The organism is Chryseolinea sp. T2 (assembly GCF_037203685.1).
Taxonomy (GTDB): Bacteria; Bacteroidota; Bacteroidia; order Cytophagales; family Cyclobacteriaceae; genus Chryseolinea.
In genome coordinates this window covers 1-57,671 of sequence record NZ_JBBCAU010000008.1, presented here as the reverse complement: position 1 = coordinate 57,671, position 57,671 = coordinate 1, and the positions used below count along the sequence as shown (strand labels likewise).

Annotated in this window: 54 protein-coding genes (1 of these 54 running past the window's edge); 29 read left to right on the top strand and 25 right to left on the bottom strand. The window is 47.5% G+C overall.

The window, feature by feature from the left end; translation table 11 throughout:
• Both WBG78_RS23505 and WBG78_RS23500 read right to left on the bottom strand, forming a co-directional pair.
• Positions 1-1,308, bottom strand: the 5' portion of a protein-coding gene (locus WBG78_RS23505; RefSeq protein ID WP_337328952.1) for a hypothetical protein. Its footprint begins 510 nt before the window's first position; 1,308 of the gene's 1,818 nt are visible here — the first part of the coding sequence; it begins with the start codon at positions 1,306-1,308; its stop codon lies off the left edge, out of view.
• Between the two features lie 129 nt (positions 1,309-1,437).
• Positions 1,438-2,016, bottom strand: coding sequence for a NifU family protein (locus WBG78_RS23500; RefSeq protein WP_337328951.1), 579 nt, complete (start codon positions 2,014-2,016; stop codon positions 1,438-1,440).
• 114 nt (positions 2,017-2,130) lie between these two features.
• On the opposite strand from WBG78_RS23500, the gene WBG78_RS23495 reads away from it, so the two are divergent.
• Entirely contained in the window at positions 2,131-3,504 is a 1,374-nt protein-coding gene (locus WBG78_RS23495) for a dicarboxylate/amino acid:cation symporter (RefSeq protein WP_337328950.1), read from the top strand.
• A 13-nt stretch (positions 3,505-3,517) separates the two neighbouring features.
• Here the strand turns inward: WBG78_RS23495 and aroC are convergent, their stop codons facing one another.
• Both aroC and WBG78_RS23485 read right to left on the bottom strand, forming a co-directional pair.
• Positions 3,518-4,615, bottom strand: coding sequence for a chorismate synthase (gene aroC, locus WBG78_RS23490; protein ID WP_337328949.1), 1,098 nt, complete (start codon positions 4,613-4,615; stop codon positions 3,518-3,520).
• 23 nt (positions 4,616-4,638) lie between these two features.
• Positions 4,639-6,042 (bottom strand): BatD family protein, encoded by a 1,404-nt coding sequence (locus tag WBG78_RS23485; protein ID WP_337328948.1) that lies wholly within the window; start codon positions 6,040-6,042, stop codon positions 4,639-4,641.
• A 273-nt stretch (positions 6,043-6,315) separates the two neighbouring features.
• On the opposite strand from WBG78_RS23485, the gene WBG78_RS23480 reads away from it, so the two are divergent.
• Positions 6,316-6,501 carry a hypothetical protein gene (locus tag WBG78_RS23480; RefSeq protein WP_337328947.1) on the top strand — a complete coding sequence of 62 codons (186 nt, stop codon included), beginning with the start codon at positions 6,316-6,318 and terminating at the stop codon, positions 6,499-6,501.
• A 105-nt stretch (positions 6,502-6,606) separates the two neighbouring features.
• Here WBG78_RS23480 and queG read toward each other — a convergent pair whose 3' ends face one another.
• Positions 6,607-7,512 (bottom strand): tRNA epoxyqueuosine(34) reductase QueG, encoded by a 906-nt coding sequence (gene queG / locus WBG78_RS23475; RefSeq protein ID WP_337328946.1) that lies wholly within the window; start codon positions 7,510-7,512, stop codon positions 6,607-6,609.
• 310 nt (positions 7,513-7,822) lie between these two features.
• On the opposite strand from queG, the gene WBG78_RS23470 reads away from it, so the two are divergent.
• Entirely contained in the window at positions 7,823-9,061 is a 1,239-nt protein-coding gene (locus tag WBG78_RS23470; protein WP_337328945.1) for a lipase family protein, read from the top strand.
• Positions 9,062-9,126: 65 nt separating this feature from the next.
• Here the strand turns inward: WBG78_RS23470 and WBG78_RS23465 are convergent, their stop codons facing one another.
• Complete coding sequence (locus WBG78_RS23465; protein WP_337328944.1) at positions 9,127-10,047, bottom strand: nucleotidyltransferase family protein; 921 nt, start codon at positions 10,045-10,047, stop codon at positions 9,127-9,129.
• Between the two features lie 241 nt (positions 10,048-10,288).
• Between WBG78_RS23465 and WBG78_RS23460 the strand changes: the two genes are divergently transcribed.
• From WBG78_RS23460 to WBG78_RS23445, 4 genes are all read left to right on the top strand, one after another.
• Positions 10,289-11,557, top strand: coding sequence for a sugar MFS transporter (locus WBG78_RS23460; protein ID WP_337328943.1), 1,269 nt, complete (start codon positions 10,289-10,291; stop codon positions 11,555-11,557).
• A gap of 157 nt (positions 11,558-11,714) precedes the next feature.
• On the top strand, positions 11,715-12,053 hold the full coding sequence (locus tag WBG78_RS23455) for a YciI family protein (RefSeq protein WP_337328942.1): 339 nt from the start codon (positions 11,715-11,717) through the stop codon (positions 12,051-12,053).
• 12 nt (positions 12,054-12,065) lie between these two features.
• On the top strand, positions 12,066-12,512 hold the full coding sequence (locus WBG78_RS23450) for a nuclear transport factor 2 family protein (protein WP_337328941.1): 447 nt from the start codon (positions 12,066-12,068) through the stop codon (positions 12,510-12,512).
• Between the two features lie 8 nt (positions 12,513-12,520).
• Positions 12,521-13,891: an RNA polymerase sigma factor gene (locus WBG78_RS23445; protein WP_337328940.1), complete on the top strand. Its 1,371-nt coding sequence runs from the start codon at positions 12,521-12,523 to the stop codon at positions 13,889-13,891.
• On the opposite strand, the gene WBG78_RS23440 is transcribed toward WBG78_RS23445, so the two are convergent.
• Genes WBG78_RS23440 through WBG78_RS23420 form a run of 5 tightly spaced genes read right to left on the bottom strand, consistent with a single transcriptional unit; the run spans position 13,775 to position 18,093 of the window.
• Positions 13,775-14,746 (bottom strand): AAA family ATPase, encoded by a 972-nt coding sequence (locus WBG78_RS23440; protein WP_337328939.1) that lies wholly within the window; start codon positions 14,744-14,746, stop codon positions 13,775-13,777. The genes WBG78_RS23445 and WBG78_RS23440 overlap by 117 nt on opposite strands.
• Positions 14,747-14,757: 11 nt before the next feature.
• The gene (locus WBG78_RS23435) at positions 14,758-15,159 is read right to left on the bottom strand and encodes a VanZ family protein (protein WP_337328938.1); all 402 of its coding nucleotides are present in this window, start codon (positions 15,157-15,159) and stop codon (positions 14,758-14,760) included.
• Between the two features lie 24 nt (positions 15,160-15,183).
• Positions 15,184-15,852 carry a nicotinamide riboside transporter PnuC gene (gene pnuC / locus WBG78_RS23430; protein WP_337328937.1) on the bottom strand — a complete coding sequence of 223 codons (669 nt, stop codon included), beginning with the start codon at positions 15,850-15,852 and terminating at the stop codon, positions 15,184-15,186.
• A gap of 10 nt (positions 15,853-15,862) precedes the next feature.
• Positions 15,863-17,305: an aldehyde dehydrogenase gene (locus WBG78_RS23425; protein ID WP_337328936.1), complete on the bottom strand. Its 1,443-nt coding sequence runs from the start codon at positions 17,303-17,305 to the stop codon at positions 15,863-15,865.
• 2 nt (positions 17,306-17,307) lie between these two features.
• Positions 17,308-18,093 (bottom strand): SDR family oxidoreductase, encoded by a 786-nt coding sequence (locus tag WBG78_RS23420; protein WP_337328935.1) that lies wholly within the window; start codon positions 18,091-18,093, stop codon positions 17,308-17,310.
• Positions 18,094-18,258: 165 nt separating this feature from the next.
• On the opposite strand from WBG78_RS23420, the gene WBG78_RS23415 reads away from it, so the two are divergent.
• The 3 genes from WBG78_RS23415 to WBG78_RS23405 are packed head-to-tail and all read left to right on the top strand — an operon-like array spanning position 18,259 to position 21,432.
• Positions 18,259-18,789 (top strand): 3-hydroxyanthranilate 3,4-dioxygenase, encoded by a 531-nt coding sequence (locus tag WBG78_RS23415; RefSeq protein WP_337328934.1) that lies wholly within the window; start codon positions 18,259-18,261, stop codon positions 18,787-18,789.
• A gap of 7 nt (positions 18,790-18,796) precedes the next feature.
• Positions 18,797-20,077: a kynureninase gene (gene kynU, locus WBG78_RS23410; protein ID WP_337328933.1), complete on the top strand. Its 1,281-nt coding sequence runs from the start codon at positions 18,797-18,799 to the stop codon at positions 20,075-20,077.
• Positions 20,074-21,432 carry an FAD-dependent oxidoreductase gene (locus WBG78_RS23405; RefSeq protein WP_337328932.1) on the top strand — a complete coding sequence of 453 codons (1,359 nt, stop codon included), beginning with the start codon at positions 20,074-20,076 and terminating at the stop codon, positions 21,430-21,432. Before kynU ends, WBG78_RS23405 begins: the two co-directional genes overlap by 4 nt.
• Here WBG78_RS23405 and WBG78_RS23400 read toward each other — a convergent pair.
• Together WBG78_RS23400 and WBG78_RS23395 are read right to left on the bottom strand one after the other, a co-directional pair.
• A complete protein-coding gene (locus tag WBG78_RS23400; RefSeq protein ID WP_337328931.1) occupies positions 21,377-22,741 on the bottom strand; it encodes a transporter substrate-binding domain-containing protein in 1,365 nt (454 codons plus the stop codon). The two genes, WBG78_RS23405 and WBG78_RS23400, sit on opposite strands and share 56 nt — an antisense overlap.
• A gap of 324 nt (positions 22,742-23,065) precedes the next feature.
• Positions 23,066-26,347, bottom strand: coding sequence for a TonB-dependent receptor (locus tag WBG78_RS23395; protein ID WP_337328930.1), 3,282 nt, complete (start codon positions 26,345-26,347; stop codon positions 23,066-23,068).
• A gap of 239 nt (positions 26,348-26,586) precedes the next feature.
• On the opposite strand from WBG78_RS23395, the gene WBG78_RS23390 reads away from it, so the two are divergent.
• Together WBG78_RS23390 and WBG78_RS23385 are read left to right on the top strand one after the other, a co-directional pair.
• Positions 26,587-29,148, top strand: a complete 2,562-nt coding sequence (locus tag WBG78_RS23390) for a M14 family metallopeptidase (protein ID WP_337328929.1) — start codon at positions 26,587-26,589, stop codon at positions 29,146-29,148.
• 212 nt (positions 29,149-29,360) lie between these two features.
• Complete coding sequence (locus WBG78_RS23385; RefSeq protein ID WP_337328928.1) at positions 29,361-30,194, top strand: endonuclease/exonuclease/phosphatase family protein; 834 nt, start codon at positions 29,361-29,363, stop codon at positions 30,192-30,194.
• Between the two features lie 89 nt (positions 30,195-30,283).
• Here the strand turns inward: WBG78_RS23385 and WBG78_RS23380 are convergent, their stop codons facing one another.
• Entirely contained in the window at positions 30,284-31,195 is a 912-nt protein-coding gene (locus tag WBG78_RS23380; RefSeq protein ID WP_337328927.1) for a DMT family transporter, read from the bottom strand.
• A gap of 40 nt (positions 31,196-31,235) precedes the next feature.
• Positions 31,236-32,231 (bottom strand): tRNA dihydrouridine synthase DusB, encoded by a 996-nt coding sequence (dusB, locus tag WBG78_RS23375; RefSeq protein WP_337328926.1) that lies wholly within the window; start codon positions 32,229-32,231, stop codon positions 31,236-31,238.
• 33 nt (positions 32,232-32,264) lie between these two features.
• Between dusB and WBG78_RS23370 the strand changes: the two genes are divergently transcribed.
• The 5 genes from WBG78_RS23370 to WBG78_RS23350 all read left to right on the top strand — a co-directional run bounded on the left by WBG78_RS23370 (position 32,265) and on the right by WBG78_RS23350 (position 37,193).
• Complete coding sequence (locus WBG78_RS23370; protein ID WP_337328925.1) at positions 32,265-33,197, top strand: CPBP family intramembrane glutamic endopeptidase; 933 nt, start codon at positions 32,265-32,267, stop codon at positions 33,195-33,197.
• Between the two features lie 20 nt (positions 33,198-33,217).
• Positions 33,218-34,051, top strand: a complete 834-nt coding sequence (locus WBG78_RS23365; RefSeq protein WP_337328924.1) for a phosphatidate cytidylyltransferase — start codon at positions 33,218-33,220, stop codon at positions 34,049-34,051.
• Positions 34,052-34,296: 245 nt separating this feature from the next.
• Entirely contained in the window at positions 34,297-35,571 is a 1,275-nt protein-coding gene (locus WBG78_RS23360; protein ID WP_337328923.1) for a Glu/Leu/Phe/Val family dehydrogenase, read from the top strand.
• Between the two features lie 264 nt (positions 35,572-35,835).
• Entirely contained in the window at positions 35,836-36,306 is a 471-nt protein-coding gene (locus WBG78_RS23355; RefSeq protein ID WP_337328922.1) for a DUF6232 family protein, read from the top strand.
• A gap of 227 nt (positions 36,307-36,533) precedes the next feature.
• The gene (locus tag WBG78_RS23350; RefSeq protein ID WP_337328921.1) at positions 36,534-37,193 is read left to right on the top strand and encodes a phosphatidylserine decarboxylase family protein; all 660 of its coding nucleotides are present in this window, start codon (positions 36,534-36,536) and stop codon (positions 37,191-37,193) included.
• A gap of 87 nt (positions 37,194-37,280) precedes the next feature.
• Here the strand turns inward: WBG78_RS23350 and WBG78_RS23345 are convergent, their stop codons facing one another.
• The 4 genes from WBG78_RS23345 to WBG78_RS23330 all read right to left on the bottom strand — a co-directional run bounded on the left by WBG78_RS23345 (position 37,281) and on the right by WBG78_RS23330 (position 41,744).
• Complete coding sequence (locus tag WBG78_RS23345; protein ID WP_337328920.1) at positions 37,281-39,197, bottom strand: STN and carboxypeptidase regulatory-like domain-containing protein; 1,917 nt, start codon at positions 39,195-39,197, stop codon at positions 37,281-37,283.
• Positions 39,157-40,158, bottom strand: coding sequence for a FecR family protein (locus WBG78_RS23340; protein ID WP_337328919.1), 1,002 nt, complete (start codon positions 40,156-40,158; stop codon positions 39,157-39,159). Before WBG78_RS23340 ends, WBG78_RS23345 begins: the two co-directional genes overlap by 41 nt.
• 5 nt (positions 40,159-40,163) lie before the next feature.
• Positions 40,164-40,742: an RNA polymerase sigma-70 factor gene (locus tag WBG78_RS23335; RefSeq protein ID WP_337328918.1), complete on the bottom strand. Its 579-nt coding sequence runs from the start codon at positions 40,740-40,742 to the stop codon at positions 40,164-40,166.
• A gap of 417 nt (positions 40,743-41,159) precedes the next feature.
• On the bottom strand, positions 41,160-41,744 hold the full coding sequence (locus WBG78_RS23330) for a hypothetical protein (protein ID WP_337328917.1): 585 nt from the start codon (positions 41,742-41,744) through the stop codon (positions 41,160-41,162).
• Positions 41,745-41,918: 174 nt separating this feature from the next.
• On the opposite strand from WBG78_RS23330, the gene WBG78_RS23325 reads away from it, so the two are divergent.
• The 3 genes from WBG78_RS23325 (at position 41,919) to WBG78_RS23315 (ending at position 44,378) form a co-directional block, all read left to right on the top strand.
• Positions 41,919-42,527, top strand: a complete 609-nt coding sequence (locus WBG78_RS23325) for a DUF4254 domain-containing protein (RefSeq protein WP_337328916.1) — start codon at positions 41,919-41,921, stop codon at positions 42,525-42,527.
• Positions 42,528-42,673: 146 nt separating this feature from the next.
• Positions 42,674-43,738: a glycosyltransferase family 9 protein gene (locus WBG78_RS23320; protein ID WP_337328915.1), complete on the top strand. Its 1,065-nt coding sequence runs from the start codon at positions 42,674-42,676 to the stop codon at positions 43,736-43,738.
• Between the two features lie 22 nt (positions 43,739-43,760).
• Entirely contained in the window at positions 43,761-44,378 is a 618-nt protein-coding gene (locus tag WBG78_RS23315) for an HAD family hydrolase (protein ID WP_337328914.1), read from the top strand.
• A 58-nt stretch (positions 44,379-44,436) separates the two neighbouring features.
• Here WBG78_RS23315 and WBG78_RS23310 read toward each other — a convergent pair whose 3' ends face one another.
• The 3 genes from WBG78_RS23310 to rocD are packed head-to-tail and all read right to left on the bottom strand — an operon-like array spanning position 44,437 to position 46,657.
• The gene (locus WBG78_RS23310) at positions 44,437-45,090 is read right to left on the bottom strand and encodes an ATP-binding cassette domain-containing protein (protein WP_337328913.1); all 654 of its coding nucleotides are present in this window, start codon (positions 45,088-45,090) and stop codon (positions 44,437-44,439) included.
• Positions 45,087-45,380, bottom strand: coding sequence for a hypothetical protein (locus WBG78_RS23305; protein WP_337328912.1), 294 nt, complete (start codon positions 45,378-45,380; stop codon positions 45,087-45,089). The genes WBG78_RS23310 and WBG78_RS23305 overlap by 4 nt, the downstream gene beginning before the upstream one ends.
• 35 nt (positions 45,381-45,415) lie before the next feature.
• Entirely contained in the window at positions 45,416-46,657 is a 1,242-nt protein-coding gene (gene rocD, locus WBG78_RS23300; protein WP_337328911.1) for an ornithine--oxo-acid transaminase, read from the bottom strand.
• Positions 46,658-46,727: 70 nt separating this feature from the next.
• Between rocD and WBG78_RS23295 the strand changes: the two genes are divergently transcribed.
• The gene (locus tag WBG78_RS23295; RefSeq protein WP_337328910.1) at positions 46,728-48,032 is read left to right on the top strand and encodes a DNA recombination protein RmuC; all 1,305 of its coding nucleotides are present in this window, start codon (positions 46,728-46,730) and stop codon (positions 48,030-48,032) included.
• 261 nt (positions 48,033-48,293) lie between these two features.
• Here WBG78_RS23295 and WBG78_RS23290 read toward each other — a convergent pair whose 3' ends face one another.
• A complete protein-coding gene (locus tag WBG78_RS23290; protein WP_337328909.1) occupies positions 48,294-49,391 on the bottom strand; it encodes a redoxin domain-containing protein in 1,098 nt (365 codons plus the stop codon).
• A gap of 434 nt (positions 49,392-49,825) precedes the next feature.
• Between WBG78_RS23290 and WBG78_RS23285 the strand changes: the two genes are divergently transcribed.
• Both WBG78_RS23285 and WBG78_RS23280 read left to right on the top strand, forming a co-directional pair.
• Entirely contained in the window at positions 49,826-50,200 is a 375-nt protein-coding gene (locus WBG78_RS23285; RefSeq protein ID WP_337328908.1) for a co-chaperone GroES, read from the top strand.
• A gap of 1 nt (position 50,201) precedes the next feature.
• Positions 50,202-50,408, top strand: coding sequence for a hypothetical protein (locus tag WBG78_RS23280; protein WP_337328907.1), 207 nt, complete (start codon positions 50,202-50,204; stop codon positions 50,406-50,408).
• Between the two features lie 52 nt (positions 50,409-50,460).
• Here the strand turns inward: WBG78_RS23280 and WBG78_RS23275 are convergent, their stop codons facing one another.
• Positions 50,461-50,880 (bottom strand): nucleoside-diphosphate kinase, encoded by a 420-nt coding sequence (locus tag WBG78_RS23275; RefSeq protein WP_337328906.1) that lies wholly within the window; start codon positions 50,878-50,880, stop codon positions 50,461-50,463.
• Between the two features lie 188 nt (positions 50,881-51,068).
• On the opposite strand from WBG78_RS23275, the gene WBG78_RS23270 reads away from it, so the two are divergent.
• From WBG78_RS23270 to WBG78_RS23250, 5 genes are all read left to right on the top strand, one after another.
• Positions 51,069-52,109 carry a DHH family phosphoesterase gene (locus WBG78_RS23270; protein WP_337328905.1) on the top strand — a complete coding sequence of 347 codons (1,041 nt, stop codon included), beginning with the start codon at positions 51,069-51,071 and terminating at the stop codon, positions 52,107-52,109.
• Between the two features lie 119 nt (positions 52,110-52,228).
• Positions 52,229-53,116, top strand: a complete 888-nt coding sequence (locus WBG78_RS23265; RefSeq protein WP_337328904.1) for an FKBP-type peptidyl-prolyl cis-trans isomerase — start codon at positions 52,229-52,231, stop codon at positions 53,114-53,116.
• 19 nt (positions 53,117-53,135) lie between these two features.
• The gene (locus tag WBG78_RS23260) at positions 53,136-54,038 is read left to right on the top strand and encodes an FKBP-type peptidyl-prolyl cis-trans isomerase (RefSeq protein WP_337328903.1); all 903 of its coding nucleotides are present in this window, start codon (positions 53,136-53,138) and stop codon (positions 54,036-54,038) included.
• A gap of 9 nt (positions 54,039-54,047) precedes the next feature.
• The gene (rdgB, locus tag WBG78_RS23255) at positions 54,048-54,644 is read left to right on the top strand and encodes an RdgB/HAM1 family non-canonical purine NTP pyrophosphatase (RefSeq protein ID WP_337328902.1); all 597 of its coding nucleotides are present in this window, start codon (positions 54,048-54,050) and stop codon (positions 54,642-54,644) included.
• Positions 54,645-54,767: 123 nt separating this feature from the next.
• On the top strand, positions 54,768-55,388 hold the full coding sequence (locus tag WBG78_RS23250; RefSeq protein ID WP_337328901.1) for a uridine kinase family protein: 621 nt from the start codon (positions 54,768-54,770) through the stop codon (positions 55,386-55,388).
• 165 nt (positions 55,389-55,553) lie between these two features.
• Here WBG78_RS23250 and WBG78_RS23245 read toward each other — a convergent pair whose 3' ends face one another.
• Positions 55,554-56,627 carry an alpha/beta hydrolase gene (locus WBG78_RS23245; RefSeq protein ID WP_337328900.1) on the bottom strand — a complete coding sequence of 358 codons (1,074 nt, stop codon included), beginning with the start codon at positions 56,625-56,627 and terminating at the stop codon, positions 55,554-55,556.
• A gap of 203 nt (positions 56,628-56,830) precedes the next feature.
• Here WBG78_RS23245 and WBG78_RS23240 point away from each other — a divergent pair, with 203 nt between their 5' ends.
• A complete protein-coding gene (locus tag WBG78_RS23240) occupies positions 56,831-57,397 on the top strand; it encodes a methyltransferase family protein (protein WP_337328899.1) in 567 nt (188 codons plus the stop codon).
• The last annotated feature ends 274 nt before the right edge of the window (positions 57,398-57,671 follow it).

The window sequence follows — 57,671 nt, the reverse complement described above, 5'->3', positions numbered from 1 at the left end:
CTCCATGCGTGTTTTATTGATGAAAGAACCCGTTCGCAACGAGAAGGTATAGAAGTTACCTTTGGGTCGGACGAATGACTTTTCAATATCAATCCCGAGATATGGTCTGTCTACTCCCATGAGTCGTTGCCATCCGGCAAGGGCCGCATAGGAATGACCATACGGCACGTCCTCCGTACGACCGAAACCTAAGACGTATTGGGTCTTATAGAACTCCTGCTGGAATATTGTAAAGGCCCCGAGCACCGCTGTCTGAGTGTTAAATATCGGGTTGGCTCGCTCATACACGCGCTCCGGCTGTTCGGTAAAATCAAATTGATAAAATCTTCCGCTGACGAAGTGTCGATTTCGACTGAGCCTGTTCTTTCTTATTCCCAGGTTGTAGCCAAGCCATACGTCGTAGACGTTGTAGCCATAATTCTTATATATTGAATCAGGTCTGTTGTAATAGTTATGTGCAGTGTTCTTGCTCAGCTCCAGGCCGCCTGCAAAATGTGAATACGCCGACACCAACGGCCTGTCTAAGCGAAAGTATATTGAAGATTCATATTCATCGCCCAGGCTTACACCTTCATTCAGTTGCGTGACCCCGGCCGTTAGATTGATGAACGTTCCCGCAACGCTGCTCTTCCTGTAGAAAAATGAATTACCAAAACCAGGGTTTCTATCGTGGTCATATAAGCCGTTATACTGCATGCGCTGACCCGCGCCTCCCACGTTCACATCATATACCCGAAAGGAGAATTTGTCGGTACCCCTGGGACTTACACGACCACCAATACTGAAGACGTCACGAGTAAGCACCAGTACATCGACAGAATCTTCTGTGCTTGAAAGTGGTACCACGAAAATCCGCGCGTCAACTATGAAGTCCAGATCGCGCAGAAAGCGCTCATTATCCGCCAACGTGTAGGCATTCAACTGGCGTTTCTCCGAGAACAAAAGGTGGTCCCGGATCAACCACTCGCGCGAATTCCTATGAACCGCGTTCGCGACCTTCGCTCCAAAGTTCTTAATGTTATTAGTAGTGTCGGTGATACTTTTTTCGAATCCGACATGATTGACGATCACTTTACGAATGATCTTGCCGTCGTAGGGTAGAAAGATTTCCTCGCTTTTGAGGTTTAATACACCCTCCTTTGGAGGTTGCCTGCTAATGGCTCCGAGTATTTCTCTGGATACCTTGCTTCGGTTGGCCACGTCTTCCAGGGTTGTGGAAGTGTCGATTTTCGCTGGCTCTTGTGCCATCGCCTGCAATGCCATAAGAGACAGCACACAGAACAGCGAGATAATTCGCACTAACCACATGGAGGGACGACCCGTTTTTTTCATCAATAAAGAAAAAACCCCGCCAAAAACACAGGCGGGGTCTTGAACTCTGTTTGATGAAATCTTCGACCAGCTTTTGCGGAGTCGCGGATATTGGAAATTTCCCGGCTAAAGTGCTTCAACGGCCTGAACTTCACCCGGCATCATACGGGTAAAGAGATTTTCAATTCCCGCCTTAAGCGTCACAGTTGAAGACGGGCAGCCGCTGCAGGAGCCTTGAAGCTTAACCTTCACTATTCCATCACGGAAAGAATGATAGGTAATAGCCCCACCGTCCTGCTCTACTGCGGGGCGTATATAGTCGTCAAGAATGGTCTTGATCTTTTTGATTGTGTCTGTTTCCTCCTCAGAAACAACTTCCGATTCCGGTTCCTTGATATCGATGATCAGCTTGCCTGCCTCGAGGAACTTTCGGATGTGATCCTTGAGCGTTTGCTGGATTTCGAGCCACTCAACATCCCCAGTTTTGGTTACCGTAACAAAGTTACTGGCAAAGAAAACCCGGTCTACGAATGGATAGGCAAATAGCTCCAGCGCCAGAGGTGACACGGATGCGCTCGCCACATCTGGAAAATCAAAACTCATTCCATCGGGAACGAGCATGTCGTTCACTACAAACTTCAAAGAGTTCGGATTTGGATTCGATTCCAGGTATATATGGACGTTTTTGGGAGCTGCCTGTAGCATGATGCTGTTTTTTATTATTCTCAACAAAATTACGGAATTTAAGTTCGGCATGAGGCTACCGGCCAAAAATCATAAGTTATATTGCCCCCTTGTTAATTGTCTAAAGGACTGAAATTGAGCCAGAAGAGAATAATTCAGATCATTTTTGTGCTGCTGGGAATCACCGCGGTAGCACATCTGCTTAGCTTTTACGCATCCGTTTCCGTCCCCCATCTGATGCTTGTGGGGTCAAGATGGATAACCTGGCTTTTCGTAATTATTTTCGCAGTTCGCAAGAAGTCACTGACAACCTGGATCCTTGTCAGCATGATTATCGGAGTAGAGATCGGGTTGAACTTCCCCGTGTTTGCACAGAACCTAAGCGTCCTTAGCAAGATCTTCCTGCGGCTCATCAAGACTATTATTGCCCCGATCCTCTTTGCCACTCTGGTTGTCGGTATCGCGGGGCACTCAAATCTGAAGCAGGTGGGACGCATGGGCTGGAAGTCGATCGTCTATTTTGAAGCGGTAACGACACTGGCGCTGCTGATCGGCGTGCTGGCAATCAATATTACCAAGGCAGGATCCGGAATTGTCCTTCCGGAACATTTCCAACAAGATCTTCCGGAAGCGAAAGCCCAAAGCTGGCAGGATGTTGTCCTCCATATTTTTCCGGAGAACTTCGTTAAATCGATTTACCATGGAGATGTGCTCCCCATAGTTGTCTTCAGCGTAATTTTCGGAATATCACTTGCGCTATTACCGGAAGCAAGGAAACGACCTCTTCTGGAGTTTACGGAGAGTCTGGCGGAAGCAATGTTCAAGTTCACGAACATTATTATGCACTTCGCACCGTTTGGAGTTGGAGCTGCCATCGCAGTTACAGTGGGTCACCTGGGAATTGATATTCTTACATCGCTGCTTAAGCTTCTGTTTACTCTTTACGGTGCACTGATTGTATTCCTCACCTTTGTGTTATTGCCCGTTGCCCTCCTGGTAAAAGTGCCTATTCGCAAATTTATTAAAGCCATCTCCGAGCCGGTGTCAATTGCCTTTGCAACAACGAGCTCGGAGTCCGCGCTGCCCAAAGCCATGGAAAATATGGAGAAGCTCGGCGTGCCCCGTAAGGTTGTTTCTTTTGTACTCCCTACGGGCTATACGTTCAATCTCGATGGTAGCACCCTCTACCTTGCATTGGCATCGGTTTTCGTTGCGCAGGCCGCAAACATTGATCTCAGTATCGGTGATCAGATTTTGATGGTATTCACCCTTATGCTCACCAGCAAGGGTGTAGCAGGCGTTCCCCGCGCCACTTTGGTGATCCTTTTGGGAACTGCAGCGTCATTCGGCTTACCGTTGTGGCCCATTATGGCAATACTGGGTATTGATGAGCTGATGGATATGGCGCGTACTTCCGTGAATGTTATTGGTAACTGTCTGGCTACTGTTGTCGTGGCCAAATGGGAAGGCGAATACAAGGAGCCCGAAGGCGACATTAATTTCGACTGACGCTAAGATTGTCTCATTTCTCCGCGGGTACCGCGGCCGTTAGCTTTGCCGTTTTGTCGCGAAGCAGGAAATCGACGATTACCAGTGCGGCCATCGCCTCAACAATAGGAACTGCCCGTGGAACCACACATGGATCGTGTCTTCCTTTTCCACTTACAGTAGTTTCACTTCCATGCACATCAACAGTCTGCTGATCCTGCATTATCGTAGCGACCGGCTTGAATGCGACATTGAAATAAATATCCTCGCCGTTTGAAATGCCGCCCTGAATGCCTCCTGAAAAATTCGTTCGCGTTCTGATTCTACCCTCTTCATTATAGAAGGAATCGTTATGCTGTGAGCCCAAAAGCTTTACGCCTTCGAAGCCGCTTCCGTATTCAAAACCCTTCACTGCATTGATGCTGAGCATTGCCTTTCCAAGTTCGGCATGCAGTTTATCAAACACCGGTTCTCCTAAACCAACAGGTGTATTTTTTATCACGCAAGTCACAATGCCACCAATCGTATCGCGATTAAGCCGCACCTGATCGATATGAGCGATCATTTGCTCCGCTGTGGCCGGGTCGGGACATCGCACGATATTATCATCGGTTTTCGACAGGTCAAGCTCCTTATAATGTGGAGCCTGGATTCCGCCCACTTGCGAAACATAAGCATTGATAGAAACCCCTTCATGATGCAACAGCAATTTAGCTATCGCACCGGCTGCCACACGGGCCGCAGTTTCACGTGCAGAACTGCGACCACCACCACGATAATCACGAACGCCATACTTGGCATCATAAGTGAAGTCTGCGTGTGAAGGCCTGAACGTTTCAGCTATGTGACTATAATCTTTACTCCTCTGATCAGTATTTTCTATGACGATAGCGATTGGAGTTCCTGTGGACTTACCTTCAAACACCCCAGATAAGATCTTGCAGGTGTCGTCTTCCTTTCTCTGCGTGGTTATCCGACTCTGTCCTGGCTTTCTCCGCTCGAGCTCATGCTGAATAAAAGCCTCATCAATTTCTAGTCCAGCCGGGCAGCCATCGATTATCACTCCTATGGCAGGCCCGTGAGACTCGCCAAATGTTGTTATCCTGAATAATGTTCCGTATGAATTCCCCATAGTTCAATCGCTCTGACCGCTGGCTATTTTTTGATCACAAGATACACCGACGCACCCAACATAACCACTATGAAACCATTGAAGACCCATTTGATCCAACTGGTTTCTGCAGATGCAAGGAGGTGATTGTCCAGTGATCCGATCTTGTTATAAAAATTGCCTGCGTCGTTCGCGAGAATTGCTTCATTCTTTTTGCTCTCACCCGTTACGTTAACTGTGAGCTTCGATTTCAGGGTATCATACTTTGCCGTCTTTGGGTTAAAGAATACCCACTGATAATAATCACCGAGCTTGTATTTGCCCGGCTCTTTAGGGATCATGAAGTAGTTGAACGATTTATTGCCCGTTACCCGGTTGTGCTGGCGATTGATGTCTTGCCTTACACTTGGTTCATAAAATTCAAACTTATCATCTGCTTTTGTAGCGGGACGTTCAATTGCCGAGATGTTACCTTCTCCGAATATGTTATACATGTAGCCGACGCTTTGCCCTGTTTGAAGTTCTGTGGTTCTGATTCTTTCGTCAAGCCTATAGTCGCCAACTGCAACAGCATTCTTCATGGGATGTGGAGGCAGCTCCTTAACTCTTATACCCTTCGGTTTGGTGTAAAACTTTTTAAAGTCTTCCTGTCGGTTTTGTCCAAAAAACGACGGGTTCTTCGCCACTTTATATTTGATCATCTCCAGCCCTACGGAAGGAAAACTGATAGGCTCTGCATTCAGAGGAAAATAGGTAGCCTGATATACCTTATACTGTGTGTAGTCTTTGCCGTTAATCCGAACACTTTCGCCATCTATGTTTTCGATATTGAAATTTTCCTCCCAGCAATTGGTTGGCTTTATCTTCTTCAGAATGTCGGCAAGCTGTTTTCCCAATTCATAGAATTGTAGTGGAGCACGATTGTCCTGGGAAACATAGAACGAAAGTGTTGCATTAAATCCTTCACCAACAAAGACTTCATCCTTGCTTGTAGTAAGAGCTAGAAACGCGTCTTCCTTAATGTCGACGAATTCAGGATCGCCATTGTTGCCGAAGAAATCATCGGTATTTCTATCAAAGAAGCTCTTGAATGGGTCGCGCTGTTGCTGTTGCTGAGCTGCAGGTCCAACCTTTACCTTTTTTCCGGGCACGTTTATCGGCTTATCGTTTACCTTCATTGAAAAGGCAGGAATGGTAAACGTCCCCTGTCTTTCGGGAAGGTAGGTCATGATTACACTTTGCGAAGACGAGACCTGCCCATTAACGATGTTTGTTGTCGACTGCGTGCTCTGACCCCTTTTCCGAAATCCGGCGATGTCAGGAAAATTATCGAAGCTCTTAAGCCGGTCGTTTTGCACCGTCACGGTAATCGTCCAGGCCTGGTTTTCTCCGATCTCATTAGGACCGAGAGTAACCTGAACAGTCTGCGCTAATACATGTTGGCACATGAAAACGAGACTGATCGCAACAACAAATTTTAAATATATTTTGGACCTCATATAAAATCCGGGCACCTTTCACTCGTTACAAACTTATGTAAAACGCTGTTAAGGTGAGAAAAATGCCTTCGGCGCCGGTAAAATAGTCTTGATTTTCGGTTATACGACCGGGAAATAGCCCGTCTCCCGACAATCGTAAAGAAAAGTTTATCAAGATTCTTTTACTTTCGGCCGACAATTTTTTATCTTAACAGTTGTTAGGGACTAATTTTTTTGACTGACATGCTCAATTACGTTAAAATCGTGCTCACCAAGGTGAGTTTCAGTGCGCTGTTGTTCGAGAAAGAGCTTCGCAAAGCGATCAACATGATGATCGGCGAAGAACTGAACGAACTCCGAAATTGGTGTTACACTAAATTCGGATCTGAACACGAAGACATTTTAAATCGTTGCTTCGTGGTTGCTTAAGTTTCAAATGAACCAGCAGGTTCGGAGGAGCTCTCGGAAAGACCGGGAGCTTTTCTTTTTTATAGGCTTTTCAGATTTCATACATCAGTTTACCCCTATTGTACCCTACTTCGCTGCTTCCTTGTCACCGGCAACGAAATCTATATTCCTCATCAATCCCGCATAACGCGACCGTTGCAGCGGCGACTTCTTGAAAACAATATCGAAAACCTCCTCGGTCATTTCTTTCCACTCGCGTTTGCTCGTTCTTAACATACTATCGTCTGGCTCAAATCTCGGTTCCTGATGAGGCTTTGAAAAGCGATTCCAGGGACACACCTCCTGACAGATATCGCACCCAAAAATCCAGTCATCAAACTTACCCTTCATGTTGCCAGGTAACTGATCCTTAAGCTCAATGGTGAAATAGGAAATGCACTTGCTTCCATTCACTTCATAGGGAGCGGGTATAGCATCCGTTGGACAGGCATCCATACAGGCGGTACAGGTTCCGCAATAGTCCTTTACAGGTGAATCGTAATCCAAAGAAAGGTCGATCACCAGCTCGGCAAGGAAAAAGAAACTGCCCATCTCGCGGTTCAATAGCAAACTGTTCTTTCCGATCCAGCCAATGCCGCTGCGTTTTGCCCAGGCCCTCTCCATTACGGGTGCCGAATCGACGAATACTCTGCCCGAAACCATTCCAATCTTCTCGTAGATGGTCTCCATGAGGGCCCTCAGCTTATCGCGTACAACAAAATGATAATCCTCTCCATATGCATACTTGGCCACCTTGAATGTATCAGCGCGCTGCTCTTTCGCGGGGTAATAATTGTAGATGAGACTAACGACAGACTTGGCACCAGGGACAAGCAATGTTGGATCGAGCCGCTTATCGAAATTACGCTCGAGATAACTCATTTCTCCGTGGTAGCTGCGCTTCAGCCAGTCTTCGAGGCGTGGAGCTTCCTCCTCAAGGAATTCAGCCTTTGAAATGCCGCAGAAGCTGAAACCCAGCTCGAGTGCCTTCATTTTTATCAGTGCGGTTGATTCAGACTGCAGCATTTGCAAAATTACAACGTTTTGCTGGCTCGTTTTTTGACGATTATTTTAATTGATGTCAACGCAAGGCAACTCAGCTTTTTAATACGAGATCGCCGGAGTGTGTTCCCCGAAAGAAAGTTTGAAGGCCGACAAGAAAAAAGAGTTTGATGCGAGAAGTGCTGAAGCATTTTATGGAGAGTTGCAAAAGCGGAGTCAGGTGAAAAGTCGAAGACGATAACCTTGGGACAAGAAAGTTAAAGAGAGGATTGAGATGCTAAATGGTCACTTTGAAAATGCAATGATTACACGGGTTCTTCATATATCACACAGATACAACGGCGACTTTGTACGTTGCGTCCTGTTGGCAGCAATTCTTCTAGGCACTGTCGCGTGTCAGAATGATGGGAATGATCCACAATCTGAGGAACCCCATGCGTTAGTTGACGCGACGCTGGTGTATACGCTTTCCGCGACTCAGATCCAGGCTATCGCAAAGCTTTCAGGGCTTGATATCAACGTCAGCGAGTTCGTGGGCGATGTGGATATCTACAAGGTGAAGTACAATACAGAATACAAAGGTGTCAACCTCGTTGCGTCGGGTTTGATATCGCTCCCTAAGTCGGGCGCAGCAGCTCCTGTCATAAGTTATCAGCATGCAACCATCACACGCGACGCAGATGCGCCATCGAATTTTTCTGTTAGCAAGCCGGAGACTCTGGTAGCGGGTGCCTTTTCATCGTCCGGATTTGTTACGGTTATCCCAGACTACGTTGGATACGGTTCGACATCATCAACCTTTCATCCGTTCTTTGTAGAGGACGCCCTCGCTGCTTCAGTTATAGACATGTTACATGCGGCAATAGAGCTCGCAGAAGAAAAGAATGTAACGCTCGACAAGAAATTGTTTCTGGCCGGATATTCTGAGGGAGGATACGTCACGATGGCAACTCATAAAGCCATTGAGGCCGATGGCGTAGGGTACCTTGAACTTACCGCTTCTTTTCCTGGAGCCGGCGCTTACGACCTGCAGGACATACAAGAGCGTCTATTTGCGATGAATACATACGAATATCCATTTTATCTTGGATACATAACCCTGGCTTATCAGCATACTTATGGTTTTAACACTGTACTTACAGATTTTTTCCAGGAGCCGTACGCCAGCCGTATGCCTGGCCTGTTTGACAATCTAAAGGGTTTTGGTGAAATCAACAGTCAATTAACCACTGACGTAGGGGCCCTTATACAACCGGAATTACGAACAGGTTTGCTTACAGATACAAGGTATAAGTATCTGGCGGATGCGTTTAAGCAGAATTCACTGACAGACTGGAAACCCACGAAGCGGATGTTCATGTATCACGGAACATCTGACACAACCGTGCCTTTTGAAAATTCAAAACATACCTATGACGTTTTAATTGGAAATGGCACCAGTACTGACATTGTTTCTCTTACGCCATTGCCCGGGGATCACCTTAGTGCGGTTACTCCATACGTTGCAGATCTGCTAATCAAAATATCAGCCCTGAAATAATTCTAATTTAACTAACAGCCCTAAAAGTGAAACGTGTCCTCCTCATTCAGGTGGTAACTATCGAATTAACCCCAGAGGTCTTTGGGATATTCCCCTGAGTTCACGAGTTCTTTGATCCGTCTTGAAACCTCCTCCTTGTCTTCCTTGTAGGTAACACCAAACCAGGTATTGCTTCCTTCCAGAATCTTGACGCGCCCTTTATTCGAATGGATCAGCTCATTGACGATGATAGGAATGTAAAACTCCGCTTTCAGGTTTGACTTATTGTTCTTCAGGAAATCGCGGAACAGTTTGTCTGTGTAATCAAAAAGATCGGGTTGAAATCCCCAGAAGTTCATTGACGTAGGAGTTTCGGGACTCATAACCAGATCGCCTTCCTTTTCTTTCGCGATGATCTTTCCGTTTTCTTTTACAATTGTCGTCCGTTCAACAACTGATGTAAGATAACCGGCGGCATCCTGCTCTCCACAACCGCGCGATACGCTTCCGTGTTCCGACAAGACGTTCTTCAAAGTATACCCCACCATGGCGTTGTCCTTTGACTTATCGCCATTGAAAAAAGAGGCTACCGATTCAAATGACTTGCGTCCGTAAAAGTCGTCGGCATTGATTGCGACGAATGGTTCGTTGATGACATTTCTGGCACAGAGCATTGCATGGCCAGTTCCCCAGGGCTTCGCCCGCTCCGGGTTGCGGAACTCGGGATCCACCATCTTATCGAGCGACTGGACAACAAATTCGACTTCTACCTTCCCCTGAAGCTTTGGAAGAAACTTTTCCTTTACTGCATCGAGAATCTCGTCGCGAACTATGAACACCACTTTGGTAAATCCTGCCTTTACGGCATCGTAAAGCGAATAGTCCATGATGGTTTCACCATTTGGACCGAATCCATCGATTTGTTTTATGCCTCCATAACGACTACCAATGCCAGCTGCCAGTACGAGTAAAGCGAGTTTTTTTCCACGATTATTTGGTGTGTCCATTGTGTTTTAGTTTATTTCCAACTTCGAGTTGAACGGTGTTTGCGCAAACATGTAAGTTTTGACGCGGCTAAAGGGCGCTTGAACAAGTGATCTGGCAACCCAAAAAAATGCCGCTTTCTTATGATCAGTTCCAAAAAGTGTATTGATCAGGGGGCAAAAATATACTTTTAACTCAATTTACCGATAATGGTCCTCCACGTTAATCGGCAACTACGCTTTCAAAACTTATAAATTAATAGCCATGAGTGCGCAACCAAAGTCGTCCTACGCCCTTTCCATGATCATTCTCGGTGCCTTGTACTTCGTGCTGGGATTTGTCACCTGGGTGAACGGAACGCTGATTCCCTACTTCAAAATTGCGTGTGAATTACAGACCGACCTGCAATCATTCCTGGTCGCTACTTCTTTCTTTATAGCCTATGCGGCGATGGCAATTCCGTCTTCTTTCGTTCTGAAGGCAACTGGCTATAAGAAGGGGATGGCTGCGGGCCTGATGGTGATGGCGCTGGGTGCAATTCTGTTTGTTCCCGCGGCACAGAGCAGAAACTTTAGCATGTTCCTGACAGCATTGTTCATACTTGGTACAGGTTCAGCGCTACTGCAAACAGCGCAGAATCCATACGTCTCTATCATCGGTCCGATTGAAAGCGCAGGGTCGCGGATCAGCATGATGGGTATCTGTAATAAGGTCGCTGGTATCCTGGCGGGTCTGATTTTCGGCGCAATAGCTCTGAAAAATACCGATACATTGGTTGAAAGTCTGAAAACAATGGATGCTGCCACGAAGGTTGAAACCTTGAACGAGCTCGCATCCCGCGTCATTTTGCCTTATGCTATGATAGCCGGCGTGTTAGTACTTCTAGCTGTCGCAATCCTCTTTTCCAATCTTCCCGACATTCAGGATGACGGAGGCGATGCAGGACCTGAAACCAAACTATCCACGACAAAAACAAGTGTGTTTCAGTTTCCACACGTACTCCTTGGCATGGCCGCTATCTTCCTTTATGTTGGAGTTGAGGTTATGGCTGGTGATACGATTATCAGCTATGGTATTTCTCTCGGAATAAGCATTGCTGATGCGAGGTTCTTCACTCAATACACCCTGTCGTTCATGCTCCTGGGATATGTCGTAGGTATTTTCGCCATTCCAAAATATATCTCGCAGTCGGCGGCCCTGAAGTGGTGCGCTATCCTTGGGGTAATCTTTACCGTGTTGGCCGTAACTACAAGCGGTTACGTTTCAGTCTTCTTTATCGCCTCCCTTGGTCTTGCCAATTCGCTGATGTGGCCTGCGATCTTCCCTCTGGGTATCGATGGCCTCGGTAAGTTTACGAAGATCGGTTCGGCATTGCTTGTGATGGGTATCGCAGGTGGCGCCATCCTTCCTTTGGTTTATGGCTGGCTTTCGCTGCACAGCTCGTCGCAGCTCGCGTATGTAATGATGATCCCTTGCTATTTGTACATCCTGTACTTTGCTCTCAAGGGTCACAGGGCTGGCAAGACCGCTTAGGATTTAATATTAAAGTCATTTTGATCGATTAATAGCACTTAGTGCATGGGGCCCGTGAGGGCCCTTATTTTTTTAAAAAATATTTTCTGACAACTGTCCATATGCAGAGGATTGGACCGTCATGTAGTAAATTATTATCAACCAAAAACTCTTAATCATGGAAAAGTACATGTTCCTGTTCCTGGGCGGCGACCCCAGTCACCTCTCACCTGAAAAGCAGCAAGCACACATGCAGAAGTGGTTCGAATGGGTGGAGAAAATGAAAAATGAAAAACGTTATGTCTCTGGTGAGGCGCTCATGCCAGGCGGCAAAACTGTAACCGGCCCCAAAAAGGTGGTAACGGATGGTCCATACGCTGAATCCAAGGAAGTAGTGGGAGGTTATTTTGTTATTCTGGCGAAAGACCTCGATGAGGCAACTAAGCTGGCAAAGGATTGTCCAGACTACGAACTCAACGGTATCGTAGAAGTCCGGGAGGTAGTGAAATTTGATTAAGATCATTTGACTATGGACTTCGATCCTGGCATCTATTTGATCACCGTCGTGATGATGATTGCCGGTTGCCGCGAACAGCAACAGGTAGAATCCCCGGACACCAATAAGGAAACCGCTCTGGCCATGTTCGATGCTTTTAACAAACACGATTGGCAAAAGATGGCTGACTACTACGCCGAGGGCGCTGACTTTCTTGATCCATCGCTGGGTAAAAGCTTTGTAAAGCAGTCGCACAAAGAAATCGTTGATAAGTATCAGGGTATGCAACAGATGTTTCCGGATATTAAAGACGAGGTGACCAGTGTACATGTTGACGGTGAAGCGGTGATCGTTCAATTCACCTCGCATGGCACTATGGACGGAGGTACATCTTTCAGCCTGCCTATTATTACGGTACTCACTTTCGATGACGGACTCATCACTCGCGATGCGACCTACTATGATCTCGAAAATGAGTAAATTTATGAATGCTCGATAATCAGGTCAATCAACTTATCGGCCATCTGTTCCGGCACGAAGCGGGAAAGATGGCCGCCGTGTTGACGCGTTTGCTGGGCTTTCAATCTCTCGATCTGGCGGAAGACATTGTTCAGGATACGTTGCTAAAAGCGATGTCGGCCTGGAAGTTCAAGGGCATTCCTGACAATCCATCAGCCTGGCTATACACTGTTGCAAAGCGAAAAGCAATTGACGCCATTAGAAAGCATCGGCTTCAGGCTCAACATTCAGAATATATTCACGAGGCATTGCGTTCCGAATGGACGTTGACTCCAACACTGGATAGTTCATTCCTGCAGAATGAGATTGAAGACAGTCAGCTCCGAATGATATTCGCCTGCTGCCATCCTGCGATTCCATACGAGTCCCAGATAGCCCTTACGTTAAAAACATTGTGCGGGCTGAGTATTCTGGAGATCGCCAACTGCTTTCTTACATCCCAGGACGTAATCACAAAACGCCTCTATCGGGCACGTGAAAAAATCAGGGACGAGAAGATTTCGTTGGAGGCGCCGCTGCCTGCTGCAATGACCGGACGCATGGATGCTGTCCTTCATTCACTTTATCTGCTATTCAACGAGGGATACAATTCTTCGCATCCAAACCAGCTAATCCGACATGATTTGTGTGAAGAGGCAATTCGTTTGTGTATTCTCCTCACCCGAAATGCCATCACAGACACTGCCGACACTCGTGCACTACTCGCACTATTTTGCTTTCAGGCGTCGCGTGAGGATGCGCGAATCAGTTCTGATGGATCAATCGTCCTGTTGAAGGACCAGGATCGGTCAAAGTGGAGCTCATCACTTATCGATCGTGGAAAGTATTTTCTTGAACAGTCCGCCGGCGGTGATCATGTTTCGGTTTATCACATTGAAGCGGCTATAGCTGGCTGCCACACGCGAGCTAAAACCTTCGAAGAAACCGACTGGACCCTTATTGCTGAACTGTATGCGATTCTGGCCGGCATGAAGCCCGGTCCGATTGTGTCGCTGAACCTTGCTATCGCAACAGGCTACAGTAAATCGCCATCGTCGGGACTGGAAGCGCTGAAACAGATTGAAGGATTAGACGATCACTATCTTTATCATGCTGCCATGGGCGACTTCTATGCACGCAGCGGAAATGAAACCGAGGCGAAACGCTGTTATGATAAAGCTTCGGGTCTTACTGCTTCGAATGCTGAAAGAAATCTGCTCGCCTTAAAGCAGTCCGAACTTTCATCAATATCTCGCCAATACGTCGTTTACAACGGCAACCATAGACGCTTCGCGCGCGGCAAAGTCGCCGCGGATGGCGACAAAAGGAATGTTTCTTTCAGTGAGCGCGGTGCGGAATAGCTCCATCATCTCCTCGCGCCGGTCCCCCAGGTCACGGAGACCATCTGCGACCCACGGCACATCGACATCAAGCAGGAAATACAATGCATAGCTCGTCTTTTCTTCCAGCTCTAAAAGTATCTGTGGTACAACTCCGAGATAGTGTTTAGAATAGATTTGCGTGGTGATCACATCCGTGTCACAGAAGAGCAGCCTGTTTGCCTCACGTGTCTTTTCCTCAACACGCTTATCATGAGCTTTTCCAATTTCTATGATATCATTAACGTTGAAATCGTTACTGATGAGCATCTCCCGCGCAACTTCCGGCACAAATGAAGTATTGAATCGTTCAGCGAGCCGGATTGTAAGTGTTGATTTACCTGTACTTTCTGCGCCATACACGCAAATCTTCTTAACAAAATAGTATCGCGCGGGCTCGGCAATGAAATTCCAATAGGTCAATGGCTTCGATCGGATCATCGTTGCCGACACAGGGATTCGCTTTCGGTCGCTATCAAATAGCAGATGTTTTGCGCCCAGGTGATATGCGAACGGCTCACCGTATTCTTCGGAGCTCACCACCACATCTACGACAGGATAAGTACGACGAATGAAGTCGCTCCAGATTTTTGTGCGATCTTCAAGTGGAAGTGTTTCGTCATCAAAGTCATCGAGAACCTTAAACGACTTTGCCTTCGGCAAATGAGCAAGGGACTTACGTACCCAATCGAAACGAACATCACCGGGAATTGGATCATGAGGGGTATAGCTCATTGAAACTATCACCTCATCGCAATGGCTACACGCGCACTCGACCAGGGCGATATGACCCTTGTGTACAGGCATGAATTTACCAATGACCAGGCCACGGACCATCGAAACTATTTTTATATGTGATTCGCCTTCTTCGGCACCTGGCGATTGACAAACACTCCACCAATAAGGCTGCCCAAGGTATCAGCCACCATGTCGGCCAGCGAGTAGGTTCTGTTGGGGATATAGGCACCCTGGATAAACTCAATGGCAATTCCGTACAGGATGGCGATTACGACTATCAGCAGCAGAGCTCGTTTCAGCGTTCGGATTTCACCAGAGGCAGAGCGATAAACAAAAGGAAGTCCCCACAGTGCGACAAGGGCAGCAAAGAGTCCAACGTGAACGATCTTATCTGCACTGATCTCGCCCAGCCAATCCTCATCAGGCAACTGATTACCCGGAATGCAAAACAATACTGTCGCTACTATCAACATAACAATCCCAGGCCAGAACGACTTTATACGTATGCTCATCAGCTGTTGTAATTTGAATTGATTCTACTGCGCCGGCGCGACCCTCGGTGTATTCTTTTCGCGAATCCAGTTCCACAGTCCATAAGATGCGATAATGCAAAAGACCAGATACTCCAGCGCATAGAGCTTTATTCCCTTGGAAAAATACAGGTACGTGGCCAGGGCATCAACAATAATCCAGATAATCCATGATTCAATCTTCTTTTCAATCATGTAGAATGTGGTAACAATGCTCATCACAGTAACAAAGGAGTCAGCATAGGGATAGGCGGACGGAATTGCAAACAAGCTGGGCAGTAACTCATGCAGATTCTCGGCAAATGTTCCAAGTAAATAAGTTCCAACAACGCCGATCGCTGTGAGTTTTGAAAAGCGTTGCCAGCCCATAAAACTTGCTCGTAGTTCGTTGCGTTTGTTTTCCTCTCCAGGCCTGGGATTCGCCCAACGCCACCATCCTATAATGTTGGTAATAAGGAAGAATACCTGCAGGAACATATCCGGATAAAGTTGAACCTGGTAAAAGAGAAAGAAGGCCAGCACCACATTGATAATACCTATGGGCCAGCTCCAAATGTTTGTCTGTGCGGATAGCCATACCGCGATGAGCCCGGCAAGAGCAGCGAAGAACTCCAGGTAGCTCATCTCATATCCCAAAACTGTAAACAGGACGTTTTTGATGTCGAAGAAATTCACGTATCAGTATTTACAGTTTGATGCACACATTTTTTGCTTCCGTAAAGAAGTTCAGCGCATTCCAGCCTCCCTCTCGTCCTACGCCCGAATCCTTCATGCCGCCAAAAGGAGTGCGAAGATCGCGGAACAACCAGCAGTTCACCCAGATGATGCCGCATTGCACTGCAGAAGAAACACGATGGGCCTTTCGAAGGTTCTCTGTCCATATGGAGGCGGCAAGGCCATAGCGCGTGCTGTTGGCCATCGCAATCGCTTCTGATTCTGTTTCAAACGGAGCTATCGTTACTACTGGTCCAAATATTTCATCCTGATTGGTATGGCATTGCTGAGTAAGGCCTGTGATAACTGTTGGCGCAACGAAATAGCCGCCTGAGCAACGGCCGGATACATGGACAATCTCTCCTCCGCAAAGCACAGAGCCGCCTTCTTCTCTTGCAAGTGAAATATAGGACATAACCTTATCCCTATGCGCAGAAGAAATCAATGCGCCAACATTAATGTCATGGTGTAATGGATCACCAACGGTGAGCTTGCTGGCGCGCTCAACAAATGTCTTCACGAAGCGTTCATAGATTGATGCTTCAACGAGAATGCGGGACCCACAAAGGCAAATCTCGCCCTGGTTCGTAAAAGACGCCTGCACCGATACGTTCAGCGCTTGTTCAAAATCGCAGTCTGCGAAGATGATTGAAGGGTTCTTCCCTCCGAGTTCCAGCGACAGCTTTTTGAACGTCGGCGCTGCAACTGCGGCAATCTTTTTCCCGGTTGCCGTTCCGCCAGTGAACGATACAGCTTTCACACCAGGATGCGCTACTATTTCATGGCCCGCTTTACTGCCTGCTCCGTGTACTACATTCAGAACTCCGGGTGGAAGCTCAGCCTCGGCGCATAGCTTTGAGAAAAGATAGGCAGTCATTGGCGTAAGTTCTGATGGCTTGGCCACTACGGTGCACCCAGCCGCAAGGGCAGGCGCTACTTTCCATGTGAACAAATAAAGAGGCAGGTTCCACGGAGAGATACATCCTGCTACACCAACTGGCACCCGTTCGGTATAATTGATCGCCGTGTGATCGGTGATGTGTGCATCGCTGGACTCATGCATAATTGCCGATGCAAAGAAGCGAATGTTAGCAATAGCACGTGGAATGTCTAACGTCCGGGCTAGCGTAAGCGTCTTTCCTGAATCCATGCTTTCGGCAAGAGCGAACGATTCCGCATCTCCCTCGAGCATATCAGCAAGTTTATTAAGAATTTTTGATCGACCTGCGATGCCCATGCTTTGCCATCGCGCAGATGCTGCATGCGCAGCTTCAACGGCGCGGTTAATATCAGGCGACTCGGAATCTGGGACGACGCTGTATACTCTGCCCGTAGCGGGATCATAGTTGTCCATAAACGCACCCGATGCTGCAGGTACGAGGTCCCCGTGTATATAGTTCAAGATACGCTCCATTCTTACAAGTTTCCTGTGCGCCCTCCGTCAACAGGTATGTTGATACCATTGATATACGATGCAGCGGGCGACGCCAGAAATGCAACGGCGGCGGCCACTTCTTCAGCAGTGCCTATACGTCCTGCCGGAACCTCAGCTGCCGTAAGTGCCTTGACTTCTTGAAATGTTTTGCCAACTCTGCCAGCCCTCTCTTCCATAATAGATTCAAGCCGCTGTGTGAGCGTTGCTCCGGGCAATACGTTATTCACAGTAATGTTGAACGGTGCTACCTCAAAAGAAAGGGTCTTTGCCCAGTTCGCTACAGCCCCACGCGTCGTGTTTGAAACACCCATGTTTCTGAGAGGAGCTTTAACAGAAGTCGAGATAATGTTGATAATTCGCCCGTAGCCTTCGCGTTTCATCACCGGAATCACTGCCTGTGCCAGCAATTGATTGCAAACAAGATGTTCTGTGTATGCTTTAATGAAGGCCTCCGGTCTTGCATCCAGCAAAGGGCCTGGCGGTGGACCACCAGTGTTATTAATCAGAATCTGAACAGGGTTATCAATAAGATAGCGATCAACTCTTTCCCTAAGACTGACGGGATCTGAAAAGTCGGCCACGATGTATCCATGCCGTTGTGCAGCCCGTGTGTCCAGCGCCCTGGCAATTTCAATCAACTTTTCTTCGTTGCGCGCGATCAGCGTAACATGCGCTCCCATTGACGCCAATTCCAATGCACTGGCCTTTCCTATTCCCTGCGTGCTTCCGCACACAATTGCCCGCTTGCCCGTCAGATCCAGATTCATTATTTGTTGATTTGTTGACCTGTTGATTTGTTGATTTGGAGCCAGCAGCTACGCTGCCGCACGTTCTGCGAAATCAAATCGACAAATAAAGTGTTCCGAAAAAACTTAGTAATTTTAGTGAATAAATGTCGGTTTGAATGCCATCCGACATAGAACTTTTAGACCATGGCCATACGCAGACCTTTCAATGTAAAACAATGGATTGCAGACAATCGCGATCTGCTCAAACCACCCGTTGGCAACAAGAATCTTTATGCAGACGCGGGCGACTACATCGTGATGGTAGTCGGTGGCCCAAACGCGCGCAAAGACTTTCATTTTAACGAAACAGAAGAGCTGTTTTATCAGCTCGAAGGAGATATCAAAGTCACCATTCAGGAGGACGGCAAAGCCGTTGAGATTCCAATCAGAGAGGGGGAAATGTTCCTGCTTCCATCCCGCGTTCCTCATCAGCCAGCGCGTCCGGCTAACACCGTAGGACTGGTGATTGAGTGCAAACGAGAAGACCCGAATATGCTTGATGGCTTGCAATGGTACTGCGAGAAGTGTAACAACCTCCTCCACGAATACCGCTTCCATCTTGACAACATAGAGAAGGACTTTCTTCCACGCTTCCGTGAATTCTATGGATCAAAAGAATTTCGCACCTGTAAAAAGTGCGGCACTGTAATGGAAGCTGATCCCCGTTTTGTCTGACAGGCAAATGAAATTCGAGGACAGTCTCAAGTTCGCACGGCAGCTCGATCGCACCGATCCTCTTCGATCTTACCGGTCTTCATTCAAAATACCGAAGATCAAGGGAAAGAACTCTGTTTATTTCACGGGTAACTCTTTGGGCCTTCAGCCTCAAAGCACCAGTCAGTATATCAGGCAGGAGCTTGATGATTGGGCCAACCTTGGCGTTGAGGGTCACTTTCATGCTAAACGTCCTTGGCTTTATTACCACCGGCTTGCCAAAAAATCATTGGCCCGCCTGACTGGCGCTAGGCCCTCTGAAGTGGTGGCCATGAATCAATTGACGGTGAATCTGCACTTGATGATGGCCAGTTTCTACCAGCCAACGAAATCAAGATTCAGGATAATAGCAGAGGCAGGCGCATTTTCTTCTGATCAATACGCATTAGAAACTCAGTTGAAATGGCACGGACTCGATCCTTCAAATGCACTGGTCGAGATTTCACCTCGTGCAGGTGAGAATACATTGCGCACGAGTGACATAGTAAACACTATCATTAAGAATGGCGACTCGCTCGCGCTGGTACTACTGGGCGGAATTCAATATTATACTGGTCAGTTCTTCGATATAAAAAAGATTACAGCAGCGGCGCACAACGTTGGGGCTATCGCTGGATTCGATCTCGCACATGCCATTGGTAATGTTCCTCTATCGCTACATCGCGACAACGTCGACTTCGCTGTCTGGTGCAGCTACAAATATCTGAACGCTGGACCAGGTGCTTTGGCAGGTGCTTACGTACACGAGAAATACGCACATGACAGAACGCTTCCGCGGCTCGCTGGATGGTGGGGGCACGACGAGGGCGAACGTTTCCAGATGAAGAAGGGATTTATTCCTATGCCCGGGGCTGACGGCTGGCAGGTTTCAAACGTACCTATCTTCCAGGCTGCGGCACTTCTCTCAGCTCTCGAACTATTCGACAACGCAGGAATGAGCGCCCTTCGAAAGAAGAGTGTGCAACTCACGGGCTACCTGGAATATTGGCTGCAAAAGATCAACGCTGATAATCGCTACTTCAGCATCATAACCCCTGATGACCCGAAGCAACGCGGATGTCAGCTATCCATCTTCATGAAAGGTCACGGCAAAAAGATATCAGATGCTTTGCTGCGCAATGGAATTATTACCGACTGGAGAGAACCCAACGTGATCCGCGCTGCCCCGGTGCCGTTTTATAATACGTATGAAGATGTATATGTTTTTGCTACAACTTTCAAAAAAGAGATAGATAAACTGAAGTGGTGAATAGTGAACAGGAAATGACGTCCGAAAAACAAATTGGTATTATCGGCGGTGGCCTTGTGGGTTCACTGATGTCACTCTACCTCGTTGAACGTGGTTACCGGGTTAGTGTTTATGAGCGACGAAAAGATCCACGCATTCATAAGATCGATGGCGGGCGCTCTATTAATCTGGCGCTTAGCCGACGCGGCATCAAAGCGCTTGAGGAAGTCGGACTGGGCCATGTACTGCAGCAAACTGCCATTCCTATGACAGGCCGGATGATGCACGACCTTAAAGGCAACCTCACGTTTCAGCCTTATGGCAAAGAAGGACAGTTTATTAATTCAGTCTCACGCACTGAGTTAAACAAACTGTTGATTGATGCCGCCGAATCAAGAGGCATACAATTCTTCTTCGACCATCGTTGTCTCCATGTTGACATGGATCAATCTGTGCTCACACTACAAAACGGAGGATCATCGTTTAACAAAAAGCTGGATGCTATCATTGGTGCAGATGGCGCGTTCTCGACAGCGCGTCTGGCCATGCAGTTGACGGATCGCTTTGATTATAGCCAGGACTACATCGAACATGGCTACAAAGAGTTTCATATCCCTGCGAACGCCGGTGGCGACTTCGCTATGGCAAAGAATGCCCTGCATATCTGGCCGCGGGAAAGCTACATGCTGATTGCACTTCCTAACCTTGATGGCTCATTCACCGGCACACTGTTCTTTCCCTTCCAGGGAACGCCATCCTTCGAAAGTCTGAAAGACGCCTCACTGTTTGAAGACTTCTTTTCGAAGATGTTTCCCGATGTCCTCAAGCTCATCCCTGACCTGCGCGATCAGTTTATAGAAAATCCAACATCTTCACTCGTAACAGTGCGTTGCTATCCATGGCATGTCAATGAAACATTTCTCATTGGAGATGCAGCACATGCCATTGTCCCATTCTATGGACAGGGAATGAACGCCGGCTTTGAAGATTGCAGAGTGCTGAACGAACTTTTGGGAAAATTCAACAATGACCTTGAACGGGTACTTCCGGAATTTGAAAAGAGTCGCAAACCGGATACAGACGCTATCGCGGGCCTCGCTTTAGACAACTTCATCGAAATGCGCGACCTCGTTGCAGATCCAGAATTTCTATTGCGTAAGAAGATAGAGGCAAAAATTCACGAGCTATATCCATTACGTTGGATTCCATTGTATTCAATGGTGACCTTCCACGAAGAGATTCGCTACTCCGAAGCTGTAAGGCAGGGTCAGGAGCAAAAGAAGATCATGGACCGCGTAATGCAGATCCCTAACATCGACGCTATTTGGCAGACGTCAGACTTCCAACCGATCCTGCATCAAATAATGGGGGACTAATGTGAATCTTGTACTCCTCATATCGCGCGAGGATATCACGTACATAGTTAACTGGCTCTTCACATTTGCAATAGCCCGTTACAACCACGGGATCTTTATAATATTTCGGATCTGATTTCTTCAGAAGAAACTCCTCAACATCAGCCCAGGATTGTTCGTTACGCTGATACTTCACACAAAGCTTTCGCGCATCCAGAATATGTGACAGACCGGTATTGTATGAGGCAAGTATGAACTTGATCCGGTCTTCAGGTTTATCAATTCTCTTGGTCCAGTATTTTTGAAGATACACCAGGTACTTGACGCCTGCTTTGAGACTCTCTTCGGGATCATTCACGTTGGTTGCACCAAATCGTTTGGCCGTTTCAGGCATAAGCTGCATCAGACCACGGGCACCGGCCCATGATTCGCCTACAGGATCAAACTTTGATTCCTGGTATACCACGGAGGCCAGCAAACGCCAGTCCCATCCAAGCTGCGCCGCACCAGCCTGAATCATGTCATCGTACGGCGACAATTTATTTCCTCCCAGGGATGAATAATCACTCTGCAAATGCGTAAGTGCTGTTCGAGGATTACGGAAGTACTTGTTATAGATAACCATGAACGTTGGCTGCTGCTTGATCCTCACCAACCAGTCGTCGATGGCCTTCTTCAGACCGGGTGCATTCTTTCGAACTCCCCAGGCTACCTGCTGAGGGACATTCAACACGGTGTTGATATCCAGGTTTGGATAATAAGCCGAATTGACCCGTGCCATGATATGATCGGCAACTGTATAATCAATTTCACCCAATGCCACGCGCCGGATCAGCGATTCGCTCTCTGCTGTCAATGAATCCGTTGATATCACGATGTCGCCACCGAGCTCTTCAGAAAGGTGTTGCAATCTCACCTGGTGACTTGAACCCTCCATTACGTAAACGTGCTTTCCGATAAGGTCTACCGGGTCGCGTATAAGGTTGTTATTGATCTCATCGAGTGAAAGCTTCCTCCAGTTCTGTGGCTTGCGCTGCACAAGAACAGGATAGGTATTATAATGAGGCCGTGAGAACTCAACGTACTTTCGGGTCGACTTGGTTATTGTAAGCGGAAATGCAATGATGTCGCATTCGCCGAGGTTCAGTTGTTCAATAGCAGTCTCAACACCGGAAGTAACTTTTATTTTGAGCGCGACATTCAACTGTTTGGCCAGCAATTGCAGCAGCTCGTATTCATAACCGAGCGGATGACCTTTGTAAATGAAGTAACTGAAGGAATTGTTATCGACAAGAGCATTTATATACCCTCGTTTGACGATTGCGTCCAAGTCCAATTGAACTTGCGGTTCCCCAAAAACAGGGAAATTCGGTGTTTTTTCGCATGAAAAGCAAATCAGCACCAGTCCAGCAGTCACGAAGATCTTTGAAAAAGCCTTCATAGAACTCCGAATTTACGGATTTCTGCGTTAACAAAAAACCACAAGCCCTACCGTTGTAAACGATTGAGCGACGCAGAATACAACAAATTGAGTTGTGTCATCGCCCTCCGATAGGTAGCCATGCCGTTGTAAATGCATTAAAGCCGCCAAACACGCAATAAAAAAGGGTGGCCTGTGAGGCCACCCTTGATGAAAATTTATTGACTTCCGGGGCTAGTTAAAGATGTAGCGGATTCCAAACTGTGCTCTCCAGCGAGATAACAGGTCAGACGCGCTCCATGCATCACCATTCGTCAACGCTGGGTTATATGTAAACCGCGGCGTATTTGACGAATAGTTGACACCTGCAGTCGGATCTGAATCAGTCAGACCAAGGTAGTTAATGAGTGCAAATTCCTGGTTTGCAAGAAGGTATTGCCTGCCCCAATCCTTGTTCAGCATGTTGCCAACATTCAGAATGTCAAAAGAAAGCTGAAGCTTGTTCGAGGAGTTACCTGCTTTTATGGCGAACTCTTGCAGAATTCTCAGATCGAACTGATGCTGGAATGGCATGCGTGATCCGTTTCGTTCTGCATACTCTCCTCTGCGTTCATTCAAATACTTATCTCCCTGGATGAATGCATCAAGTTGTGCCCATTGCTCATCCGGGGTAACTGTCTTTTGATCAGCTCCACTGCCAACAGTATAAGACACAAGGTTGATTTCAGACTGTGACGCGGGCACATAAATCAAATCGTTCGATGTACCATCGTAGTTGAGGTCACCATTGTAACGATATGAGATAGCCTGGCCGGACTGTCCATTGTAGAAGAGGGAAATCTGGGTTGCCATATGGTTGTCCAGGTACTCCTTGCGATAAGATACGAGACCTACTACCCTTGATCCGGGGCTGTAGTTGCTTCGCGTATTAGGCAATGCGTTAAGTCCGTTTACATTGTTTGCAAATCTCCAGTTTGAATAAGCAACGCTCGAAGTTCCGGAATTGAGATCATATGAATCTCCATATGAGTAAGCTATAGACCCTGAAAATCCGTGCTCAAGCTCCTTTACCAGCTGAACCATGAAGTTATAGGTGTAGCCTTTGTTCGTGTTCTCAATCTTGATAATTTCATCATATGTTCCATCAACGCGCGCAGCGCTGTTGTATCCGGAGTTAGTGGGCGACGTGCTTGTAGTTGTGTATCTGGGTCTTGTGTCCACTCCGGCCAGAACAAATCCCTCCTGCTGTACCCGGTTAAGGTTTGTGAAGTTTACGTTGTTGAGCGTTTTGTTGAATATGGCTTCGACAGTTGCCACAAGCCCGCCAGGTAGTCGTTGATCAACTGCAACGTTGCTTCTGAAAACCTGAGGGAATTTAAAGTTGTTTGCAATTACGTTGATTGCACCGCGGCCTGGTGTAGCGCCAATGTCTTCAGCTGTTGGCTGATTGAATGGATCGGTGCTGTATTTAATACCATTTGTAAGCGGGTTCGCACTTGATGCAGAGCTACCTGTGCTGTACGTTCCGTTAAGCATACCGTTGTTTGAATACTGGTTCGACACCCAAACAAAAGGAACACGTCCGGTAAAGAGACCGGTTCCGCCACGTACCTGTGTTGTTTTGTCTCCGTTAACGTCCCAGTTAAAACCAACGCGGGGTGACCACAGAATTCTTGTTTCAGGAACTTCGCCGGTCATGCCTTCGCTGCCATACTTATTATTGAAGTCGTCGTTAGCTTCCGGTGAATCAGGAAAGATCGGCAGGTCCAGACGGAGGCCAGCGGTGACTTTCACATTTTGTGTTGCCTGAAACTCATCCTGCGCATAGAGACCCAGTTGCAGCGCCTTGAAGGAAGCTCCACCTGAGGTTTGATAAGCACCATCGTCAGCAAATGAATAACCGATCTGGTAGAACGTCGGTGCAACCGGTGTTGCGGACGCCTGTGTTTCAAAATCCTCCAGCGTTTTGAAGGCATAGTTTCCGAAGATGTTCTGCACAAAGAGGTTGTAGAAGCTATAGATCTCATTGTGCGTTCCAAATGTGAGCGTGTGGTTGCCCTTGAAAAGCGTCACATCATCGGTAATGGTTGTGATATCCTGGTCAAGCTGGTTCGCGACAGAGGAATTTTCACCACCAAAAATGATTGTTCTTCCCGTAGGTGCCGCACCAAGGTTTATCAAAGTATAAGGAAACGGATTTCCCAATGGCTCGCGATCATCGCGCACCCGGGTATATCCAACCAGTAAGCGGTTGCTGATGCCGGATCCGAAAATGCTGTTCAACTCAATGCCGGTAGAGTTCGTTGTCGACGGAAAATAAACACCATTGTTATAGAATCTCAATTGGTTTGGTGTTCTGCTGTTATCGATGTTCTCACCGTAGGTGTAGCTGTGGCGGACGGAAAGTTTATGCTTGCTCGAAATGTTCCAGTCCAGTTTTACAAGGAACTTGTTACTGTTGGTCTCATCGCTGATGCCCTGATAAGAGCCTGGATCATAACCCGGAGCAATTTGACCAAGCGTGAATAGGGCTCTGTTAACCTCGTCAACGGTGATGTTCGATTCAGGTGTACCTGGCTCAAATGCCAATGGTGTCTTCTGGCGCGTGATCTCACCGTTTACAAAGAAGAACAATTTGTTCTTAATGATTGGCCCGCCTACACGAAAACCAGCCTGATAGTCTGTATAGTCCGGATACTTAGCTTCTACATTCGTATTGGGATTGTTCTTGCCAACGAGACTTTGATTGTTGCCGAAATAGTATGCTGAACCTTGAAACGTATTGGAACCACTGCGTGTTACTGCATTGATTCCCCCACCAGTAAATCCGCTTTGACGTACATCATAAGGAGCAATGTTAAGCGTGAACTCTTCGATTGCATCAAGGCTTATTGGTTCAATACCAGTTTGACCACCGTTTGTTCCTGAAGGGCTCAGACCAAATACGTCGTTGCTTACAAGACCGTCGATTGCAAATTGATTGTACCTGTTGCTCGTACCTGCGAATGAAGTTCCGTTTCCCGCAGTATTAGCAAAGGGACTGAGTTTGGAGAAATCGCGCAATCCTCTGCTGATTGTTGGCACAGATTGAATTGTGCGATTGTTGATATTCGAAGCTGCTCCTGTACGGTCGGAACTGAAGATGTCGTTGCGGCTCGATGTGATCACCACTTCACTCAATTCAGTGCTTACGTCAGGCAACTGCGCATTTACGTTTGCCGCAACGCCCAGACTAAGGTAAATGTCTTCAAACGTTTGATCTTTGTAACCTACAAAGGATACCTTGACAGTGTAAGGACCGCCAACACGCATACCGGGTATTGTGTATTTTCCGCTTGCGAGTGAAACCGTTCCATAATTTGTGCCGGAAGGCGTGTGAGTTGCCACGATGGTAGCACCTGGTAACGCTTCTCCTTTGGTATCAGTGACCATGCCCGATAAAGAAGAAGTTGTTACCTGAGCCCACACACCAAGCGACGCAAACATGAAGCTTGCAATCAGTAGAAGTCTGCTCATATGATGAATTTAGGTTAGATTGATAGCGGCAAAAGTACCGTAAGCCGTACATTTAAGCTTTAAACCCGCTTTAAATCTTTCAACAATTTATTTACAAAGACTTAACAGTGAACGTATGGGAAGCTGCCGCATTTTCCCTCGATCGTATGCTAAAACCCATTCATAAAAAAGAAGGCTTTCAATCCTCCTTTAATGCTTTATTTGACTAGCGCCAAAGTTTATTACCTATACTCAACCCTATGCGGCAGATTCTTCTGGTTTTCATCCTGGTTACATCGTTTGTTCAGCTCGCAAACTGTCAGCCCGACCTTAGCTATTACCTCCCGGACGACATCACCTTTCATCCGTCTGTTCCAACACCAAAGTCTATTATTGGTCACGAAGTAGGTGAGTGGCATGTAACACACGACCGCCTTGTCAGTTATATGTATGCGCTCGATAAGGCATCAGATCGCGTCAGCCTTGAAGTCACCGGATACACCTATGAAGGCCGCCCACTGCTATTGCTAACGATAACGGCGCCAAAAAACCACGATCGACTTGAGGATATCCGTCAACAACATCTTGCACTGTCCGATCCGTCTCGCGCCTCTTCAGTCGATACGAAAAACATGCCGGCCGTCTTCTATATCGGATTCAGCATTCATGGCAATGAAGCTAGTGGCGTCAATGCGGGTTTGTTAGCTGCATATTATTTCGCAGCAGCTCAAGGTCCCGAAATTGAAAACTATCTCAACAATACTGTAATCCTGTTTGATCCTTCTTACAACCCAGATGGTATGCAACGCTTCAGCAGTTGGGTGAATTCGCGCAAAAGCGTGATGACTTCAACGGATGCAAACGATACAGAACACAACGAAGCCTGGCCCGGAGGACGATTCAATCATTATTGGTTCGACCTGAACCGCGACTGGCTGGTTGCACAACACCCTGAGTCGCGTGCACGCGTAAAAACTTTTCAACGATGGAGACCTAATGTACTCACCGATCATCATGAGATGGGAACGAACTCAAGCTTTTTCTTTCAACCGGGAGTGCCCGCCAGAATGCATCCCTTGACGCCGGCAAAAAACCTTGAACTCACAAAACAGATCGGAACATATCATGCCAAAGCACTGGATGAAATCGGGTCCTACTACTTTACACAGGAAGGATACGACGACTTCTACTATGGAAAAGGGTCTACCTTCCCCGATGTACAGGGCTCCATTGGCATTCTCTTCGAGCAAGCCAGTTCGCGCGGTCACTCACAGGAAAGCATTAATGGTGTATTGACTTTTCCTTTCACGATACGAAATCAGTTTGTTACCGCTCTCAGTTCACTGAAGGCAGTGAATGCAATGCGCGAAGATCTTCTGAACTACCAGCGTCAGTTTTATCGCGATGCCATTTCCGAAGCAGGCAAGGATGCTACCAAAGCCTACATATTTGGTGCTTCACACGATGCCTTGCGCGCATTTCATCTTGCCGAAGTAATGACTCGTCAGGCTATCGATGTATACAAACCTTCTTCGAACATCAATCAGAACGGAAAAACTTTCGCCGCAAATAACAGCTACGTTGTGCCACTGAATCAGCGACAATACAAGCTCATCAAAAGCATGTTTGAAAAGCGTACCTCGTTTAAGGATAGTTTATTCTACGACATTTCCAGCTGGACGCTTCCTCTTGCTTTCGGTGTCGACTATGAGGAATTGCGTACAGTGCCCCAGTTGGGCGAAAAACTATCGGAGCCGAAAATGCCTCTCGGTAAACGCGTAGGAGACAAATCAGAATATGCCTACGTGTTCGAGCCATTCGGCTATTATGCACCGCGCGCCATGTACCGATTACTTAGCCATGGAATCAGAATTAAGGTTGCGAGTGATCCATTTTACAACACGGACAACAAACGCTTTGAACGCGGATCCATACTGATACCCGTCAGCGGACAGGACAAGAATGCCGAGCAAATCGAACTCCTCCTCAACGACATCGTCAACAAGGACGGTATCGATATCTATGCCTTTAAAACCGGACTGGACTACCAGGGCGTCAGCCTCGGTAGCAGTTCTTTCATGCCATTGAAGAAACCATCCATTGCAATGATCGTGGGAGATGGCATATCAGCAACTGATGCTGGTGAGATCTGGCACCTGCTCGACACGCGCTTCAACATCCCGGTTACGCTTATTCCTACAAATGTTCTCGAGCGCGCATCACTCTCGCGCTATACGACTATTATCATGCCGGCGACTTCGGGCTCCACCGGCATTTCAGAAGGCACAAAAGAAAAGCTGAGAAGCTGGACGCAACAAGGTGGTACCATCATTGGATTTGAATATGCACTCAACTGGTTAAGCGGCGCGGGTCTTGGAAAATTCGATATGAAGAAGGAAGACGAAAAGAAGGACCAGAAGCCCCGTCCCTATGCTGACATCGATGAATACACCGGTGCGCAGGAAACCAGTGGCGCGATCTTCGAGTCACAAGTTGACCTGACCAATCCGTTGTTGTATGGATATACTTCACAGAAGCTGCCAATGTTTAAGTCAAACAACTTATTCATGGAGAAGGCGAAAGGTTCATACAGCAATCCAATAGTGTATACTGCGTCGCCGCTGATGAGCGGTTACGTTTCGAAAGAGAATTATGCTCTTGCAAAGCAGAGCTCCGTCGCGGGTGTTAGTGTTTCAGGTCAGGGCCGTGTAATTGGGTTCACTGACAACATGTGCTTCAGAGCATTCTGGTTTGGCACGAACAGGATCTTCATGAATGCGATCTTCTTTGGACCGTTGTTAAGTCCAGCATCGGCGAGATAAGGCGGCTGCCTCGCCATTATCCCAAGTCTTGCATTGCTTTCAAACCGATGAAGCCAATAGATAATCATTCGCATTATTATCTGTAGAGTAAATAAATAATAATTTGTTATTTGGACTTTGAAGGGAAAGTTTGTTCCCGGGTTTAATCTTGCCGGATGTTTTTTACAAAGCTTCCAGCAGTCAACAATCTGACCTGTTAAAGACATCAACCTATGCTCCGCTTCTTCCAAATCCTGATTTGCTTCGCAGTCATGTTCATGACAACTTCAATGTATGCGCAATCACTAAAGGTGATGACCTACAACATCAGGTATGACACACCAAACGACAGCGTCAATCAATGGGGCAAACGCACGCCGAAAGTGTACGCTTTGATTAAAAAATACAACCCGGATATTCTGGGCGTACAGGAAGCTTTATACAATCAAATTACCGACCTGGTTTCAAACCTCAAAGATTACGCCTACGTCGGCGTTGGTCGCGATGACGGAAAGACGAAAGGCGAATTTTCAGCAATTCTTTACAGGAAGGATAAATTTACCATCACGAAAGAAGGAACCTTCTGGCTTTCGCCTACTCCTACCGTTGCCGGAAGCAAAGGCTGGGACGCGGCCATTACGCGCGTTGCCACCTGGGCAGTCATGAAGGACAAGAAATCAGGTGCGTCGTTTCTTATGCTGAACACTCACTTCGATCACATGGGCAAAGAAGCGAGGCGTGAAAGCGCGCTCCTCATTAAAAAGCGTGGTGCTGAACTTGCGGGCAAACTTCCGGTTATCGTAACAGGAGACTTTAATTGCACGAGGGAGGAACCTCCTTACACTGCTATCATGTCAAAAGAAGGCTTACAGCTGCTTGATCCGGCTCCATCGCCTGCTCCGGGCACATTCTGCACTTTCAAAGTCAACTCGATCGAATGCCGCCCCATCGATTATGTATTCCATACTTCTGAATGGAAGGCTAACAACTACAAAGCAATAACGGATAACGATGGGAAGTACTACCCTTCAGACCATTTGCCAGTAATGGTTGAGTTGTCGAAGTAACCCTGTCGTTAAACATCAATCGTGTTTGGTCAGTAACCAGGAGCGCCGTTCACTTCAGAAACGGCTGAGGGAACCCAAAAGGCATCGTACTATGCAGTTCGCGCCGGTGTCCGTGCTACAGCTGGCTTCTTGTTAGCAAGGTAAACTCCAATCATGATGGCACCGAGTCCAATAAAATGGCCTGTGCCAATATCCTCGCCATCGGCAAGTCCCCAGAGGAGACCAACGATAGGCAGCAGGTAGGTTACAGAGCTCGTAAACATCGGGCCCGAAATCTTGACCAGTTCATTGAAGAGCAGAGTCGCCACCGATGTACTCATCAAACCGAGCAGAACAACAAAGCCCGCGGCCTTCCAGCCTCCTTCAGCATGAGTAATTGTCGTTGTGAAATCAGTAAAGAGCAGCAAATAAGAAAGAGCCAGGGGACCGATCAATAGCAACGCTACACTTGTTATAGTTGTTGATTTGAGATGCGGTAGTTTGTACTTCGTGAAGTTGAGGTTGCTCCCGTATGAAAGGCATGCAAGCACGATGAACAGCGCATAGGCATTGAATCCAATCACTCCTTTGCTGCGCGATATAATTAGTGTGAGCGCCCCAACAAGTCCAAGCAGTATACCAGGCACTGCGTTCACAGCAAAGCGTTGCCTGAATACGATCGTACCGATAATCAAAGTGAACAGTGGAGTCAGTGTATTCAATATGCCTGCAACAGAGCTATCCATATGAGTCTGCGCGGCAGCAAACAAAAATGCCGGCATGAATATTCCCATCATTCCCGCAGCGAACAACTTCCAATAGTCAGAGCGTTGCAAGCCCTTCACCTGTTTCAATGCCATCGGAAGCAGGAAAAGACATGCCGCTGATACGCGTAGTGCGCCTACTTCATCAGCGTCAAAAACTTTCAGACCCTGTTTGATAAGAATAAAAGACGTGCCCCAGATTAACGCAAGTATGCCCAAAAGCATATAAGCTTTACTGCGCGTTTGATTTTCCGTCACGGAGGGTGATTTTTAATAGTTAACGATGTTGGACTCAGGCCTAACCACCAATGAGCGTAGCTGCATAGGTGTCGGCCACTTCATCGAGAACAGCAAGTATGTCCTTTTCGTTCTCCAGTTCAACGAGACGTGTGCGGAAAGGTTTAAAATCGGGAAGCCCTTTGAAGTAGTTTGAATAATGGCGGCGCATTTCGAAAATGCCAAGGCGATCGCCTTTCCACTTAATCGAAAACAGCAGATGTTGTCTGGTCACATCAACGCGTTCCTGTATATCCGGAGGGGATAATACTTCCCCGTACTTTGCAAACCTCTTGATCTCATTGAATATCCACGGATAGCCGATCGCCGCACGCCCCACCATCACTCCGTCAACACCGTAACGGTTCTTGTATTCGACAGCTTTCTGCGGAGTATCAATATCTCCGTTCCCGAAAATCGGAATATGCATACGGGGATTCTCTTTGATCTTTCCGATCAAAGTCCAGTCTGCAAAGCCCTTGTACATCTGCACCCTGGTGCGACCGTGCACCGTCAATGCCTTAATGCCGATGTCTTGAAGTCTTTCGGCAACCTCAACAACGTTTCGTGTACTGTCGTCCCAACCCAGCCTGGTCTTAACGGTAACGGGGAGGCTGGTGGCCTTCACGATCTCTTCAGTCATCTTCACCATCTTGGGGATGTCCTGTAAGAGAGCTGCTCCTGCACCCCGGCAGGCAACGGCTTTCACGGGGCATCCATAGTTGATGTCGATGAGATCAGGACCGGCCTCGGCAGCGATCTCAGCCGAACGAACCATGTTTCCGATATCGCCGCCAAACAATTGAATGCCGATGGGTCGCTCATATTCAAAGATGTCCAGCTTCTGCCTGCTCTTGGCCGCATCGCGGATCAACCCCTCCGACGAAATGAATTCCGTGTACATAAGATCAGCACCGTTGGCCTTGCAGACCATACGAAACGGCGGATCACTGACGTCCTCCATAGGAGCCAGAAGCACCGGAAAATCATCCAACTCGATGTTGCCTATTTTTACCATCTTTGGGGTGCAAAGATAGCGCGACTTTCGAGAATGTTAAGACCAGGCACGTTGATATCAGACAGAACCCCCATTTGGTCGCTACTGAGAATCACATTTACTCTCCTCGCCGGCTATATCGCCGCGGCATTTCTTGTCGCAGCAATCATTTCACTCGTTTACGAAAAAGACATAAGCACTATAAACGAAGTGATTGATCCCGAAATGGCCATGCCACTTCTCATCGCCCAGGGACTCATGAGCTTCGTGGCTTTTATTTTTTTTCCGCTGATACACATCACAGCGCTCGAACATAAGCCTCTGTGGCCTTTAATTGAAAATCGCAAAGACCTCGGTAAAACGCTTTCGCTTGTTTTGATTCTCGGGCTCGCCTTCCCTCTTGCCATTTCCCCATTGGCCGAATGGAATGCGCATATGAAGTTTCCCGAATTCATGGCCGGCTTCGAAAGATGGGCACGTGAGCAGGAGGAGCTCCTGGGAAAGGCTACCGATGCAGTTACCAGCTTCGACACGATCGGCGGTCTTCTGATCGCTCTTTTCATTATGGCCGTTATTGCCGGCATTGGCGAAGAGCTTGTATTTCGGGGTCTGATTCAGAATGAACTCTGGCGAGGTTCAAACAATATTCACCTTGCTATATGGGCTTCGGCGTTCGTCTTCAGTGCCATCCATATGCAGTTTTTTGGGTTCGTTCCAAGACTTTTGCTGGGCGCTCTTTTTGGGTATCTGTACTATTGGTCAGGCAATCTCCTTGTGCCGATGTTTGCGCACTTTGTAAACAACGCATTTGGAGTGATCCTGAGATATCTGTACAATATTAAAGCCATCTCAACCGACGTAGCAGAAGACGATGCCGCGCCGTGGAGTCTGGTGATCGTAAGCGCCGTTATTGCCGCTGTAATGATCTATCAGCTTCATAAAAAGCGTTCAAATGAACGGGCAGAAACGGTGCACGAGCCCTATTAACCTGATCTTAATTTTTTTCAGTGAACACGCCTCTTCAAAAGTACAATAACCTTACACAACGAATCATAACGGGGTTGCTAGGCTCTGCGGCAATCATTACAGGGGTTTGCGTAAGCGAGTGGACGTACTGTGCCGTGTTCTTTATCATCGTGTTGTTCTCGCTCCTTGAATTCTACAAACTCGCGGGCCTCGATGGACTCGTTCCGCAGAAGTGGTTCGGCACATTATGCGGTGTAGCCATTTTTGTTTTATCATTCTTCATCGAAAAGCGCGAAGTCTCTTATCGCTTTTACTTTCTGATCTTTCCCATCGTATCGTGTGTGTACATGATCAAACTGTACAAGAAATTTGAACGCAAACCATTTACAAACATCGCGTTCACATTTCTGGGTATTGTGTATGTAGCCATACCGTTTGCTCTTCTGAATGTTGCCGTATTTGACGACAATGGCGTGTACAACTTTGAAATCATCTTCGGCTGCCTTTTCATATTATGGGCAAGTGATACTGGTGCATACTTCGCAGGAACATTCCTTGGGAAACGAAAACTATTCGAACGCATCTCCCCTAAAAAGTCATGGGAGGGGTTCTTTGGAGGCGCCGCCCTGGCGCTGGTATTCGCTTACGGAATGTCGGTGTATTTACATACCCTCACCTTCGTTCAATGGATGGTCGTTGCCCTCATCATCATCATCGGCGGGACCTTTGGCGACCTGGTTGAATCGCTTCTTAAAAGAAGCATCGAGATCAAAGATTCAGGTACCAGCATCCCGGGGCACGGAGGCTTCCTCGACCGCTTCGATGGGCTGCTGATCTCCGCACCCTTCATTGTGGCCTACCTGGAGATATTTTAGCGCCAAATATCCTTTGATCGTTTAAGCTCATTACCAAACAAAATTTAGCCGCATTCAATTGGCCGGAATGTTCTTAGGCTCAGCGCCATAAGTCGCTTTTTTAAAGGAAATTGCATCCTCCGGAAGGAAATTCAGGTAACTTTGCAACCGTTTTCGGGAATGATTTTTTGCCCGGCTTTCCACAAGCTGCTTGGTCCATAAAACGCCATCCGAAACACAACATTTAACAGGACGAGGAGAACTATATGGCATATCTAGAACCGGCTCCCCTTAAAGACAAGGAGAACCCATTTGAAGCAATGATGTCGAGGTTTCAAAAGGCCTCACAGATACTTGGACTTGAAGAAGAAATATACAACGTACTTAAGAATCCCGCGCGGCAGGTAATTGTATCACTGCCCGTCACTATGGACGATGGAGCGATTCGCGTATTCGAAGGATACCGCGTCATCCACTCCACCATATTGGGACCATCTAAAGGTGGCATTCGTTTCGACACACAGGTTAACCTGGACGAGGTAAAAGCACTGGCCGCCTGGATGACCTGGAAGTGTGCTGTCGTCGACATTCCTTATGGAGGAGCAAAAGGCGGTGTCGCCTGCAACCCGCGCGAGATGTCGTCAGGTGAAATCGAACGACTTATGCGCGCCTACACCCAGGCAATGGCCGACGTATTCGGTCCAGACCAGGATATTCCGGCACCCGACATGGGAACAGGCCCTCGTGAAATGGCCTGGCTGATGGACCAGTACTCCAGAAACAAAGGCATGACCACTCACGCCGTCGTAACCGGAAAGCCTCTCGTAATGGGGGGCTCTCTGGGACGTACCGAGGCAACGGGTCGTGGTGTTATGGTGTCTGCCATGGCAGCTATGGAGAAACTGAAGATCAATCCTTATAAAGCAACAACTGCTGTTCAGGGCTTCGGCAACGTAGGCTCATGGGCGGCACGCTTGCTCAACGAAAGGGGTTTGACTGTTCAGGCAGTAAGTGATCTGTCAGGGGCTTACTATAATGAAAAAGGTATCGACATTGACAAGGCAATCCAGTATCGCGATAACCGGAAGGGATCATTGGAAGGTTTCGACGGTGCAGAGAAAATCAAAGCCGACGATCTTTTAACACTGCCGGTAGATGTACTGGTACCCGCTGCAACTGAAGATGTGATCACCAGCTCAAATGCTTCGAACATCAAAGCCAAACTGATTGTGGAAGGAGCAAACGGTCCAACATCTTCGAAGGCGGATAACGTTATCAATGATAAGGGGATAATGGTTGTTCCCGACATCCTCGCGAATGCCGGTGGAGTAACAGTATCCTATTTCGAATGGGTGCAAAACCGACTGGGTTATAAATGGACCGCCGACCGCGTTAATCGTCGCTCGGATCGGATCATGAAGGATGCCTTCACGAATGTTTATAAGACTGCACAACAATATAATGTGCCTATGCGTATTGCTGCATACATGGTGGCTATCGACAAAGTAGCCAAGACTTATAAGTTCCGCGGCGGATATTAAGGATTCAATTTCAATTCAAAATAGAGTCGAAGAGGCCTTATCTTTCCTAAACTGAGCAAGGTCGAATTCGGAAGCCTCCCCACGGAGGCTTCTTTTTTGGTACGCAATAGTTGAGGAATTGCTTTCACAATGTTCCCCAACATGTAAAAAAGTACTCAGCGAAACATCTTTCGCAATCGTGATTGCATTAAAAAAGCGGCCTCACACGACTGCGGCCGTCTTTTTGTAACCACTAAGACAAGAAACCAATTCGAACTATTTGTTATGACCAGAGAAGACAAAGTCATATATACGGATGGTGACAAGGTCACCGTAACCGATTCAGTTTTCCACGTGCGAAAGCAGGATTACAAACTCAACGGTATTATTAAGCACGGCCTGTATGTAATGAGACCCAGCCGTTTGCCGGCAATACTGCTTGTGCTCATTGGCCTCGTGTTGATGGCTGCTGGATTTGCAGAATGGATTCCTGCTAACACAGTTAACGACATCTATGTGGGCGGAACAGCGATCGGAATAAATACCATGGCACTTGCAGTTGGTGGAATCATTGCCCTGATTGGCGTGATCACCATTGGACTCCTTCGTGATAAATACGCCGTACGTATCGCCACCGCTGAGGGTGAACGCAATGTGGTTGTAAGCTCCCGCAAGGAGTACATCGCACAGATCGTAGATGCGCTTACTGTGTCACATTACGGTCCGCCAACATCAATCACGGCAGTTAAAGTATAGTAGTGAACTTTTAAAAGTAAATGCTCAAGCGCCAGCTTGATTCAATTGAAACAGAGAAGAGTTACAGTTAAACCTTAATTATCAAACTCGCTGGCGGGCGAACGAAGGGGCAGATCGTAATGGTCGGCCCCTTTTCATTTGCCATCAAGGTAAATTCATAATTATGCCCTACCTTTGAGCCGCATTTGCTGCCTGGCATCAATTGCATTCACTAATCAAACGTTTCAATGACAATTCATAGAGAAGGTCGTGTGCTTCTTTTTGTACTGCTTATAGTTCTGTTTGCAGTCAATTGGGTAGTTGCTTATTTCTTTCCTGGCCACACGTTCATCCAGAATCTGCTGCTCATTGCCAGCATTATATTCTACCTGATCATCCTTCAGTTCTTCCGCAATCCAATATTTCAAATCTCCAAAAATGACAAGCAGGTGCTTGCCCCCGCAGACGGCAAGGTGGTCGTGATCGAAGAAACAGTTGAATCAGAATACCTCAACGAGAAACGCCGCCAGGTTTCGATTTTCATGTCGCCGGTGAATGTTCATGTGAATCGGATGCCTGTAGCAGGAACTGTAAGCTATTACAAGTATCACATTGGCAAGTATCTCGTTGCCTGGCATCCTAAGTCGAGCACTGAAAATGAACGAACCACTGTCGTTGTGAAAATGAAGAACGGCGTGGAGATCCTTTTCAGGCAGATAGCCGGAGCGTTGGCCCGCCGCATCAAGTGTTATGTAAAAGAAAATCAGGTCTACCAGCAAGGCGACGAGTTCGGATTTATCAAGTTCGGATCACGCGTTGATCTCTTCCTTCCTCTCGATGCTAAGATCGTCGTAAAGATTGGCGATGTTACCAAGGGCGGTCGTACGGTTATTGCGGAACTGAAGTGAATAGAGTGAGGAACAGTGTGAGAGCGATGAGGCTACTATCTGGATTTCTCAACAATATTTCACTCTCACACTGTTCCTCACTCTGTATCAGAAGAAGCGCAGTCCTACCTTAGCGCCCAGCCAAAGCTTCACATTGACGTTGTTCTCCAACGTTGTCTCATGGATGATGGTCGGCTTATAGTCCGTGAACAGCTCAGGATATTCTGTGTAGGTGTTGTCCGTGTAGTGCGCGTTGAGCGTTACGCCGGCAGTGAGTCCGAACTTCTTTACGGGATGATACTCAATCCCTGCATACAGTTTTGATACAATGTTTAATGCATCAAGCGTATAACCTGAAAATATCTGGTTCGCTGTCAGGTCGGCGTTAAGTCGCAGATGGCGGGTCAGGTTGGGTGCCGTTCCAACGCCGTAACCTGCCGTCCAGTAAGTGTGCTCATCATTGAATGTCGATGGCTTTGCCCCTGCCGTAAAGATGTTGTAGAAGTAATGAAGTCCCGTTCTGAAGGCAACGTTCGTATAAAACACTTCATCAGCGGAGACTTCCAGCTGATGATACCCCTTCATGACAAAACTGAAGAAGCCAATGGGCACGCCCTTGATGCTGTCGGATATATTTACACAACCAACCTGAACACCCGCGACTTTGGTGGCATAGTTCAGACCTCCCGAAACCTGAGCGCCAGTCACTTTTTGTGCTGCAAAGTTCAAGAGCCCTCCCACCTGGGCTCCTGTTACATTAGCAGCTGAAAAGTTCATGATACCCGCACCCTGCCCTCCGACGTGGTCGCGCGTCGTGAAGTTCATGATGCCAGCCATCTGCGCAGGGCCGGTTATACCCGTTGCAAAGTTGAATATACCTGCCACCTGCGCCCCTGATTGTTCGCCAAGATTAAAATTACCAATGCCAGCAACGTGAGCTCCCCGCGACCTGCCATGCGTGAAGTTGATCATTCCCGCAGCAGAAAACTTTTCAGTGCCCGCCCAACTGACATTTGATATGCCGGCAAACTGAGCACCTCTTACAGTATCGAGATTGAGGTTAACCATTGCAGAACCCTGAAAGCCATGCGCCTTACCTCCTGTAGCATTAAACACGGTGGCGATCTGTGTACCGTAAACATCTCCACGGTCGATATTAAACAGACCTCCTATTTCAAGCTTCGTCACCCCCAACGCATAGCCTCCAAACACGTTGAAGGAGTATTCATTGATAACGTTACCACTAAGCGTATGATTGGTACCAATGAATGGCCATATCGAAACCTGTGTCTTTCGGTACAGCGTATCCTGAATGTTGTCGATGTTAATGTTCTCGGGTGAGAGAACCTGAGTGTGCCAGAATCTTCTGAACTTCTCCACGACGCTGTCGGCAAGAGTGTTCATCCTTTCTTCGTTGAAGTTCATCGGTATCTTGAGCAGACCTTTCTTCGCGGGGCTTACGGCAACAATAGTATCACCATACTCGCGGCGGGCAACGGCAAGCCTTACCTCATCAGCGGTCGGCTTCTTGATCGTGATTTCAAAGAAACCATACTCATCTGTAACCGCCGACGATAATGTAAGCGGATCGTACACGCTCACATTTTTCAGTCGCTTACCTGTTGCTTCATCAACGATATATCCACTGTAAACCTGTTCGTCAGGCTGCTTTGCCGAACGCGTGAGGATGACATAATTCCCTCTCACTTTATATTGTACTGATCCTTCAAAGAGAATCTCCAAGACTTCCCGTACGGAATTTCCAGCGAAATTGAACGTCACGATCCGTGAAACATCAACAATTGAGGGACTGTAAGAAAAGGTAAATCCGGCCTGTTGTGAGATCTTGTTTAACGCAATATCGAGGCGCTCCTGAACGAGCGAAACCGTGACCGTGCGCTCCAGCAATGGAGTCTCGCCTCGTGCCACGCCGGTAAAGACCAGCAGTAACAGCACTGCATAGAGGCGATGGATGAAGGCAATATCAGGGCGCACAACCTGCACCATCCAGAAGGATTTTCCCATTCGATTCAATGGCCTTCAGGCCCAGCGTTTCTGTGATGATGGCAACAACTTCTTCCAGGGGTTCATTGTTGAATCCAACCGTGAGGCGACAAAATCTTAAACTTGGGGACAACTCAATCTGCTTGTTATATACGGCATTGAGCTGACGAACAACATTGACCAGCTCGGCGTTCGTGAAGTTGAATACCCTTGTCTTATATGCAAGCACATTGGCTTCCGGTTGTTCAATTGTAAACTTCTTCAGCTGTTTATCATAAACACCTTTTGCTCCTTCGCGCAGATATACGCCGGAGTCATTCGCCGTATAGAACATTACTTCTCCTTCACTTACGACTACTTCTATCGTGTTGGAGTTCTCAGGTGCCTTAACGTTAAATGCTGTACCTATATCCCGGATCAGTACACCATCGATGTCAATCACAAACTTCTTTTCCTTATCATGCTTAACATTGAACCAGGCTTCACCTTTGAGTCGCACCCTGCGTTCGTCAGCTTTCTTATCGTAAGCGTAAGTGATCTTCGATTCCTTATTGAGAAACACGTTGCTTCCGTCCGGCAATGTATCACTAACGGTCTCGGTATGCGACGCTACAACAACAGCATCACGGGTACCTACAGGTTGCCTCAGGAAGTAGACTCCGGCAAGCACTGTCAACAACAATCCGGCAGCTATTTTCCAGTAAAGATTGAAATCCCGTTTCTGAGGAGAAGGGAACTGCACTACTTTGGTGTCTTTCTCCAGCGTGCTCTTCACACGTAACCAGGCAGCATCAGTGTCAAAGCTCTGAAAGCTCTTCACGGAAGCGGCGTGTGAGAAGATCGCGTTGAACTGCTCTACGTACTGGCGATTAACTTCACTCTCTTTTTGCCATGCCACGACATGGGCAGTCTCCTCCTGGCTCGCTTCACCGGCGAGGTATTTGGCAATAAGCTCATCCATCTGTTCCTGATCCCTTTCCACGTCCTTTAGCCAAAGAGCCCGTTAATAAGTACAATAAGAAACAACAAGTAGTCCTTCAGTTGCTCGCGCATTACGCGTAATGCCTTGCCCATTTGATTTTCAACCGTCTTGATCGATATGTTCAATTGGTCCGCGATCTCCGCGTATTTCAGATCTTCAAACCGGCTCAGTTTAAATACTAGCCGGCATTGCTCCGGTAGTTTCGACATTGCCTCCATGATGCGCGTCTCCAACTCTGAGGCCTCAACTGTTCGCGCCACCGATTCGATGCTCCGCTCCCCTGCAGCGATTTCCATGGCCGCATGCTGCTGTTTGATCTTTTCATGCTTCAGCTGATTCAAACAGGCATTCCTGACCATCGCATACAAATAGGGTTTCACTCCTGTGTGGATCGACAGGTTATCGCGCTTCTCCCATACGTTCGTGAATGCGGATTGAACAACCTCCTCTGCCTCCTCGCGGTCGCGGACAAAAGTGTAGGCGTAGTTACAAAGTGACTGGTAGTATGTCCGAAAAAGCATCTCAAAAGCAGCAATATCGCCTGCCCTCAGCGTTGTAATGAGCTGATCTACCTGCAATTCCACTCCTTTTGGGTTGTGTTATCAGCGAAATTTACGGTATTACAGCCTAGTGGTATGACAATTCAGAAAAGATTTCCCCCTATGATGCGCGTTAAAAAAGTGTTGGGGCTTCTAACTATCTGATAATAAAATGAATACCCTATTAAAATCGTTGGCCTGCTAGCTTCGCTCCGTCATTATTCATAAAACTAAGGGGAAACCTTTCCCTTCAAACTACGTTTCATTAAGGTTTCGTCAACCATTGAATCGGTATAAATGGTCGGCGCAGGCTGCAGTTGCGGATGCGTCCGCAACCTTTTTGCGGTGGTCATTGCAAATTTTCATCCTCCACTCATCCTACACTCATTCTGCACTCATCCTACACTCCCCGGTTCAGTTTGGAGTCATTTTGTATTCATCAAGGCTTCAGGTGGGCAAGGCTTAGTGATGCCGTTCCCCGATCCAGAACGGTCCCGGCGACGTCACCTCAATGATTCCCGATGTGACTGCTGTAATCTGACTCCCCACCAGAACTGCCGGCTTAACTGACAACTGCTCACCTTGCGTGAGCAACGCCGATCCCTCAGCGATCCACTTCTCGAAACGCCCATCTCGAATCCTTGACCATTTCATAGAAGAATCAATGAGCGCAATCTGAAAATCATCTGCGTGTTCCCAATCCCCGAAACATCGCTCCGGCAACCGGACCAGTACCTGCAATGAATGTTGATTCCTGCTTCTCAGATAAGACAGGACGGCTTTAGCCTGACCGGCTGATCCATCAATAATGTCGGCATGCCCCACATGCGCAACGGTGTCATTCACAACGGATTCATTATGCGCAAGCGAATCAAGTACAATGACATCCACCCGAATCCCCCAGGAAGCAACTTTCAGCATCGCCTCGCCGGTAACGATCACGAGCGGCGACCATTCCAGTAGCGACATCAGATGATCATCGGCAATGGCATCAACAACAAACAGAGCAGGTTCCTGTCCTTCCTTTACAAAGTGATGAGACGACATTGCTTAAGATTATATAGCACCAAAGTTAAGAACGCACAAAGTTACGGCCCGCGACCGGCGCCTCCAATTCTCCATTCTTAACTTTCAATTCTCAATTCTCAACTTTCAATTCTCAATTCCCCGGCTTCTCGTCTCCCCGCAGTTTCATACATTTGCAACCGAACCAAGATGAATATGCTGAACGCAAATCAGTGCTACGATGCCTTCAACCGCAGTGTTGCAGACTATCACAAATACGACGATGTCGATAAGGCTATCAGCAACCCGTATCCCGCTGGCAGCTTTGAAGCGCTGCTCTATGGAAAAAACTGGATAGACACCGTTCAGTGGCATCTTGAAGACATCGTCCGGAACCCGGACATCGATCCTGTGGAAGGACTTAAACTGAAGCGACGCATTGACAAGTCGAACCAGGAGCGTACAGATGTCGTGGAACGCGTCGATGACTACTTCCTCGATGTTTTTAAAAACGCAACGCCAAAACCAGATGCGCGGATCAACTCTGAAACTCCCGCATGGCTACTGGACCGGATGAGTATCCTGATGTTAAAGATCTATCACATGGAGGAGCAAACGCGAAGAACCGATGCCGCACCTGATCACATCGCGCGATGCCTGAGCAAGCTCGCATTGCTGATGGAGCAAAAGAGCGACATGCGTTCAGCGTTCGATGAACTGATGGAAGACATCGGAAATGGTACACGCCGCTTTAAAGTATATCGCCAGGTTAAGATGTACAACGACCCATCACTGAATCCGGTGTTGTATAAGCAATCGAAATAACATCAGCTGAGTTAGCACAATAGGAAGCACCCGGGATCTGTCTCAGCTGCAACAAATACCATCGTCACAGAATGATGGCATCATCCCGATATGATAACATTTACGCAATTCACTTTTTTTGTAGCTTACGGCATTAAGCAGCAGCTGTGACATTGAGAAAAATTCTGGTCATTCGCTTTTCAGCAATGGGTGACGTTGTGTTACTGGTGCCCGTCATCAGAGCCCTGGTCGCTGCCTACGACGACGTGGAAGTCACGGTTGTAACCCGTCCTAAGTTCGCATCCTTCTTTACCGATATCGATCGCGTGATCCCCTATCCCGCCGATGTAGACTATACATATACCGGTATTCTGGGAATGCGTGACCTCTTCGGGAAACTCATGAGAAAGGCGAGCTATGACGTCGTCATTGATATGCACGACCACATGCGGACCATCATCCTTCGCAGTCTCTTCAAATTGTTTGGGGTAAAGGTGGTCGTGTTTCAAAAGGGCAGACCTGAAAAGAAACAATTCACCCGGAAAGAGGACAAAAACACTCAACGGTTACCCCATACGGTCGAACGCTATCGTCAGGCATTTGTTCACGCGGGCTTCGACAAGATTCAGCTGACGGAGCCTGCGCCCTATTTCAATCTCAGGAACCAGTCAGTCGAACAGCTCGATAGCTGGCTTCAGGGGAAGTCATTGAAGAAAGACACGACTTGGATCGGTGTCGCCCCCTTTGCTGCGCACGTATCGAAAGTTTGGCCCGAAGGAAATTACTTCACGGTGATTGAACAGTGGCTGTCACAACGTAAAGCCACGTTCTTCATGTTCGGTGGTGGCGAGAAGGACATTAAGTTCTTCGAAACATTGAAGGAGCGCTTCCCGGAAAACATTGTTGTTGTCGCCGGTGAACTTAAGATCAAACAGGAGCTTGCACTAATGCAGATGCTCGATCTCATGTTATGCGTTGATTCATCGAACATGCATTTGGCCGCTCTGTCGGGCACAAAGTTGCTTTCCATATGGGGAGGAACACATCCCGATGTAGGATTTGGTCCTTACAACTACGGCAACGAAAGCATTCTGCAAATCAGTCGGGAGGTTCTTCCATGTCGCCCCTGCTCCGTGTATGGCACAGAGAAGTGTTTTCGCGGCGACTTTGCCTGTCTCACATTCATTAAGCCCGAAGAAGTTGTGAGGCGCATGTCGGAAGCGCTTGCCTGACAGAATTCAAAAAATACCTGAAATGAATAAAGATATCGACACCATCATTTTTGACCTCGGCGGCGTACTCATCGACTGGAATCCGCGCTATCTCTACAGGAAGATCTTCGAAACTGAAGAAGAGGTGACTTGGTTCCTTGACAACATCTGCACGAGTGAATGGAATGATCAGCAGGATGCGGGCCGAACATTTCAGGAGGCAACGGACGAGCTGGTGGCAAAGTTTCCGGATCACGAAGTTGCTATTCGCGCCTGGTATGACCGCTGGCAGGAAACCATTCCCGGCCCTGTTCACGAAACGGTGGAGATCCTCAAACACTTCCGGGATAACCCAACCCACCGGCTATTTGCACTGACCAACTGGTCGGCGGAGACTTTTCCGTGGGCACTGAACACTTTTGATTTCCTGCATTGGTTTGAAGGAATTGTTGTTTCAGGCGTCGAGAAGACACGAAAGCCGTTTCCTGAGTTTTACAAGATCCTGTTCGATCGTTATTATATCGATCCGAAAAAGGCATTGTTCATTGACGACAACATCAAGAATATCGAAGGAGGAAAAGCGTTGGGTCTGACCACGATTCATTTTCAAAGTCCCGGCCAGTTGAGAACTGAATTGCAGCAGGCAGGACTCATTGCTTAAGCAGGCCTCATTGCTTAAGCACCAGCTGGCCTCATTGAAAGCAACAGGTCTCATTGCCCTAGCTCAGGTATCCGCGCGAGATAAGTTCTTCGTGATCCTTGATTTCATAAGTGCTTCCGTTGGCCAGTAGATATAATCTGTCTGCCAGCGACAACACGTTGCGATAGAGGTGATCCGTGAGGATAATTCCCTTTTCAGTCTTAGCGTCCTGGATCATGTTACAAATGGCTTCGATGTGCACAGGCATCACACCCGAAAATGGCTCATCAAGCATCACAAAGCGCGCGCGCGACTTGAGTACGAGCAGGAGTTCGATCACACGCCGCGTACCGCCCGAAAGCTCGTCGGGTTTCAGATCGAGCTGCTCTTCGAATTCCGGGAAGTAATTCATTACAACGCCGGGATCGACTCTGAAAAGTGAAAGCGCCTTTCTGATTGAAACGTGAGGTGGTACGAGATTGCCCTGCGGAAGGTATCCGATGATGCGCCTCTTAATAAAATCCTCCGGCAACGGGCGATCATTGACGCGGATCGAGCGATGGCTTGCCTGTTGAATGCCAAACACAACTTTAAACAAACTTGATTTGCCGGATCCGTTGCGCCCAAGAATACCGACAACTTCTCCAACAGCACACTTAACATAGACTCCCTGCAGAATCCTTGTCGTTCCGTAGCTAAGCTCGAGACCGTCAAACTCAAGAACATCACTCATAAGAATTGCACTGTAACGATTATCATTCCTACCCAGAGTACGATGTCGAGTGAAGCTGCATAGGTGTATAGCCTCGCCGTTGAAAAGCCCAGATTGTGATAAAAGTAAAGCTGCTGCCGGCGACTTAAATGAAACACAATACCCAGCAAGGCACTGCTGAAGAGTTTAATCCATAGAAGGGTCAGGACAAAGTAAACCGATCCCCAGCTTAGCAACAGGTAACAGGTGAACAGTGAAAAGGCGTTTGCTATAATAGCATGCGGTTTGTAGAACACAACGATGGGATGCATGAGTGCGAAAACGCAAAGGTCATGCCAGCGAGATGTTATTTCTTTTTGAAGGCCAAAAACACGCGCTCAATTATATCACAGCACTCGTGAAGCTGCTCTTCCGTGATTACCAACGGAGGCGCCAGACGAATAATGTTTCCATGTGTAGGTTTCGCGAGCAGTCCTTCGTGCATTAGCGACATACATATGTCCCATGCAGTACTACTCTCGGCGGTGTCGTTCACAACAATGGCGTTCAACAGACCCTTTCCTCTCACAGCCGATATCAGTTTTGTTCTGGATATCAGCTCTGTAATGCGTTGACGGAATACTACACCGAGGCGCGCGGCATTGCCTGCGAGGTCTTCTTCCTTTACCACCTCTAACGCTTCAACACAAACTACTGCCGCCAGTGGATTGCCTCCAAAAGTGGAACCGTGTTCGCCTGGTTTAATCACCAGCATTACTTCATCGTCGGCAAGAACAAGAGACACAGGCAACATACCACCCGACAATGCCTTGCCGAGGATCAGGAGATCAGGCCGCACATTTTCATGATCACATGCAAGCATCTTTCCGGTTCGGGCAATGCCGGTTTGAATCTCGTCGGCCATCAACAGTACATTGTAGCGCGAGCAAAGTTCCGCGGCAGCCTTGAGGTAACCCGGTTGAGGAATGAATACTCCCGCTTCACCCTGAATAGGTTCCATCCACAACGCGCAAACATTAGGATCATTCAACGCCGATTCAAGTGCGGCACGGTCATCAAACGGAATAATTCTGAATCCCGGCATATACGGACCAAACCCCGTTCGCGCGGAAGGATCAGTGGATGCAGAAATGATAGTGGTAGTCCGTCCGTGAAAGTTCTGACTCACAGCAACGATCACAGCTTCGTTTTCAGGAATGCCTTTCACCTGATAGCCCCACTTCCTGGCCAGCTTGATAGCAGTCTCGTTTGCTTCGGCCCCGCTGTTCATAAACAATGCCTTGTCGTAGCCGAACGTATCACAAACATACTTTTCTGCGACACCAAGCTTGTCATTATAAAAAGCACGCGATGTAAGTGTAAGCTGCTTTGCCTGTTCAATTAATGCATTGACGATACGCGGGTGGCAATGACCCTGATTTACGGCGCTGTAGGCAGAGAGAAAATCGTAGTATCGCTTTCCATCTACTCCCCAAAGGAAAACTCCTTCACCTTTATTAAGCACGACAGGAAGCGGATGATAGTTGTGTGCACCATACTTATCCTCCAGTGAAATCGCGTCCTGACTTGCGTTGCGTGTGCCGATCATATCATTGCTCTGTAAACAACAAATTTACCGAATTGCCCTCGTAATCGCCATACCTGTTATCTTTAGGTCGATGGATACAGTTTTTTTATTAGGCGGAGTGATTGTTGGTGCGGCTGCTGCCTGGTTCTTCCTTCGACAACAGGTTCGAGCTGATGGCGACTCCATGCTGATGGCCGAACGCGAGAAGAACAAACTCATCCTCGATCAGCTAACCGACTTAAAGCGGGAGCTCGAGATCGAACGCAAAAAAGTACTCGAAGCAAACAGTGAACTCGCCTCTACCGATGCCGACTATCGGAATCTCCAGGAGAAACTGGCGGAGCAAAACGCTGCGTTCGAAAACATGTCGGAGAAGTTTACTCTTCAATTCAAGCAGCTGGCAAATGACCTGTTCGAAGAGAAGAGCCGCAAGTTTACAGACCAGAACAAGTCAAACATCTTTGAGCTGTTAAAGCCTCTGGGAGAAAAGATCGTCGAGTTCGAACGCCGCGTGGAGGACACCCACAAAGATACCATCAGTCGTAACTCGGCCCTTCGCGAACAACTCGAGAACCTCCAGCGCCTGAATGTTCAGATGACGCGTGAGGCCGAGAACCTCACCCGTGCATTGCGCGGCGATAGCAAAACGCAGGGTGCATGGGGAGAGTTTATCCTGGAAAGCATTCTCGAAAAGTCAGGACTGGAAAAGGACCGCGAGTATTTCATCCAGGAAACATTCAGTACCGACGAAGGCCGGCTCAGGCCCGATGTGATCATTCGTCTTCCTGAAAACAAACAGGTCGTCATCGACTCAAAGATGAGTCTCCGTGCTTACAACAGCTTCGTGAATGCCGATAATGACGCGGACAAGGCGATGTACTTAAAAAATCACCTTACGTCCATACGCCTTCACATGAAGTCGCTGGGTGAGAAGAACTATCAGAACATTTCGGAAACCACGCCGGATTTTGTGATCATGTTCATTCCGATTGAACCTGCATACATCCTGGCTATACAAAGTGAAAAGACGTTGTACGAGGAAGCACTGGAGAAGCGAATTGTGTTTGTGAGCCCAACGCTGCTGATACCTTCATTACAACTGATCAAAAACACCTGGAAGCAGGAGTATCAAACACGCCACGTATTGGATATTGCTTCGAAAGCCGGCGACCTGTATGATAAGTTCGTTGGTTTCACGGACGACCTTATTACGCTCGGGCGTAAGATGGAGTCATCGAGGAAATTCTATGAAGAATCGATGAAGAAGTTGTCGTTGGGAAATGGCAACCTTGTTCAACGTGTGGAGGACCTTCGTAAGCTCGGAGCAAAGACGAACAAGAGGATTGATCCCACGTTATTGAAGAAGGCCGAGGACCAGGGCAATCTGTTTGAATAGGATGTATTAAGAATCCCGTAGGGATTCCTGATCAATAGCACATTCGGATATTTAAAGCGTACGACGTTCGGGCGTTCAATGAAAAATGACATGCTCCTCGAACGCGACGCACAATCGAAATTCATTCATTGAATTGCGTGTCGAAAGGAATATATTCTTCAATATTCGCTCAGCTACAGATCGAAGATCCCTCCGGGGTCTCAAGTACAATCTCTTCTCGTGTTATAGATCAAAGATACGTCCGGGATCTCAAGTGCAATCTCAATAAATCCGCCCGATATTCTCAGCGATGATCTTCTTCAGTTCCAGTGGTTCTATAAGTCCTTGTTTGCCATAGATGATCTTTCCTCCGGGCGCAATGAACAACGTGTAGGGCAGGGAGCCTTCCCACTTTTTGTCAAGTCCATCGATGAAAGCATACTTGTCACCCTTGAAGATGTAGTTCTTCATCGACGCCTGCTTCTTGGTTAGGAAGTTCAGAGCATTTGGCTTGCGGTTCAGCTCATCCATGCTGATGGTTATCAGCTCGAACTCGCGGTTTCGATACATGCGATTCATGTTGACAAACTCGGGGAACTCAGTAACGCATGGTCCGCACCAGGTAGCCCATACGTTGATGAGCTTGTAGTTCATGCCATCGTTCTTAAGAAGTTCTTTGAGTTGGTCCATGTCGAGCTCATCAATCGTCACTTTTTCTTTAGCCCATTCGTCAGGAGCTTTGGCGGCATAGTCCCGTTTGCTCGGCCATTTGATCGAACATCCGAACGTCTTTGTCTTCTCAACAGGAACCGGCTTGCCCGCAACCATAGCATCGAGAGCATTGCGCACATCGTTTGTTTTCGCAGTGCCAGGCTTTTCACCATCATCGATGCGGCCGGTATAACGAAGTATTCTCTTCTGGTCGAAAATAAACGCGTGAGGAGTAGCCTGTGGTCCATACTTCATGGAGAGCTGTGAGTTCTCACCGTCGTATAGATAAGGATAGTTGATCTGAATGTCCTTGGCTCTGAGCTTCATTTCTTCAAACGAGTCACTAAGATCAGTGTATCCAAGTTCATCGAGACGAACTGACAGTGGATCGTTTGGAGAAATCGCTACCACGGCAACGCCTTTACTCTTATAGTCGGTAACCAGCTGTTTGATGCGTGCTTCATAAGCCTGTGCCGTCGGGCAGTGATTGCAGGTAAAGACAATCAACAAAATCTTGCTCGAGGCAAAATCCTTTAGAGAATATGTCTTGCCGTCAGTGCCAGGCAGGCTGAAATCAGGAGCTGGCGATCCTATCGGAAGCGTTTGAGGATCATCAAGCGCCCAGGCACTCGCCGAGACTAACATTAAAATCGCGATCAGAATTTTCATAGGATGGGCAGATTAAAATCTATAACTAAAATAGGGAATTGCGAGTTGCTATCGATTCCGCTCGTGGAAATTGAGTTTAGTCCTTAGTCCTGAGTCTTTAGTCCTGAGTTTGGTCATTAGTCATTTTAGTAAATTGTTAGGCCACTGGTTTCGTATGTAATTCGCATCCTGGGGATTAGAATCAGGAATAAGCGTTGGAATCAGGAAAGAGTTAGATCAGGAATAAGACTCAGAATCAAGGAAGAGTTAAAATCAGGAATAAGAGTTGCAAAGCTGATTAGTAAACTAATTGCCCGTAGAGCTAACCATAGCTACTCCGACTTTTGCACTTTAGACGCTTCGTTATCTAAATTTGAGCCTAAAGTATCAGTCCCTTCGAGAACTAATAACTAAAGACCAAACTCAGGACTAAAGACTCAGGACTAAAGACTAAAATGAAGTTGACACCAGACAATAAACTGAAGAAACTAATCGTCGTTGGCGATCGCGTGCTTATTCAGCCGGGAAAGCAAAACGACAAGACGGCCTCAGGACTTTATCTGCCACCGGGCGTGCAGGAGAAAGAAAAGATACAAAGCGGCTACGTAATAAAAGTTGGTCCCGGTTATCCGTTGCCCTTACCTGCAGACGAAGATGACAGCTGGAAAGGCCGGGAAGAGCAGATCAAGTATCTTCCGTTGCAGGCACAGGAGGGCGATCTCGCTATCTTCCTTCAGAAGGGTGCCATCGAAGTTATGTACGAGAATGAAAAGTATTTCATTGTTCCACAGGCATCTATCCTGATGCTTGAACGGGAGGAGGATCTGTAAGATGGCAGGAATTTCTTTTGACGTGCTGCGGACCGGAAAGAAGTACCGGCTCACTAACTATGGTGAAACGCACGACTTTGTGATCGAACAGGTCCTTTCTGATGGAGACTTTCGCGTGAAAGACCTGCTGACTTTGGAACGTTATCGTTTAAAAGACCTTATCAAATACGGCAAAGGCAAGGACTTCATGCTCGAAGACATCGTCTAACGAACATAAAGCACTTGCCCTTATCAGTTTGCCAGGACGGCAACCAGTATTCTTAGAATCTTTCTGTGTTTGAAAAGAAGAAGCTGCCTTCAATGGCTGCGTTCTCATCGCTGTCTGATCCGTGAATGGCGTTGGCCTCGATCGACTTTGCAAACAGCTTGCGGATAGTTCCATCTGCCGCCTTAGTAGGGTCGGTGGCTCCGATGAGTTTACGGAAGTCTTCAACAGCGTTGTCTTTCTCGAGAATCATCGGGATGATGGCTCCTGAGGACATATAGCTGCAAAGGTCCTTGTAAAAGGGACGGGCCTTGTGTACGGCGTAAAACTCGCCTGCCTTCTCTGGTGACAACTGAGTCTTTTTAATCGCCACGATCCGGAAGCCCGCTTCCTCGATCATTTTGGTGATAGCACCAGTGTTTCCTGCCGACACCGCGTCAGGTTTAATCATCGTAAATGTCTTGTTTCCTGCCATATCGTTTCTAATGCGTGTTTTCGTTGCGATCGCGCGTTGCGAAGCACGAAGGCTTCGTTCAAAACGCGCGCAAAAATACTATTAAAAAGGAAAGTCCCCAGTTCAGAGGCGACATTTTGGGCGTAGAGAGGAAAACCGCGGTAAGTATCGGATTTTCAGCATTGTATATGGGGTAAAAATCCGCATTTTTGCGTTTTGTTTTCAGGGCAGGCATGCAAAACATCGAAGCATTCAGGGATTTTCTGGGTACCCCTCGTAAAATGGTCATTCTGACCCACTTCAATCCGGATGCTGATGCATTGGGATCGTCGCTTGGACTAAGTCGATACCTGAAAAAAAAGGGGCATGAAGTCATCGTAATCACCCCCAGCGATTACCCCGAATTCATTGGATGGATGCCGAAGCCTGGTGAAGTCCTTGTTTATAAGAAGGACCGGGTCGAAAAGATTGCCGAAATCATTCGTCAGGCAGGTGGTATTTTCTGCTTAGACTTTTCAGCCCTTCACCGCATCAACGACATGGGCGAAATGGTGAATGCATCGTCGGCACCGAAAGTGCTGATCGACCATCACCTTGAGCCTCAGAAGTTTGCGGACTTTGAGCAATGGGACCAAACGGCGGCTTCGACAGCAGAACTGGTTTTCGAACTAATAGATAGCCTTGGAGACAGGGACCTGATCGACCCCGGCATGGCGGATTGCCTGTACGCAGGCATCATGACAGATACCGGGAGTTTCAGGCATTCTAATACAACACATAAAGTATTTAAGGTGGCGTCGGCCCTGGTGGAAATCGGAGCAAACCCGTACCAGGTTTCGAAGCTGATTTATGATACCAATACCATCGAGCGCCTCAGACTCATGGGCTATGTGCTGAGCGAAAAGCTGCGGGTGGTGCCCGAGTACCGAACCGCTTACATAGTACTCACTTCGGAGGAGCTAAAGCGCTTTAGTTCTCAAACGGGTGACACTGAAGGTCTTGTCAACTTTGGGCTTTCGATTAAAGGTATCCGGCTGTCTGTGATGATCTCGGATCGCAAGGAGAATATAAAGCTGTCGATGCGTTCGCTGGGGAGCTTCTCAGTAAATGAAATGGCAAGGGCACATTTCGATGGTGGCGGTCACCGAAACGCAGCAGGTGGTCAAACGACACTGACGCTGGATCAAACCGTGGAAAAATTTCTGGGCGTGTTGCCTCTATATAAAGAACAGCTGATGAAGGACGAATGAAAGACCTTGCGTTCGCAAGACGTATCGGCGGCTTCAAAAACCACGCTTCAATTCACAATAATCTAACAATCACACATTACAACTTTTTTCAAATTCAAACTGTCTAACCAAAATAGAGCATGATTAAATATTCTTATGTCCTTCTGGGAATTGCACTGCTGTGTGCAGCCTGCACAAAGAATGAGCGGGAAACTCCCAACGGTTTCAAATACGTCGTTCTGGCAAGTGGTGATGGAGTTCTGCCCAAGAAGGATCAAATACTAGTTTTTGATTTTTTGCTGAAGGATTCTAAGGACTCTGTGTGGAGCAACACGCATGCTCAGGGCATACCTGCGGCTATGCCTATAGGAGATAGCAGCGCAATGGCGCAGGAGCCGGGCATTGTTCAAATGTTACGTCAACTCTCGAAGGGCGATAGCGCTAAAGCATCTATGGACATTTCAAGATTCTTTTCTGACATCGCACGCGGCCCCGTGCCTCCGGGCATTGACACTGCACTTACTATAGCCTACTATATCAAGGTAAAGGACATTGTGTCACGTGAGGAATTTGCTGAATACCAAAACAAACTGATGGCCGATCTCTCTGTTAAGCAGAAGAGCAAAGACGATGCAGCAATTACAAAATACCTCGCTGACAAGAACATTAAGGCACAAAAGGACACCAGCGGTATCGCTTACGTGATCCATACTTCTAAAGGTGGCAGAAAACCAACTGTCGAAAGCTGTGTTGAAGTTGCGTACAAGGGCACGATGCTCGAAGATGGTCAGGTATTCGATCAGGCTCCGAAGGCAGCATTTCCTCTCGGAGGCGTCATCCGTGGATGGCAATACGCTGTTCCGCTGATTGGCGTTGGTGATTCTGCAACGTTCTACATACCTAGTGGATTGGCATACGGCCCTCAGGGCATGCCAGGAGGCATTCCTCCGAATTCGATCCTGGTCTTTGATGTGAAGCTGCTCAATGTGGGCGATACCTTCGATCAGGGAGCAAGCATATGTAAATAATTTAAAATTGAATATGGAGATGAAGCGAGTGTTGAGTGCTCTGAGTGCAGTAGTCGTAGCGTTGGCGGTGGTTGCTTGCTCAAATACAGGGTCATCAGAAAATCCGAATGATCGCCTTGATGCAGAAGTAGCGAATTTCGACGCCTATTTAAATGCAAAGGGGAATCCGTACATTAAGGATCCCACCGGAGTTAGAATGGTGATCTACAAACTTGGAGCAGGTTATCCGGCCAAGTCAACAAGCAGCGTAAATGTGGATTACACAGGACGACTGTTTCCAGATGGCGTAATGTTTGACGAGGGTACAGCCAAAGGACCCGTTTCTCAGTATATCAATGGCTGGAAGATAGTGTTGAGCACCTTGCCAGAAGGATCGCGTGCGCGCGTCTATATTCCGTCAGCCTGGGGGTATGGACCTAGCGGAAATAATTCCATTCCCGGGAATGCTCCTCTCGAGTTTGACATGAGCTTCAAAGAGATTGTACGTACATCTGCTGAAAAACAACGCCTTGGCGCAGACACCATCGCCATCGACACATACCTTTCAAACAAAGGGATAGTTCCGCAGAAGGACACTACCGGTGTTCGTTATGTGGTGACACAAATGGGTTCCGGAGCGAAGCCTGGTCTCTATGACAAATTGAAGTTTACGCTTACGTACAAGCTTCTCACGGATGATACCAAGACGATCACTACCGTTGACTTTGCACCAACTGATGATTATGATTCACGTGCTGTCGACCAGATCGCTGATGGCCTGAAGAAAGTTCTGACATCAATTCCCGCTGGCTCGAAGGCAACTGCTTACCTGGCTTCACCGCTCGCATTCGGTGCACAAGGAGCTAAAGATGGCGAAGCGGAGATCCCTGCCAACGCAAACATTATAGTTGAAATAGATTTCAAAGAGATCGTTAATCCGTAAGGACAAATCATGACCATCTGCTTCGCTTCAAACAACGCCCACAAGCTTGAAGAGGTTAGGAACAAGGTGGCACCGTTAGGTATAAACATCAGCAGTCTAGCTGATATTGGCTGTGCAGAGGAATTGCCTGAGACGCAGGACAACATCCCGGGCAATTCCCTGCAAAAGGCCATGTACGTTTTGTCGAAGTACAACATTCCATGCTTTGCCGACGACACCGGACTTGAGGTGCAGGCATTGAACGGCGATCCCGGCGTATACTCAGCCCGTTATGCGGGGCCTCAGCGAAACAGCACAGATAACATTAATCTCCTGTTGAAGAATCTGCAGGGTGTTTCCAATCGCGCTGCCAGATTTCGAACAGTCATCACTTTGGTTGGACTTACGAAGAGGCCGGTGGTTTTTGAAGGCATTGTTGACGGAGAGATAGGCTCTTCGCTGAAGGGAACTTCCGGATTTGGTTACGACCCGGTCTTTATTCCGAATGGCCATCATCGCACATTTGCCGAGATGACGATGAACGAAAAGAACCAGCTTAGCCATCGTGCGATTGCAGTATCGCAGCTCATCGCCTTCCTGACGGAAAATTTCAAACCCGCAGCATAGCTCAAAAACAAACTCAGGCGATTAGGTCAATCAAACCACGGCCCTTGCGTTCAGCCCGCCGATTCTTCAATTGTCGTCCGATTGCGATTGTCTTTATATGATGCGTAATTGCGGCTTCAGCCTATGACCAAAACTTATACCATCGGAATTACTGGCGGAAGCGGCTCGGGGAAAACGTATTTCATTGAACAGCTGGCCGCACACTTCGACTCCACTGAGTTGTGTTTGATTTCTCAGGATCATTATTACAAGGCACGGGAGGAACAGGTCACCGACGAACAGGGTGTTCAGAATTTCGATCTACCCGATGCCATTCAACGGGAGGAATTGGTTAGCGACATCCAAAAGCTAAAACGCGGTGAAGTGCTGCGCAAGCAGGAGTACACATTCAACAACGCTCAGGCTATCCCGAAAATCCTTGAATTTAAACCAGCACCGATTCTTATCGTTGAAGGTCTTTTTGTTCAATATTTCCCGGAGGTAGCCAACGAGCTGGATCTAAAAATCTTCATCGAAGCAAAAGATTACCTCAAGCTCAGTCGCCGAATACGGCGCGACAACGACGAACGCGGCTACGATCTCAATGATGTGTTATACCGATATCAGCATCACGTGATGCCTGTTTATGAATCCATGATCAGTCCTTTGAAGGATAAAGCTGATTTTGTTATTCCGAATAATCATCATTTTAAGAATGCGCTTACCATCCTTGTGGCCGCACTTAAGGGGCTTCTTAAAACTTGAGTTGTTGCAAGTATCCAGAAAGACACAGTTGGCTCTCTGATTGCTATCGGCTCAAGGATACTACTGGCTATCTGAAAGAGCATTCAGTCACAATCATCTCACTTATTGGCAGCAACGGTAAATACACGACGATAAACGAGATTCATTCGAAAGCATCGCTTACATTCACTTCGTGAATCTCAAATGACTTTGGAGGAACGGAATTACACGCGTGTAGAATCTTCCGTCGTACAGCCAGGTTTTGTCGAAAGGGCCACCGTTATATTCTTCCGCCTCGTGCTTAACATCAAGATCTGTTAGCATTCGACTAAACGCCTGATTCGAAAAGACGTGTGCCTCGGTCTGATCGAACCTTCCCCAGTCAAATGCCAGTCCCTTAAGGGAACGCAGATTGTCGGCACTTTCATACAGCGTCTCTGAGAGTAAAAATCCGCCCTTGGCCTTCTGGACATTAGCAGGATTCAACTTAGGAGTAACACCATCAACATCGAAGAAGAAATCACAATAAAACGGAGGCTTTGAAGCGTTGGGCAGAAATGCCTGACATATACCAATGAAGATTTGAGACCTGCCTTTTCCGGCAAGCTCAGTAAAGTTTCTGGCGGTGCGTATAGCATTCCAGTTGACATCAAGGTCCGCCCAGGGCAGCGTCCCGATTCCAGTGGCCACCGGATGCATTGCATACACAACAGAAAACTGTGCTGCATAACTCATTCCAAGTTTGAGAGCTCCACGGCCGCCCATAAAGTCTCCGATGGCAGCGCGTGAATCGCGTTCATCTATCGTTCGATACTGTTGATCTATGAACGGCACCAGCTCCCGCGATATGAAATCGAGCCAGCGACCACTAACGACAGAGTTTTCATATAGGCTCCCCAATTGAGGTGTGCTGAAATCAGCAGCGACGAGGATAAATTCATCTATCCTATCTGACTGAATAGCCCGATCGATTAACGTCAACAACGGCGTTTCATTGAAGAGCCGATCTGCATTGAACAGAAGATTGTGAAAATAATAGACAACGGGATATCTTTTACTGGAAGCTGCGTAGCCTGGCGGGAGGTACACATTGATAGTGCGGGTACTACTCGCGCCGATGAGGTTATCCTCCAGAGACTTTGAATGAATTTGCTTTCGTTCAATTTTACCAATTGGTTGTGCCGTCGCCGGTGCGGATATCTGCGCGAGTAGGAAACTAAGTATCAGTGAGACGATGGACCAACAAGAGATCTGTTTCATGTTTTTTTAAACATCTTACTATGTTGCCTTTTAATGTCAAAAGACGATTGACAAAAGGGCCGCCACTATGGATATCTGTTAGCTTCGGCTTGATCGGAGACTTGTGATAAAACCCACTGACATCCAACAATACTTTATAAAGCGAATTTGCGATTTGATGTGGAGCGATCGATTCTTAAGTGTGAGTCGACGAATCTTGTATATTGAAAGATGAACATAATTTCATCGTCGTTTACAGCTGCTGGTTTGCATCGGAATTTTTGTTAGGTCGTCTGCGTCGTTCGGATGAGACGGACCGCAGGCGCGACGACAGACATTCCCTTTTGATCATCTGGGTGGCGATCATGTGTGCGATGCCCATCGTATCAATCATAGCCGGTACATTCCCAATGCCTATTGTTAATGCACCATGGATAAGGTATGCCGGGCTTGCTCTGATTATTATTGGAGTAATCATGCGCTTTTGGGTAATACGATCGTTGGGCAGGTTTTTTACGGTTGACGTTGCTATCCGCGAGGGACATCAACTCAAGACTGATGGAATCTATTCATTGGTACGGCATCCGTCCTATTTCGCGTCGTGGCTATCATTTGTGGGCTACGGTTTTCATCTCAACAACTGGATTTCGCTCATGGTTATCTCCATTACCATGCTCCTGGCGTTTTTGAATCGCATACGAGTAGAGGAGGATGTCCTGGTGAAACAATTTGGAGATGAGTATCTCAGTTATCGTCAGTCGACGAAGAAGATTATACCTGGAGTTTATTGATCTTGATCTGTTGGATCCCGCCGTGACTGGACAAGCTTTGGTGATTTGAATAGCGGGCTGGTATGCGGTTCAGCGGGTTGGCATCAAGGGTTGTGAGGACCAGGTATTATTGGCCCGTGGCTGGACAGGTCTGATTTAAGAGGCTAGCTGGTGTTGGTGATTCAAATGAACAGATCTGCCTTGTCACCAACGGTATTCAATCCACCCAGTATAAAACAAAAAAGCCTCGCTTTAGGCGAGGCTTTTAGAATAAAAGATAGGCAACGACTTACTC

Excerpts from the sequence above, each read along its gene's own strand:
- WBG78_RS23500 (WP_337328951.1), bottom strand. The coding sequence starts at position 2,016 with ATGCTACAGGCAGCTCCCAAAAACGTCCATATATACCTGGAATCGAAT.
- aroC (WP_337328949.1), bottom strand. The coding sequence starts at position 4,615 with ATGGGGAATTCATACGGAACATTATTCAGGATAACAACATTTGGCGAG.
- WBG78_RS23485 (WP_337328948.1), bottom strand. The coding sequence starts at position 6,042 with ATGTGCCAACATGTATTAGCGCAGACTGTTCAGGTTACTCTCGGTCCT.
- WBG78_RS23480 (WP_337328947.1), top strand. The coding sequence starts at position 6,316 with ATGCTCAATTACGTTAAAATCGTGCTCACCAAGGTGAGTTTCAGTGCG.
- queG (WP_337328946.1), bottom strand. The coding sequence starts at position 7,512 with ATGAAGGCACTCGAGCTGGGTTTCAGCTTCTGCGGCATTTCAAAGGCT.
- WBG78_RS23470 (WP_337328945.1), top strand. The coding sequence starts at position 7,823 with ATGATTACACGGGTTCTTCATATATCACACAGATACAACGGCGACTTT.
- WBG78_RS23465 (WP_337328944.1), bottom strand. The coding sequence starts at position 10,047 with ATGGACACACCAAATAATCGTGGAAAAAAACTCGCTTTACTCGTACTG.
- WBG78_RS23460 (WP_337328943.1), top strand. The coding sequence starts at position 10,289 with ATGAGTGCGCAACCAAAGTCGTCCTACGCCCTTTCCATGATCATTCTC.
- WBG78_RS23455 (WP_337328942.1), top strand. The coding sequence starts at position 11,715 with ATGGAAAAGTACATGTTCCTGTTCCTGGGCGGCGACCCCAGTCACCTC.
- WBG78_RS23450 (WP_337328941.1), top strand. The coding sequence starts at position 12,066 with ATGGACTTCGATCCTGGCATCTATTTGATCACCGTCGTGATGATGATT.
- WBG78_RS23445 (WP_337328940.1), top strand. The coding sequence starts at position 12,521 with ATGCTCGATAATCAGGTCAATCAACTTATCGGCCATCTGTTCCGGCAC.
- WBG78_RS23440 (WP_337328939.1), bottom strand. The coding sequence starts at position 14,746 with ATGGTCCGTGGCCTGGTCATTGGTAAATTCATGCCTGTACACAAGGGT.
- WBG78_RS23435 (WP_337328938.1), bottom strand. The coding sequence starts at position 15,159 with ATGAGCATACGTATAAAGTCGTTCTGGCCTGGGATTGTTATGTTGATA.
- WBG78_RS23425 (WP_337328936.1), bottom strand. The coding sequence starts at position 17,305 with ATGGAGCGTATCTTGAACTATATACACGGGGACCTCGTACCTGCAGCA.
- WBG78_RS23420 (WP_337328935.1), bottom strand. The coding sequence starts at position 18,093 with ATGAATCTGGATCTGACGGGCAAGCGGGCAATTGTGTGCGGAAGCACG.
- WBG78_RS23415 (WP_337328934.1), top strand. The coding sequence starts at position 18,259 with ATGGCCATACGCAGACCTTTCAATGTAAAACAATGGATTGCAGACAAT.
- kynU (WP_337328933.1), top strand. The coding sequence starts at position 18,797 with ATGAAATTCGAGGACAGTCTCAAGTTCGCACGGCAGCTCGATCGCACC.
- WBG78_RS23395 (WP_337328930.1), bottom strand. The coding sequence starts at position 26,347 with ATGAGCAGACTTCTACTGATTGCAAGCTTCATGTTTGCGTCGCTTGGT.
- WBG78_RS23390 (WP_337328929.1), top strand. The coding sequence starts at position 26,587 with ATGCGGCAGATTCTTCTGGTTTTCATCCTGGTTACATCGTTTGTTCAG.
- WBG78_RS23385 (WP_337328928.1), top strand. The coding sequence starts at position 29,361 with ATGCTCCGCTTCTTCCAAATCCTGATTTGCTTCGCAGTCATGTTCATG.
- dusB (WP_337328926.1), bottom strand. The coding sequence starts at position 32,231 with ATGGTAAAAATAGGCAACATCGAGTTGGATGATTTTCCGGTGCTTCTG.
- WBG78_RS23370 (WP_337328925.1), top strand. The coding sequence starts at position 32,265 with ATGTTAAGACCAGGCACGTTGATATCAGACAGAACCCCCATTTGGTCG.
- WBG78_RS23360 (WP_337328923.1), top strand. The coding sequence starts at position 34,297 with ATGGCATATCTAGAACCGGCTCCCCTTAAAGACAAGGAGAACCCATTT.
- WBG78_RS23355 (WP_337328922.1), top strand. The coding sequence starts at position 35,836 with ATGACCAGAGAAGACAAAGTCATATATACGGATGGTGACAAGGTCACC.
- WBG78_RS23350 (WP_337328921.1), top strand. The coding sequence starts at position 36,534 with ATGACAATTCATAGAGAAGGTCGTGTGCTTCTTTTTGTACTGCTTATA.
- WBG78_RS23345 (WP_337328920.1), bottom strand. The coding sequence starts at position 39,197 with ATGGGAAAATCCTTCTGGATGGTGCAGGTTGTGCGCCCTGATATTGCC.
- WBG78_RS23330 (WP_337328917.1), bottom strand. The coding sequence starts at position 41,744 with ATGTCGTCTCATCACTTTGTAAAGGAAGGACAGGAACCTGCTCTGTTT.
- WBG78_RS23325 (WP_337328916.1), top strand. The coding sequence starts at position 41,919 with ATGCTGAACGCAAATCAGTGCTACGATGCCTTCAACCGCAGTGTTGCA.
- WBG78_RS23315 (WP_337328914.1), top strand. The coding sequence starts at position 43,761 with ATGAATAAAGATATCGACACCATCATTTTTGACCTCGGCGGCGTACTC.
- WBG78_RS23310 (WP_337328913.1), bottom strand. The coding sequence starts at position 45,090 with ATGAGTGATGTTCTTGAGTTTGACGGTCTCGAGCTTAGCTACGGAACG.
- WBG78_RS23305 (WP_337328912.1), bottom strand. The coding sequence starts at position 45,380 with ATGCATCCCATCGTTGTGTTCTACAAACCGCATGCTATTATAGCAAAC.
- rocD (WP_337328911.1), bottom strand. The coding sequence starts at position 46,657 with ATGATCGGCACACGCAACGCAAGTCAGGACGCGATTTCACTGGAGGAT.
- WBG78_RS23295 (WP_337328910.1), top strand. The coding sequence starts at position 46,728 with ATGGATACAGTTTTTTTATTAGGCGGAGTGATTGTTGGTGCGGCTGCT.
- WBG78_RS23290 (WP_337328909.1), bottom strand. The coding sequence starts at position 49,391 with ATGAAAATTCTGATCGCGATTTTAATGTTAGTCTCGGCGAGTGCCTGG.
- WBG78_RS23285 (WP_337328908.1), top strand. The coding sequence starts at position 49,826 with ATGAAGTTGACACCAGACAATAAACTGAAGAAACTAATCGTCGTTGGC.
- WBG78_RS23280 (WP_337328907.1), top strand. The coding sequence starts at position 50,202 with ATGGCAGGAATTTCTTTTGACGTGCTGCGGACCGGAAAGAAGTACCGG.
- WBG78_RS23275 (WP_337328906.1), bottom strand. The coding sequence starts at position 50,880 with ATGGCAGGAAACAAGACATTTACGATGATTAAACCTGACGCGGTGTCG.
- WBG78_RS23265 (WP_337328904.1), top strand. The coding sequence starts at position 52,229 with ATGATTAAATATTCTTATGTCCTTCTGGGAATTGCACTGCTGTGTGCA.
- WBG78_RS23260 (WP_337328903.1), top strand. The coding sequence starts at position 53,136 with ATGAAGCGAGTGTTGAGTGCTCTGAGTGCAGTAGTCGTAGCGTTGGCG.
- rdgB (WP_337328902.1), top strand. The coding sequence starts at position 54,048 with ATGACCATCTGCTTCGCTTCAAACAACGCCCACAAGCTTGAAGAGGTT.
- WBG78_RS23250 (WP_337328901.1), top strand. The coding sequence starts at position 54,768 with ATGACCAAAACTTATACCATCGGAATTACTGGCGGAAGCGGCTCGGGG.
- WBG78_RS23245 (WP_337328900.1), bottom strand. The coding sequence starts at position 56,627 with ATGAAACAGATCTCTTGTTGGTCCATCGTCTCACTGATACTTAGTTTC.